Below are 56364 nucleotides of genomic sequence, written 5' to 3' on the forward strand. Positions count from 1 at the left end.
GAGGTGGGACAGGCCTACGGATTCGCGTCGGCGATGTTCTCCGCGCTGGCGCTTCTTGCGGTCTCGCTCTCCGTCATCGCGCAGGCACGCTCCAACCACATGGCGCGTGTTCAGGCATTCCACACCATGCAGTCGTCGCTCGTGCAGATCGGCCTCTCGGATCCGGCCGTCTACATGCCCTGTTACGGCGCTTCCGGCCCGGAAGATATCAAGCGATCACAGCAGAGCCTGTTCTGCACCTTGCGAGCGAATTACTGGCTGGCCGCTTTCGAACAGGGCGAGCTGGACGAACCCCTGTTGCGGGCGGAATTCGCCCCGGAGATATACGGCAACCCGGTGTCCCGGCAATGGTGGGAGACAGCGCGGCCGCATTGGAACTTCCCGACCGCGCCGGCTCATCGGAAACGCATGGCGGAAATCCTCGACGAGGAGTTCTCGAAACACGTCCCCGAGGACGGTATGGCGACGGACTTCATCCGCCGGGCCAACCTCGGCCCGGCGGAGGAGGACGGTCAGCCGTAGATCGCGCGGTTCGCTCCGGTGATTAGGGCTCGGTAGAGATCCCCCGTCACCGCCCGATCACGCGCCAGCGCCGCCCGCGCCGCGTTCGCGCCCGGGGCGCCGTGGACGCCGCCGCCCGGGTGGGCGGACGCGCTGCCCAGGAAGAGGCGGTCGACCGGGGTGTCGGACCGGCCGAGACCCGGGATCGGGCGCAGGAACAGCTGCTGGAACGCCGCTGACGTCCCGCCGCCGAGGGCGCCGCCGACCAGGGACGGGTTCTCGTTCTCCAGGTCCGTCGGGGAGAAGACGTTGCGGCCCACGACCGCGCTGCGGAAGCCCGGAGCGTGGTCCTCGATCACCGTTTCCATCCGTTCCACGTGCTCGCTGATCTCGTCGGCCGACCAGCTCTTGCGGTGCGGCAGGTGGGTGTACGCCCACATCGACTCGGTGCCGGCCGGCGAGTGCGCCGGGTCGGCCGTGGTCATCTGGCCGAGCAGCAGGAACGGTTTCGGCGGGAGTTCGTCGGTGGCGATCTGCGCCGCGTACCGGGTGAGGTCGTTGAGATCGGCGCCGAGGTGCACGGTGCCGGCGCCGGAGGCAGCCGGGTTGGTCCACGGCACCGCGGACTGCACCGCCCAGTCGACCTTGAGGGTGGCGCCGTCCCAGCGGAAGTGGGCGAGGTCCTCGACGAGCCGGGGCGGCAGCCAGCGCTCGCCGACCAGGTCCAGGTAGAGGGCCGGGGCCGGCACGTCGGCGATCACCGCGCGGCGGGCCCGCCAGTCCCGGCCGTCGGTGGTGCGCACACCCATCGCCCGGCCGCGCGCCACCAGGATCCGCTCGACCGGAGCCTGGTAGACGATCTCCCCGCCGCGGGCGGTGAGCCGGTTCACCAGCGCGCTGGTGATCTCCTGGGCGCCACCGGTGGGGACCGGCCAGCCGAACTCCTGGCCGAGCATGGCGAGCAGCCAGCCGTAGACGCCGCTGCCGGCCTGTTCCGGGGAGAGGTCGGTGTGCAGGGCGCAGCCGGCCAGGGCCAGGGTCGCGCCCTCACCTCGGAACAGTTCGGAGCCGAGCTCCCGGACGGACAGGAGCAGACGCCGCGCCAGGCGCAGGGCGCCGCTGACGCGCAGGTCGCGCACCAGGCCGAGGCCCGAGGTGACCGGCGGGAACGGGGTGAAGAGGGTGTCCAGCATCCGCCCGGAGACGGATTTCCAGTCGTCGTACGCGTGCCGCCACCGCTCGCCGTCACCGGGCGCGAACTGCTCCATCGACGCCATCGTGCGGTCCAGGTCGCGGTTGATGGTGGCGGCCCGGCCGTCCGGCAGCAGGTGGGTGAGCACGTCCGGCGCGTGCCGCCAGCTCAGTCCCTGCTCCTCCAGGCGCAGCGCCCGCATCACCGGCGACGCGTAGCCCAGCGGGTAGAACGAGCTGAACAGGTCGGACAGGTACCCGGGGGCGGTCACGAACCCGGAACGCACCGCCCCGCCGGGGTGCGGTGTCGCTTCCAGGACGCGCACCGTCCAGCCCGCGTCGGCAAGAAGATTTGCCGCCACCAATCCGTTGTGCCCGGCGCCGACGACTATCGCATCCACGGTCTCCACAGCGGAACGCTACCCGCCGTCGCGCGGGACAAACAGCGTTTAGGCCGCTGTCGCCCGGGCACCTTGAAGATCACGGATCGTGCACTGAACGAGTGGACGCAGCAAAGGCAGTGAAGGGAGAAACTCGTGAGCACCGTCACCGAGTTCGTTGACGTCAACGTCCCGGTACGCACCGCCTACAACCAGTGGACCCAGTTCGAGGACTTTCCGCGGTTCATGGAGGGCGTCAGCGAGATCCGTCAGGTCGACGACACGCACACCCACTGGAAGACCGAGATCGCCGGGGTGAAGCGTGAGTTCGACGCGGAGATCACGGAGCAGCTGCCGGACGAGCGTGTCGCCTGGCACGCCACGGACGGCGAGAAGCAGGCCGGCGTGGTGACGTTCCACCGGATCGACGAGACGCACACCCGGGTCACCGTCCAGATGGACTTCGACCCGCAGGGCTTCGTCGAGACCGCCGGCGACAAGCTGGGGATCGTCGACCGCCGGGTCAAGGGTGACCTGCACCGGTTCAAGGAGTTCATCGAGAGCCGCGGCGGCATCGAGACCGGCGCCTGGCGCGGCCAGGTGGATCGGCCCGGAATCTGACAGGTTCCGACGTTGGTCAAGCTTGGGACGGCCGCCTCCGGGCGGCCGTTTCGCTTTTCCGGGTACGGGTAACGCACTCCCATGACTGATCAAGAGCAGGACGGCGTGTGGCGCGACGAGGAGAAGCTGCCTCTGAGCGAGCTCAACAAGGCGATGGCCACGTGGGACATCGACGGGCAGAACGACGCCAGTGACAACGACACCGGTCAGGAGCCGAACGAGGCGAGCGACCGGCCGAGCACGACCGGCCACACCGGCCCGCACTGACCTGTCCCGCGTTCACCTCGGGTCCCGGCGGCGCACCGTCATGTCGCCCAGACCCGAGCGCACCCGGATCGCGTACCGGTCGGCGGCCCGCCGGTAACCGGGCTCCCGCAGCACCGTCCCGGCCGGGGTCCCGTTGTTCGCGGTCCACGGCGTCACCACCGAGCCGGCCCCCTGGTCGAACCGGATCCGGAACGGCGCCGCGGTCCGAGCCGTCACCACGGCGGAGCCCACCCCTCCGGTGAACGTGACGGGCACCGTGCCGACCGGGTCCGGCAGCGACAGTTCGGCCAGCCCGGACGAGCCGAGGACGACCCGTTTCACCCGGCCGTGCCGCAGGTTCAGCTGCTGCTCCCCGGCGCCGGCCGGCAGCCGGATGTCCCAGCGGACGTCCCGGTTCAGGATGATGCGCAGCTCGTCCAGGCCCTCACCGTCCGTGACGCGCAGCCGGACCACGACCCGGCCGCCGCGGCGGAACACCCGCGGGGCGACGCCGGCGTCCGGTCCGGTCGTGATCCGGTAGAGCTGGCCGGGCAGGTGAGCGAACTGGACGCGTACCCGGCTCGCCGCGTCCCCCACGGTGAGCCAGGCGCCCTTGCGGCGCTGCAGCGGGCCGGCCAGCACCCGGACCGGCTGGTCGGCGGCGGGTGGCGCCGCCCGCAGCGTCGCCGGTTCGGCGATCCTCGGCTCGGGCGACGGCGGCGAAGAGGGCGGGCTGACCGTGCAGGAAGCCGTCAACACGGCTCCTACCAGCACGGACAGGCCGGGAAGGACCATGCTTGAGCGGTGGCGGCGCAAGGCGGTGGGCACCATCGGACAACGCAGAATCGGCCGAACGGGTGACGGCGAAGCTGGCTGATCGAGTAAGACTGTCCGGGTGCGATCTGCCGGATTTCTTACCGAACGTCAGCGCCGTCTCGCCTGGGTGGGTTTCCTGCTCGCCGCTTTCCAGGCCCCGCTGGCCGCGAAACTGATCGACGACGCCTCCTGGTTCCTGGCCGTCGTCGTGGCCCTCCTCGTCGCCACCGTGATCATCGCGGACGACGCCCAGCGGCGCCGTCCCGAGACAGCTGACTACGCGGAGTAATCCGGCTGGGCCTCATGCCCGGTCCGCCCGTGGGTGCGCCGCTGCTCCTTGAGCTCCGCCTCGTACAGGTGGCGGCGGCCCTGCGCCAGCTGGTCACGGGCGTCCCGCTCGACCGCGCGGAACTCCGCGTAGTACCCGTCGTCGAACTCCTCGACGATCTGGAAGGTCCAGTGCCCCGGGATGACGTTCCGGCCGATCAGCTCACGCTGGATCCGCTCGGCCATCTCGGTCTGCCCGGCCTGCATGAAGAGCGACACCGCCTCGTCCAGCATGAAATCGGCGGTGCCGGTCAGCTGGTGCATCGAGTACAGGTGCCCGCGAACCCGCTCGACCGTCTCCAGCGCCTCGCTCAGCTTGCCGAGCGCCTGCACGGTCGTGTCGTCGAGCCCGGCCGGCCGGCGGTGCTGCTCGTCCGGCCCGTCGGTGTGCGTGCTCATGCCTCTCCTCTCGTCGGCCGATCACGCTCTTTCCCCACCGAGCCGACTTCAACCGAGCTGCACCTGTTCGGAAAACCGTTGGCGACCCGAGGCTCCTTAACGTTTCTTCTCATGAATGGCCTGTTCAGCAACGCCGCCGCCCGCTCCGCCCAGCGTTCCGCTCACGCGTCGCTCGCCGACCTCACCGCCGCCGTCGGTGTGAGCGGCTTCGCCGCCACCGCCGCGAACCCCGGCCTCATGTCCGTCATCGACCAGCACGCCGCCGGTGTGCGGGACAGCCTCGACGCCGACGCCCGCCCGCTGACCGCGATCCTGCTCGCCGCGTACGCCGAGGGTGTCCGCGACGCCGCCCTGCAGCACGGCTGGCAGGCCCCCGAGGGCGAGATCGACTGGACCGAGAACGACTGGGTGCTGCGCCGCCTGCTGGCGATCTGCATGCTGGCCCGGACGCTGCCGGCGCCGCGCTGACCAGCTGATTCCACGGCCGGACCGCGGCCAGCACATCCGACCGTAGAAAGGGCCGGCCTCACCCGAGGCCGGCCCCGCGCCTTTTCTCCCGGTGCGTGGTCGCACCGCCTTTTCCCGGTGCGTGGTCGCACCGCCTTCTCCCGGTGCGTGGTCGCACCGCCTTCTCCCGGTGCGTGGTCGCACCGCCTTCTCCCGGTGCGTGGTCGCACCGCCTACTCCCGGTGCGTGGTCGCACCGCCGCACGAGCCGGAATGCCTACCGTCGGCTCATGACTCCCCGACTTCCCGCCGACCCCACGATCGGGTCGCGCATCCGGGCCCGCCGCCTGCTGCGTGGGTGGAGCATCCGGTACGCGTCGAGCCGCGCCGGCATCTCCCACACCACCTGGAGCCGGATCGAGCGCGGCCTGCTCGCCGCCGACAACAGGTTCATGCTGGCCGGCCTCGCCGCGGCGCTCGACTGCTCCCCGGCCGAGCTGGCCGGCGTCCCGGTCCCGATCACCGACCGAGCCGTCGTGGCCGCCCACGCCGCCGTCCACGCCGTCCGCCAGTCCCTCGTCGAGCTGGACCTCTCCGAACACGAACCCAAACACGAACGCGAACCCGAACACGGACGCGAACCCGAACACGGGCCCCAGCCCGGACCGGATCGGCCGGTCGCGGAGCTGGCTCGCGGTGCCGCCCTGCTCGACGATCTGCGGCAGTCCTGCGATTACGCCGGCGCCGCCCGGCTCCTCCCCGGCCTGCTGCGCGACCTGCACACCGCCGTCACCGGACCGGAACGCCGCCCCGCCCTGCGCCTGCTCTGCGACGTCACCTTCATCGCCTCCTCGGTGCTGCGCAACCTCGGCCATCCCGCGGACGCCTGGCTCGGCGCCGAACGCTGCCGGGACGCTGCCGCGGCGGCCGGTGATCCGGTGCTGCTGGCGTACGCCGCCTACGCCCGGGCGAGCGCCGCGGCCGCCTGCGGCTCGTTCGACCGAGGGCTGGCCCTGGCGGCACGCGCGGCCGACGACATCGCCTCGCACACCGCCCGGTCCGGCGGCCTGGCGGTGCTCGGCTCGTTGCAGCTGCTCTGCGCGTTCGCCAGCCGCGGTCAGGGCCGTCTCGACGACAGCCGGACGTGGTCGGCCGAGGCCGCGGCGCTGGCGGACCGCACCGGCGAGACCACCACGATGGGCCTCTACTTCGGTCCGGCGAACGTCGGTTTCTGGCGGATCGGCATCGAGGTCGACGGCGGCGATCCCGGCGCGGCCGTGGAGATCGCCCGTGGCACCGACCCGGCGATCCTGCCGGCCGGGTTCCGGCAGGTCTTCTACTACGCCGACACCGCCCGCGCCCTGGCCCGGCTGCGCGGCCACGACCGCGAGGCGATCCGTTACCTGCTCATCGCCGAACGCGTCGCACCCCAGCACGTGCACACCTCGCCCCTGGCCCGCGAGACCACCCGGGCCCTGCTGGACCGCTCCCGGCGGGCAGCCGGAGGCACCGAGCTACGCGCCCTCTGCGAACGCCTCCAGATCGCCTGACCCCGCTCGCAAGCCGGCCACCCGGCGACGCGACGCAATGCCCAGCGACGCAGCGCAACGCCCAGCGACGCCCAGCGACGCGGCGCAACGCCCAGCGACGCGGCGCAACGCCCGTGGGCCGGGACAAGAGCCGGCGGGACTACTGCTTCGCCGGCCGGGAGCCCGGGTCGCGTCGTCCTTTCTCCAAGGGCGCGGTCACGTCGTCCTCCGCCCCCGGACCGATCACCTGCGTCGACTCCGGGCCGGGCAGCCGCACCACCTGGGTCCGCTCCCCCTCCTCGCTCTCGTCGATCACCACGGTGGAGTCGCCGTCCGGCAGCCGGATGACCGTCGACTCGTCGTCCGCCGCGCCCTGGGTGACCACGGTGGTGTCGCCGCTGCCGGGACGGCTCCGCGGGATCACCTCGGTCTCCCGGATCAGCGGCGGGGTGTCCTCCTCGTCCCGGTCGAACCCGGGGATCATGTGCGGCCGGTCGTCCCGCGGCACCGCGATCACCTGGGTCCGGTCGCCGGACAACTCCTCGTCGCCGGTCCACTGCGCGTCGGCGCTGCGGCGCTCCCAGTCGAGACGCTCCTGCTCGGCCCGCAACTCCCGCTCCCGCTGCTCCTCGGCCGCCCGCTCGGCCTCCTCCGCCCGGCGGGCCGCTTCCGCCCGGTGCTCCTCCTCCCGGCGGCGCGCCTCCTCGGCCCGGCGCTCCTCGGCCACCCGGCGCTCCTCGGCCTTGCGCGCCTCCTCGACTCTCCGCTCCTCGGCCCTCCGCTCCTCCGCGGCCCGGCGTTCCTCGGCCTGGCGCGCTTCCTCCGCGCGGCGGCGCTCCTCGGCCTGGCGGGCCTCCTCGGCGAGCCGGGCCTCCTCCGCCAGCCGCGCCTCCTCGGCGCGGCGAGCCTCTTCGGCCTTGCGGGCCTCCTCGGCCTGGCGCGCCTCCTCCGCGAGCCGGGTCTCCTCGGCCTGGCGCGCCTCCTCCGCGAGCCGGGTCTCCTCCGCCTTGCGGGCCTCCTCCGCGAGCCGGGCCTCCTCGGCCAGCCGCGCCTCCTCCGCCTTGCGCGCCTCCTCGGCCGCCGCCTGGCGGGCGCGCTCGTCGGCATAGGCCCGGGCCTGCTCCCGGATCGCCGCGGACTCGGTCGCGGCGCGGTCGAGCCAGCCCTCCCAGCGCTGCTGCATGGGCCGGATCAGGCCGCCACCGACACCCACGACGATCACGCCGGCGACGGTGGCGAGGATCGTGATGAGCAGGGGGCGGGTGACCGAGGTGGCGATGCCGACCTGGTCCAGCCCGGCGATCACGCCGAGCGTGAGGATCACGGCGGCGGCCGCCTTGGCGAGCACCCGGGCGTAGCCCAGATCGCCGAGCGCGGCCACGACGAGATCGTGGGCGGCGCCCGCGACGGCAGCGCTGACCACCACGATCACGACCGCCACGAAGACCTGCGGCAGCCAGGAGATCAGGTCGTTGAGCAGGTCACTGACCGGGTTCGGCCCCCAGAGCCCGAACGCCGCCTGCACCGCGATCAGCAGCACCACGAAGAAGGCCAGCCGGGCGCAGAGCTCGGCGGGGCTGGGCGCCTCACCGCGGAACAGCCGGCCGGCCGGACCGCGCTGCACCGCCCGATCGAACCCGACCCGCCGCAGCGCCTTGCGGGTCACCGTCCGCGCGAGCCGCGCCAGCAGGTAACCCACCAGCAGAATCGCGAGAAAGGCCAGTGCGTACGGCAGGAACAGCACCACCGACCGCCACATGTCGCTCAGCCCGCGGCTCAGCCCGTCCCCGGTCATCCGGCCTCCCTCGCCTCGCCTGCGACGCCTCCGGCGAGCCCGGACCGGCGCCCCCTTCGAACCTTAGGGCTCAGGAGTACCACGCGCCTGCGACAGAAGAGCTCGGGCTGATTTCCGACATGTTATGAGTCGCGGAAAGAGCCGGAATACGCGGTCACAGCGGCCGGTAGTACCGTCTCGCAGAGAACCTGACAGGCGTACGGTCATGAACCGGACGGTCGGACGGTGCGGCATCGTACAAACGGACCACACGGGATAGGCTTTCTGCATGGTCGGCTCGGGAGCGATCGGCTCGGGCGGGATTCGCCCGGCAGGGATCTCAACGCTGCCCGTGCAGGGGGTCGGGGCACAGCACACCGGCAGGGGCTGCGCGGCGCTGGTGCATGCCCACGATTGGTCGGCCACACCCCTCGGCCCGATCACCCGCTGGGACCCGGCGATCCGCGCGGCCGTCGAGCTGATGCTGGCGTCCCCGGTGCCGATGATGCTGACCTACGGCGCCGAGTGCCTGGTGATCTACAACGACGCCTATGCGGACGTGCTGGACGACCTGCATCCGGACGCGCTCGGCAAACCCGCCGCGGAGGCGTTCGGCGAGGCGTGGAGCCGGCACGGCATGGGCGACGTGATCGCCGAGGTGTACCGGACGGGCCGCGCGGTCCTCGAGCCGGAGAGCCAGGTGCCGATCCAGCCGGGCGGCACCGAGCCGGCGTTCTACACCCAGGGCCATTCGGTGATCCGGGACACGCGCGGCGAGATCGCCGGGGTGCTCACCGTGGCCGCCGAGACCACCCAGGTGATCCACCGGTTGCAGAGTCTCGGCGAGCTGACCGCCCGGCTGGCCGGAGCACTGACCATCGACGATGTCACGCGCGTCGTCCTGGCGTACGCGATGGCGTCCTTTGATCTTGATCATTGTGTGCTGGCGGTGGACGACGGCCTGGCCTACCGCTATGTCCGGCGGATTCGCGGCGAGATGCTGGACGAGGCCGACGAGCGGCTCCCCCCGGTCTGGCGGCGGGTCGGCAGCGATCCGGGCGCGCCGCTCGTCGCGGCCGCCGAGAGCGGGCGGGCGACGTTCGTGGCCGACGGCGAGCCGCTGCGCGAGGTGGCGACCGACCGGCACGAGCGACGGGTCCGCGCGCTGGCCGCCCTGCCACTGCGGACGCCGTCGCTGCGCGGCGCGCTGACCGTCGGCTTCACCCGCGCGCACAACTGGCTGCCCGCCGAGCGGGCCCTGCTGAAAGCCGCGGCCGAGCTGGTGGCGCAGGCGGCGGAGCGGGCACGGCGGTTCGAGGCCCAGCACGGCACGGCCCAGTTGCTGCAGCGCAGCATGCTGCCCGAGCACCTCCCGGAGCTGGACACGTTCCGGATAGCGGCTCGGTATGACGTCGGCGTGGACGGCAACGCGGCCGGCGGCGACTTCTACGACGCGTTCCGCCTGGCCGACGGGCGGCTTGCGATGGTCCTCGGTGACGTGGCCGGGCACGACGTCCGCGCGGCCGCCGTGATGGGCCAGGTCCGGGCCGCGCTGCGCGCCCTGGCGCTGACCGATCCGGCGCCGCCGAGCGTGCTCGCCGGGCTGGACCGGCTGGTCGGCTCGCTCGGTGCGGAGTCCCGCAACGAGGAGATCTTCGTGACCGTGGTGTACGGGGTGCTCGACCCCAACGACGGCACGATCACGCTGGCCAGCGCGGGTCACCCACCGCCGGTGCTGCGCCGCGCCGGGCACGGTGGCGAGCGGGCCACCGCCGAGATGGTGAAGGTGCCGCCGGGCGCACCGCTGGGGCTGGGCGGCCGCTGGCAGACCGGCTCGCTGCGGCTGGAGCCGGGCGACACCATCCTGATGTTCAGTGACGGCGTGGTGGAGCGTCGCGGCAAGCCGCTCAACGACGGCCTGGACGCGCTGGTCGCGGCGGCCGCCGGCTCGGCCAGCGGCGATCCGCGCAACATGTGCTCGCTGGCCACCGCCGCGGTCGAGGGCACCACCGACGACGACGTGGCGGTGCTCGCGGTGGAGCACGCGCTCGCGATGAGCCGGTCGGCGACCATGCAGGTGGCGGCCGAGCCGACCGGGCCGAGCCGGGTCCGGCAGTGGATGTCGACCCGGCTGCGGGAGTGGCAGGTGCCGGAGGCGGTGATCGGCGCGGCGATCCTCTGCACCAGCGAGCTCACCACGAACGCGCTGCTGCACGCCGGCACGCCGGCCCAGGTGCACATCGATTTGAACGCGGAGCGCCTGCTCGTCTCGGTCGCCGACACCGGCACCCGGGGCAGCGTGATCCGGGCTCGCGCCGACACGATGGCCAGCCGGGGCCGGGGTCTCGGGCTGATCGAGGAGCTGAGCGACTCGTGGGGCACCGACCCGACGGTCCGCGGCTCGACGGTCTGGTTCGAGATGTTGCTGATTCGCGGCGATCAGGCCGGGTAATGCGAAGGGCATGAGGCCCGGAGTTCTGTTCGACGTCGACGGCACCCTGATCGACACCACGTACCTGCACGCCGTCTCCTGGTGGGAGGCGCTGCGCCAGCACGACCGCGACGTGCCGATGGCCCTGATCCACCGGGGCATCGGGATGGGCTCCGACAAGCTGCTCGACCACCTGCTCGGCGAGGACCGGGACACTTCCGACGACGAGCAGATGACCACGGCGCACGACATCCTCTACGGGGCCTGGTGGGAGAGGTTGCGCCCGCTGCCGGGCGCGGCCGATCTGGTACGGGCGGTCGCCGCCCGCGATCTCGCCGTGGTGCTCGCCTCCTCGGCCCGGGAGCCGGAGCTGAAGCAACTGCGCCGCGTTCTGGACGCCGACGACGTGATCACGGCCGCCACCTCGTCGGCCGACGCCGAGGAGAGCAAGCCGGCCCCGGACATCCTGCAGGCCGCCCTGACGCAGTCCGATGTGGATCCGGAGCGCGCCGTCTACGTCGGCGACTCGGTCTGGGACGTCCAGGCGGCCGGCAAGCTCGGCATGTCCTGCATCGGCCTGGTCTGCGGCGGGACGAGCGCCGCGGAGCTGCGGGACGCAGGCGCGATCGCGACGTACCGGGACCCGGCAGCCCTGCTGGCCGACCTGTCCACCTCCCCGATCGCCAAGATCCGATAGATGCAGCTGTCCGATGTGGTGTTCGCCCTGATCGGGGTGGGCGCCCTGCTCGCCGGCATCCTCCCCCGCCTCGTCGAGAAACGCCCGCTCTCGATGCCGATCGCGTTCCTGGCCCTGGGCATGCTCGTCTTCGGCCTGCCGATCGGCCTGCCCGAGGCCGACCCCCTGCGGTACGCCAAACTGACCGAGCACCTCACCGAGATCGGCGTGATCGTCGCGCTGATGGGCGCCGGCCTGAAGATCGACCGCCCGTTCGGCCGTCGCCGGTGGGCGTCCACCGGCCGCCTCCTGATCATCGCGATGCCGATCACCATCGCCGCGGTGGCCCTGTTCGGCTGGTGGTGGGCCGGTCTGGTGCCGGCGTCCGCGCTGCTGCTCGGCGCGGCGATGGCGCCCACCGACCCGGTGCTCGCCTCGGACGTGCAGGTGGGCGAGCCGACCGACGAGGAGGACTCGGAGGACGAGGTGCGGTTCGCGCTGACCTCCGAGGCGGGACTCAACGACGGGCTGGCGTTCCCGTTCGTCTACGCCGCGATCGCCATCGCGCTGCACGGCGTCGACCCGGCCGGCTGGCTCGGCGAGTGGGTGCTCAAGGACGTGCTCTACAAGGGCGCTGTCGGTCTCGCCGGTGGTGCGCTGATCGGCTGGGCGCTGGGCAAACTCTTCTTCCGCGCGAAGCGCGACGCGCTTCGCCTGGCCCGTCACTCCGAGGGCTTCCTCGCGCTGGCCGCGACCTTCCTGGCGTACGGGGTGGTCGAGGTCGCCGGTGGCTACGGGTTCCTGGCCGTGTTCGTGGCGGCCCGGGCGATCCGTGCCGCGGAGCGGTCGCACGAGTACCACCAGGTGCTGCACGACTTCGCGGAACAGACCGAGCGGCTGCTGACCGTGCTGCTGCTGTTGCTGCTCGGCGGCGCGGTGGTCGGCGGGCTGCTCGCTCCGCTCACCTGGCAGGCCGCGGCAGCCGGTCTCGTGCTGATCTTCCTGATCCGTCCGCTCGCCGCCTTCGCCGCGTTGCGGGGCGCTCCGGGGACCACAGCGGAACACTGGGTGATCGCGGCGTTCGGGATCCGTGGCATCGGATCGTTTTATTACTTAGCGTACGCAATGACACACGCAAATTTCCCGCGTGCCGATCTACTCTGGGCAACCGCCGGATTTGTGGTCGTCGTCTCCGTCGTCCTGCACGGAATCGCCGCGACACCTGTCATGCGTTACCTGGATCACTCAAGCAGTGACGCTAAGTAATAGTTTTCTGCTCTAAACCGGACAATGGACCATCCGGTGGTGACGAAGCGTGTTCAGTGCCGTAGAGTGCTCAAGCAACTGGGGATGTCCACCATGGAGCGGCTCATGCGGATCAGAGGCTATGCACCCTTGACACCTTGCTGGGTGGAACTGGCAAGTGCGGACCCCGCCCGTGCGGCGGAGTTCTACGGAGAGTTGTTTGGCTGGGAGTCTGCGGGTGATCGGTTCAAGCTGGGCGGACGAGCCGTGGCGGGGCTCTCACGCAGCATGCCGGAGCGGCCGGACGGCTGGCTCACCCACCTGAGCACGCCCGATCCGACGAGACGCTCGAGCAGGTCGCCCTCTCCGGCGGCCACTGCCTGAGCCATCCCGCCGACGCGCACGGCGGCATGCGCGCGATCATCGCCGACCCGGCCGGCGCGATGCTCGGCCTCTGGCAGGCCACCGACTTCGCCGGCGCGCAGGCCCGTGACGAGCCCGGCACGATGTCCTGGCCGGAACTGATCACTGACGACCCGAGCAGTGCGGCCCGGTTCTACGGTTCGGCGTTCGGCTGGCTGCTGCGCCACGACTTCGGCACCGGCGAGTGGCTGAACCACGGGCACGACGCGATCGCCGGGCTGGCGGCCGGCTACCGCGGAGCCTGGTGGCGGGCCGCGTTCCAGGTCGCCGACATCCAGGAGGCGGCCGACCACTGCGAGCGCCTCGGCGGTGCGGTGATCTCGGAGCCGGTCGAGACCGGGCTGAGCGCCTTCGCCGAGTTGCGTGACCCCTGGGGCGCGCGGTTCTCGGTGGCCGCGCCGGTGCACCACCCGGTCGAGCTGACCGTCTCGCTGGGAAATCTCCCGGCTTGGGACTGACCGTTCGCGGGTAGTGGTACAGACGTTCGACACCACTACCGGGAAGGACGGCGTCATGGCGGACCAGGCGAACGCCGAGAGCGGCAACACGATCAAGGACCCGGCGGACTGGACGACCGGCGACGAGCCGGCGACCGGGGCGCAGGAGTCATATCTGAACACCCTCGCCGCCGAGGCCCACGAGGACGTTCCGGACGACCTGACCAAGGCCGACGCGTCCCGCAAGATCGACGAACTGCAGGAGAAGACCGGCCGGGGCCGCTGAACCGCCCCGCCCGGTGAGCCCGGCCCACTCAGGGCCGGGCTTTTCTTCGCCCTGCGTGTCAACCCGAGTTGACAGAGCAGCGTCTGTCAACGTACGTTGACGGCATGACCGAAGCGACCGACCTCGCCGCCGCCGCCGGCAGCACCGACCCACGGGTCGGGCTGCGCGCGGTCGTGGCGCTCCGCCGCCTCCTGGAGGGCCTCGAGCATCTCCAGGTCGCCAACGCCCGCGCCAAGGGCTGGTCCTGGCAGGAGATCGCCGACGCACTCGAGGTGACCCGGCAGGGCGTGCACAAGAAGCACGCCCGCCTCATGCCGATGCAGGACCCACGGGAGGGCTGACATGTTCGAGCGATTCACCAAGGGCGCCCGCAGCGCGGTGGTCGGTGCCCAGCAGGAGGCCCGCGAGCTGGGCCACACCGTCATCGGCACCGAGCACGTGCTGCTCGCGCTGACCAGCGACTCCTGGCCTGATGCCACCCGGCCGGGCAGCGCCGCTCCCGGCAGCGCCCGGCCAGGCGGCGCCGGGCCGAGCAGCGCCGTTCCCGGCAGCGCCCGGCCAGGCGGCGCCGGGCCGAGCAGCGCCGTTCCCGGCAGCGCGCGGCCGGGCGGCGCCGGGCGCGGGACACCCGATGGCCCGCCGAGCGCCGTCGCGGCCCTGCTCAGCGAGGCCGGCGCCGACCGGCAGCGGGTGCGGGCCGCGATCGTCGCGCACGTCGGCGACCGCAGCGCCGAAGCCACCACGCTCGCCGACCGGGACGCCGAGGACGCGGCCGCCCTCAAGGCGATCGGCATCGACCTGGACGCGGTCCGGGCCGCGATCGAGGAGAACTTCGGGGCCGGGTCGCTGCACCTGCCGCGGCCGGCGCCGAAGAAGAAGGGCATCTTCGGGCGGTTCTCCGCCGGGAGCAGCCACATCCCGTTCTCGCCGCGCGCCAAGAAGGTGCTGGAGCTGTCGCTGCGGGAGGCGTTGCGGCTCAAGCACAACTACATCGCGCGGGAGCACATCATGCTCGGCATCCTGCGCGAGGGAGAGGGGCTCGCGGCCCTGATCCTGGCCGAGCTGAAGGTCGACACCACCAGGCTGCGAGCCGACCTGACCGACGCCCTGTCCAGCCGGGCCGCGTAGGCCGGGCCGGCAGGCTGCGCGGTCCGAGCCCGGCAGGCCGCGCGGTCCGAGCCCGCGCCCGCGCGGGCCGGGCCCGGCCGCGCACGGCGGTCAGAGGCGGAGGCGCATCGCGGGATCGGGTGTGCGGCGGAAGCCGAGCGACTCGTAGAGCGGCTCACCCCACTCCGACGTCCGCAGGTCGGCCGCGCCCGCGCCCCGCTCGCGGAACCAGTCCAGCAGCGCTGTCATGCACGCTCGGGAGTACCCCTTCCGGCGCTGGTCCGGGTCGGTGGCGACGCTGAAGACGTACCCCATCAGACCGGCCGGGTTGCCCGGGCCGCCGAGACGCTCCTCGACGATGCCGAGCGCGCACGCGGCGAGCCCGGCGCCGTCCGGGCGGTCGACCACGAAGGCCGCCATCGTCGGGGACGGCTCGGCGAACCGCCTGCGGAGGATCTGCTCGGAGGTCGGCTGCCAGTCGTCGTTCCAGTTCGGCTGCGGGAAGCTCTGGAGCATGACGGCGCGGAGCCGGATCAGCTCGGCGGCGTCTTCGGGAGTGGCCCGGCGGGCCGGCACGTGTTCCTGCACGCCGAGAAGGCTAGCCACCGCGCCGAGAAGACCAGCCACCGCACGCCCGTGACAGGTCTGCGCCCAGCCGTGCACCCGTAGCGAAGGTCGCGCAACGGCCGCGCCCCGGCAGGTGGTCGCGCGGAGGTCACGGGACGGCGCGGGGTGCGGGGACGGGTCCGCCCGTACATTTCAGATTTGAAGTTTCAGATTTGAAGGAGTATGGTTCCGGGCATGGCGGAACCGCTCAGCGACAGTCAGTTGCGGCATTGGCAGACGTTCGTCGAGAGCTCGTGGGCGCTGCACACGAGGATGGAGGACGAGCTGCGCGCGGCGACCGGGCTGAGCATGAACGACTACCACGTGCTCGTCGCGCTCGCCGAGGCGACCGATCGACGGATTCGCATGGGTGAGCTCGCCAACCGGCTCGTGCTGTCGCCGAGCCGCATCACCTATCAGATCAACTCAATGATCAAACGCGGTCTCGTGCGCAAGGAGAGTTGTGCTGACGACGGACGCGGCCAGGAGGCCGTGCTGACCGAGACCGGCTTGCGGACGCTGCGCGAGGCCGCACCGGCGCATCTGAAGACCGTTCGTGAGCGCTTCATCGATCATCTGGACGACGAGGAGCTGGCCGTGATCGGCCGAGTCTTCGCCAAGATCAGGAAGGTGTGAATCATGCCCGCCATCACCGTCGACGACGTCCTCGTCCTGCCGCGTCTGCCTCGGCTCGACCCGATGACCGATTTCCGCCAGGTGCGCCGCCTGACGACCGCTCCACAGGGCTACGAGGGCGAGGGATTCCCGGTCCGGCGCGCCTTCGCCGGGGTGCCACTGACCGAACTTGACCCCTTCATCCACCTGGACCAGATGGGCGAGGTCGACTACGCGCCGGGCGAGCCGAAGGGCACCCCGTGGCACCCGCACCGCGGCTTCGAGACGGTCACCTACATGATCGACGGCATCATGGACCACTCCGACTCGCTCGGTGGCGGCGGCTCGATCTCGAACAGCGACACGCAGTGGATGACAGCCGGCGCGGGGATTCTGCACATCGAGGCGCCGCCGGAGCACCTGGTGATGAGTGGCGGACTCTTCCACGGCCTCCAACTCTGGGTGAACCTGCCCGCCGCCGCGAAGATGATCGACCCGAAATATCAGGACATTCGCGGTAAGGCCGCCGCCCTGCTCACCACCCCCGACGGCGGCGCGCTGATCCGCGTGATCGCCGGCGAGGTGGCCGGGCACAGCGGACCGGGCTCCACGTTCACCCCGATCAACCTGGCGCACGTGACCCTGCAGCCCGGCGCGCGCCTCGACCTGCCGTGGCAGCCCGACTACAACGCGCTCGTCTACACGCTCGCAGGCAGTGGCTGGGTCGGCACCGACATGCGCCCGATCACTCTCGGACAACTCGCCACCCACGGCCCCGGCGACGCCATCCGCGTCGAAGCCAAGACCGAACTCGACCTCTTCATCATGGGCGGCCGCCCGATCCGCGAGCCGATCGCCCACTACGGCCCCTTCGTGATGAACACGAAAGCCGAGCTCAAGCAGGCCTTCGACGACTTCCAGAAAGGCCGCCTCGGCGTCATCCCGGCGGCCCGGCTCCCGCACACCGACTGATTTTTCCGGTACGGGCACGGCCGTCCCGATTCTCCACGGCCGTCCCGTGCCTGACACGCTGCCACGTGCCGGGGCACGGCCGTTGCGCGGCCATCGCTACCGGCGCGTGGCTGAGCCGGGATTCGTCGAGCGGGAGGCGGCGTCCCGCACCGGAACCGCACGAGCACGCCCCGCGAACAGACGTTGCCGGCCCGGCCCGGCGGCCTCGCCGCGATCGATCGCGACGCTCGCAGATCTTGGAACCGTCAACGCCGGCTGGCGCTCAGCGTTCACAAAACGGACGCCGAACAGCACTGGCAACCAGCCGAGCGCGCCGAGCTGGCTCTCAGTGCTGCCGATGGCGCGATCGGCAGCATTCAGAGCCAGCTCGGCACCCGGTCAGCCACTCGAAGCGCCCGACCCGAGCACGAGGCGTTGATCACAGGAGCCCGGCGGGCGGTGCCGGGCAACTACCGGAACAGCCCGTCAGGGCATCATCAGCAGGATGGCGGTGGTTCCCGCCAGCACCATCAGCAGGACCGCGATGAGCAGCCCTTTCTCGGCGGATGCGGCGGTGTCGGGGACGCTCGTGGTGGCCAGCGGCTCAGCGCTCATGTGATCTGTTCCTCCGGGCGATCGAGGGGTTGCCGCTCCGCGTGCGGACGGCGGTCTGGAGGCTTACGGTGAGGGCGTCGTCGACCTCGGAGGGGTTGCTGTGCCGCCGCAGGAATGGCTTCTGACCGCTGCCGAACGCGGCAACCCGGACACCTCCATACCCACATGGAACACCGGAAACACGGTCGAAGCATTAATTCACGGGCAAAGGTACTTCGATCGGTTGGCCTCGGAGGTCGAGGCGCTGGAGGCCGGTGATCACCTCTTCTTCACCGACTGGCGCGGCGACCCGGACGAGCGGATGCGCGCGGACGGCCCGACGATCGCGGAGCTCTTCGCGGCGGCGGCCAAGCGCGGCGTGGTCGTCAAGGGCCTGCTGTGGCGTTCGCATGTGGACAAGCTGGCGTACAGCGAGGAGGAGAACCGCACGCTCAGCGACGACATCGAGGCGGCAGGCGGCGAGGTGCTGCTGGACCAGCGGGTCCGCCGGGGCGGTTCGCACCACCAGAAACTCGTGGTGCTCCGGCATCCCGGCCGTCCGGAGCTCGACGTCGCGTTCGCCGGCGGCATCGACCTGTGCCACAGCCGGCGCGACGACGACGCGCACCACGGCGATCCGCAGGCGGTCCGGATGGCGAAGGCGTACGGCCCGAACCCGCCCTGGCACGACGTCCAGCTGATGCTGCGCGGGCCGGTCGTCGGCACGCTGGACCTGAGCTTCCGGGAGCGGTGGACCGACCCGGCGCCGCTGGACCAGCACGGTCCCATCTCCACGGCCACCGACATGCTCAAGCACGAGGACATGCGCCCGGACCCGCTCCCGCCGCAGCCACCGGACCCGCCGCCCGCCGGGGAGATGACCGTGCAGGTGCTGCGGACCTATCCGGCGATGCGCCCGGCGTACAGCTTCGCGAAGCTGGGCGAGCGCACCGTGGCCCGCGGCTACACGAAGGCGATCCGCCGGGCCCGGCGGCTGATCTACCTGGAGGACCAGTATCTCTGGTCGAAGGAGGTCGCCCAGCTCTTCGCGGACTCGATGCGGGAGAACCCGGACCTGCACCTGATCGCGGTGGTGCCGCGCCACCCGGACGTGGACGGCGCGTTCGCGCTGCCGCCGAACCAGGTCGGCCGGGAGCAGGCGATCGAGCTGTGCCGCCGGGCCGCCGCCGACCGGGTGCACGTCTTCGACCTGGAGAACTCCGAGGGCACTCCGATCTACGTGCATGCCAAGGTGTGCGTGGTGGACGACGTGTGGACGAGCGTGGGCAGCGACAACTTCAACCGTCGCTCCTGGACCCACGACAGCGAGCTGTCCTGCGCGGTTCTCGACGGCACCCGGGACGGGCGGGCGCCCGCGGATCCGGCCGGGCTCGGCGACGGCGCCCGGCGGTTCGCCCGTGACCTGCGCCTCTCGCTGCTCGGCGAGCACCTGGAGCGGGCCGGGGACGACCGCGACGACCTGATCGATCCGGTGGGCGCGGTGCGCGCGGCGACCGAGGCGGCGGACCGGCTGAAGGAGTGGATCGCCGGCGGGCGGTCCGGTCCGCGCCCGCCCGGCCGGCTGGTGCCGCACGAGACCGAGCGGCTGCCGTGGCATCAGCGGGTGTGGGCGGTGCCCGCGTACCGGTTGATCTACGACCCGGACGGCCGGCCCTGGCGGGAGCGCCGCGCCGGAACCTGGTGACGGGTCAGGCCGGTGAATGATCAGGCAAAGTCCAGCCGCATCACCACGCGGCGCGGCGTCGGGTGGCTCACCTCGGTGAACCCGGCCTCGGTGAAGATTTTCCGGCTGCCCACGTAGAGCTCGCCCCAGCTGTACTCCCGGTCGGTCCGGGCGACGATCGGATAGCCCTCGATCGCCCGGGCGCCACGCTCCCGGGCGAACCCGACCGCGGCCGCGACCAGGGCCCGGCTGACGCCGCGCCGGCGGAACCCGGTCCGGGTGACGAAGCACGTCACCGCCCAGACCCCGGCATCGGTACGGCTCTCGTCCCGCCCCGCCCACGGCACCCGAGCGGTCATCAGGCGTGGGTAGGCGAAGCGCGGCTCGACGGCACACCAGCCGGCCGGCTCGCCGCCGAGGTAGGCGACCAGCCCGCTGGTCGTCGCGGCGCCCGGGTCGTCGCAGCCGGCCTGGGCGCGCAGCCGCTCGGCACGCTCCTCGACCGGGACCGAGCCCCACTCGGCTGCCGTGATCTTGAACCACTGGCACTGGCAGCGGGCCGGCTCGCCGCGCGCGCCGAAGATCGCACGGACATCCGACCAGGACGCCTCGTTGGCCGCCACCACGGAGATGCCCATGGTTCGGCAGTCTACGGGCGGGTCAGCCGCCACGGGCCGGGCACGAGGATCGGGCCGCCCGCGGACGCCAGCGTGGCCCGCCACGCCCGCATCGGCGGCCGGCCCATCGCCCACCAGCGGTCGGCGAGGGCGAGCGCGACGGCGGCGCAGCGCTCCGCGGAGGCGAGCACCGCACCGTCCGGGAGCACCACGGCGCTGCCCGGGCCGTCCTCGGCGAGCACCGCGATCAGCGACTGCTCGCGGCCCGGCGCCGAGGCGTAGGTGACCCGCCGGTGCCACACGCCCGCGGCGAACCACAGGTCCCGGTACGCGAGCGCCTCCAGCGTCGTCCCCCACCGCGCCGGGACGGCCGGGTCGAGGCCGCTGAGCGGCTCGGACGGCGGCGGCGGGTGGCTGCCGGGATGACGGGCGGTGAGCGGGCCGGCCGCGCTCATGAAGCCGGCCGGGCAGACCACCGTCACCTCGCCCCCGGCGCCGGCGCTGAGGACCGGATGCATGCCGGCGTGCTCGACCGGGGCGACGATCCGGCCGCCGGGCAGCAGCCGGTCGATCCAGTGCGGGGAGATCCCGGCGATCCCGACCGTGACGATGATCCGGTCGTAGGCGCCGGCCGGTCCACCGGTGTATCCGTCGGCGTTCTCCACCCGTACCCCATCGATGGCGGCCCGGGCCAGCGCGGAGCGCGCCCGGTCCGCGACGTCCGCCTGCACCTCCACGGTCGTCACCTCGGCGCCCAGGGTGGCGAGCAGCGCCGCGTTGTACCCGGTCCCCGCGCCGATCTCGAGGATCCGCTGGCCGGGGCGCACGTCCAGCGCCTCGATCATGAGAGCCATCAGCGACGGCTGGCTGGAGGAGCTGATCGGGCGGCTGCCGCTCAGCTTGGTGACCAGGACGTCGTTGCTGTAGACCACGCGCAGGAACTCCGGGTCGGCGGGCAGCACCAGCCGCCCGTCCCGGCGGTGGAAACCGTCCGGGACGAACACCTCCCGTGGCACCGTCGCGAAAGCCCTGGCCAGCTCGGGCGAGAGCGTCACTCCGTCGTGGCGGATCAGATCGAGGTAGTGCCTGCGGGCATCCTCCATGACAGATACGGTACGAGGTTCATCGATCGACGGCGCACCGCAGACGTGCCGCGACGTCGCCGGCGTGGTACGGCCACTCGGCCGGCTCGATGTTCGCGACGAAGTCCGCGTAGGTGACCGCCGCCCGCAGCTCCGCCACCGGCCGGAGCAGCTCGACGGCCCGCAGCGCGTCGCAGCCCGACCACCGCGACGCCCACTGCCGCAGCACCTCGGGGTCGTCGCTGAGCCGCAGCACGTCGAGCGCGGGGTTGCCCACGCCGGAGTCGCCCCAGTCCACGATCACCAGGTTGCCGTCGTCGTCGGTCCGCACGTTGCCCGGATGCAGGTCGCCGTGGATCAGGGTGTCCGGCAGCCCGCACGCGGCCACGGCGGCGAGCCGGTCGGGTAGCCCGTCGATCAACTCTGCCAGGCCGGGTATCTCGGCGAGATAGGGCTCGGCGACATCGGCGAGGGGCGCGACGGAGAGCCGCTTGTCCGGCACTCCCGCGGCGAGCAACTCCGCCACCCGATCCGCGAAATGCTCCTGCACCGGATGGAAGGCCTCGGCGATGTCGGCGCACAGGGCGGGTCCGGCGCCGTACCGGTCCTCGCCGGGCACGTGTGCCAGCAGCATCCGCCCCTGCTCCCCCGACGCCAGCAGGTAGGGCACCAGGCCCGGCGCGACCTCGTCGACCATCCGCAGCACGACCGGCTCGTGGCGGAAGAACGACGGAACCTGCTTGAGCCAGGCCGCCGGGGTCCCGTCCGGCAGGTCGAACCGCCAGATCGCGGAGAGGTTCCAGGTGCGCTGCTGGTGGGGAACCGCCCCGGTCAGACCGATCCGGTCGAGCGCTCCGGACGCCCAGGCCAGCGACGCCTCCGGGCCGCCGATCTCGGCGTAGGGCGCGCGGAGCGGGTGCGGCGAGAGATCCGCCTCAGCCGGGAGCAGACCGGGCGGCGGCGCGGCGCACGAGGCCAGGTAGGTCACTGCGCCCGACGGGTCACCGTGCAGCACGCGCAGCACGGTGACGTCGGCGCCGGCCACGGCCACCACCTCCGCGACCTCCTGCCACCACGGCGTGCCGACCGGGAACGGCGGGAGGGCGCCCCGCAGGACACCCTCCGCGTCGACGAGGACCAGCGTTACGGTACGAGTCACCCGCTCATTCTGGCGTGCAGGTACGCCCGGGACGCCCGCCCCAGCAGACGCAGCCGGGCCATCCCGCCGTCGGGGAAGATGTCCAGCCGGACGTGCGTCACCTCGGGGGCTTTCACCAGAGGGAACCGGTGCGCGGTGTCCGGCCGCAGCGCGACCCGCGGCAGCAGCTCGATCCACTCCTCGGAGCCGGTCCGCTCGTCGCGTCCGGTGAGCCGGGCCCCGCCGGGCGCGTTGCCCTTGAAGTGGCTGGTGTCCAGGTCGGCGAAGCGCAGCACGGCCGGGGCCGCCAGCTTCACCAGCACCCAGTCGTTGCCGTCGTCGCGGCGCCGGGACGTCTCCCAGCCGTCCCCCATGTTCTGCGCGAGACCGGGCATCAGCATCCGCTGCGGGTTGCCGTAGAACATGTTGCTGCAGTCGACGACGGTGGCGCCGTACTGCGCGGCGGCCACGTCGAACGTCTTCGGCAGCAGCGCCGGGTCGGGCACCACCTCGCCGTGCACCCGCAGCCGGGCAACGCCGCCGTCCGGGAAGATCCGCAGCCGGATGTGGGTCCAGCGGCGCCGGTCCGCGACCGGGAACAGGTTGGCGCTGTCCCCCTTCAGGTCCGACCGGGGCACCAGCTCGGTCCAGTCGGCGGCCGCCAGCTCCTCCCGGCCGGGATAGCCGGGCAGCGCGGCCGCCTCGACCGACGCCTGCGGCGGGTAGTTCCCGGTGAAGAACGCGGTGTCGACGTTGACGCCGTGGACGACGCCGGGCGCCCCCAGCCGGATGATCGCGATGTCGTGACCGGCCTCGCGGCGGCGCCGGGTCTCCCACCCGTCGTAGACCTGTCCCTTGTGGTCGAACGTCTTCGGGGCGTGTCCCGGCGGCGCCGGCAGGACCAGGTGGTCCGCCGCGGCGAAGAACTCGTCGTTGGCATGGACGACACCACCGCCGAAAGCGCGCGATGCCAGGTCCGGCAGCCCGGTGAACTCGCCCATCACATCTCCTTCGTCGCGCCGGCGGTCTCGCGCCGGAGAAAACGGCCGCCCGGCGCGTCGCCGGTCACCCTGCTGCCGCGCAGCCAGGTCGTGCCCACCACGCCCTTCACCACCCTTCCCGCGTACGGGGTGAGAGGGTTCCGATGGTGCAGAGCGCGCGCGTCGACCGTGAACTCCGCGTCCGGCCGGAAGGCCACGAGATCCGCGTCGGCGCCGACGGCGATCCGTCCCTTCTGCCGCAGCCCGGCCAGGTCGGCGGGCCGGTGTGCCATCCATTTCACCACGTCGGAGAGGGTGTGTCCGCGCTCGCGAGCGGCGGTCCACATCACCGGCAGGCCCAGTTGCACCGACGCGATGCCGCCCCACGCCGCCGCGAAGTCACCGGTGTCCCGGCGCTTGAGCTCCGGCGTGCACGGCGAGTGGTCGCTCACCACGCAGGTGATCAGGCCGTCGGCCAGGGCCGCCCAGAGCTGATCCGCGTTCGCCGCGTCGCGGATCGGCGGGCAGCACTTGAACTCGGTCGCGCCGTCCGGGATCTCGCCCGCGTCCAGGGTCAGGTAGTGCGGGCAGGTCTCGGCCGTCACCCGTACCCCGTCGATTCTCGCCTGCGCGATCAGCGGAAGCGCCGACGCTGCCGAGAGATGCAGGATGTGCACGCGGCGGCCCGTCTCGCGGGCCACCGCGATGGCGGTGGCCACCGCCGCGTGCTCGGCGCCGGCCGGGCGGGAATCCAGGAAATCCGTGTACGCGGCCGAGCTCGCCGCGTCCCGCAGGTGTTCCGGGTCCTCGGCGTGCACCACGAACAGCGCTTCCACCGCGCCCATCGCCTCGGCCAGCTGACCGGCGTCGACCGGCGGGAACTCGGGCACACCGGAGTCGGCCAGGAACGCCTTGAAGCCGAAGACCCCGGCGGCGTGCAGTCCGGGCAGGTCACCGGCGTTCCCCGGGATGGCGCCGCCCCAGAACCCGACGTCCACGTGACACTGACCGGCGGCGGCCGCCTGCTTGATCCTCAGCGCCTCGGCGTTCACGGTCGGCGGCAGGCTGTTCAGCGGCATGTCGATGATCGTGGTGACGCCCCCGGCCGCCGCCGCCCGCGTCGCGGTGGCGAAACCCTCCCATTCGGTACGACCCGGCTCGTTCACGTGCACGTGCGTGTCCACCAGGCCGGGCAGCAGCGCGTCGTCACCGAGATCGACGTCCTCGGCGGCCGGCACCTCCGCGTCGCAGGGGTGGATCGCCACGATCCGCCCGTCCGTCACCGCCACCGCCGCCGGCTGCTCGCCCTCGGGGGTGAACACCCGCCGCGACCGCACCACCAGATCAACCATGGCAAGACCTTAGACGCGGTTTGTTTCACCGGGCGCTCTTCCGCCCGGCCGGGGATTTCGTCACCGGCCGTAGCGGGGTACCCTCCGCGCATGCTGCGACGGTGGAGGCTGGCGATCCTGACGGCCACCTGTGGTGGGCTCATCGCCGCCGTCAAGATCGGTGACGGCTCCCCATGGGGCGCCGCCTTTGTCATCGTGATCTCCCTGGGCCTGGCCTTCGTGGTCTCACCGCAGCTCTTCCCGCGCGCGGAGAGCGCCGCGGAGGCGATCACGGACGGGCGGCCGGTGGTCTACTGGCGGCCCGGGTGCCCGTTCTGCGTGCGCCTGCGCGCCCGCCTCGGATCGGATGCCGACCGTGTGCACTGGGTCGACATCTGGCGTGATCCGGAAGGCGCCGCGACGGTCCGGGCCATCACTGGGGGTGACGAGACCGTACCGACCGTCGTGATCGGCGGCGAGGGCTTCGTGAATCCGGACCCGTCGTGGATCCGGGACCGGATCGCGACGGTCTCCTGACCTGTGTCCACCCCAGGAACCGGTCGAACAACTCGGCCGGAGACCGGCGCGGCAGGTCGGAGACGGCCTGGTCGAGGTTGCCCCACATGTACATGGCGAGCGACACCCGGTCGGCGCCGTCGCTGAGGTGCGCCCTGGCCGGAGCGCACGGCCAGGCTCGCCCGCAGGCCCGGCACCTCCATGATGGACGCTGCCAGATGTGCTCGGATCGGGCTGGCTTGAGGATGTACCGCACCGGATGCCTCCCCGCATGGTTTGTCGGCGGTAGATAGCACGCGCCGGGGACGCCGATCGTTCGACACCACGAAGGATTGGCATGCGCTAAGGTGCCGGGTCACGATCAAGTAACGGGGGTTATGCGTGGCGACCGAAGAGAAGAACGTCGAAGCAGAGCCGGCCGAGGCGGTTCCGGCAGCCGAGGCAGCTCCGGCGGCGACGGTCGAGGACGCGGAGGCAGAGACCGGGGGCGCAGCAGCCGAGCCCGCTGAGGCCGAGCCCGCTGAGGCCGAGAACGCCGAGGTGGAGACAGCTGAGGCCGAGACCACCGAAGCCGCCGCCATCGATGAGGAGGTCGCGGAGCCTGCGGCCACGGATGTCGATGTCGCGGAGGAACCGGCCGCGGAGGGCGCCTCCGAGCCTCAGCCGGTCGATGCGCCGGCGCCGGCCGTGGACAGCGACGACGCGGAGTCCACGCAGGACATCGTGCCCGAGTCGCTCAGCGCCGCACCGGCCGAGGAACCGCAGAACGAACCCGCCGAGGGCCTCGACCCGCAACTGGTCACGCTGAGCGTCGTCGTCGGCCTGCTCGCCATCGCCGTGGTCGTCGTCTTCGGCATGATCGTCTTCGACCCGGTGGCGTTGATCAGCTTCGTGCCGGACTGGTTCGCCGAACCGGGCTCCAGCCGCATCATCGGCAGCGTGACGGCAATCGTCATCATGTCGGCGCTGGCCATCGCGATGCGCCAGATCTTCCTCCGCCGCCGGGGCTGACCCCACCGCGCGCTCCCCCGAGGGATCAGGCCAGGTGTGCCAGTTCGGCTCGGGGGAAGCCGGCGTCGTCGAAGGCTCCGCAGTCCAGGCCTCGCAGCAGGTACCCCGCCAGCGCCCGGGCGGTGGCCGGCTCGTCCGCGATGCCGCTGTCCTGGCGGTGCAGGTAACGGTGCAGACGCTCGATCGCCACGTCCCGGCCGTCGCGGAAGAACTGGTAGGTCGCCGCGTACCGGCTGGGCAGCTGGGCCGGATGCAGGTCCCAGCCCTGGTAGAAGCCCCGCTCCAGCGACCTCCGGACCAGGCGGTGGTGCAGCTGCCACGCCTCCCGCACGGCCGCGGCCGGGCCGGCCGGGAGCACGTTGGTGGAGCCGTCGGAGAGGCGCACGCCGGTCTGCGCGGCGGCGGCCTGCATCACGGCTTTCGCGTAGTCGGCGGCCGGGTGCTCCATCGACTGGTAGGCCGCGGCGACCCCGGCGGCGGCGCTGTAGTCGTAGGTGCCGTAGTGCAATCCCGTGCACCGCCCGCCGGCGGCCGTGATCAGCCGGGCGACCGTGGCGGTGCCGTCGGCGGCGAGCACCGCCGAGGGCAGTTCGATCTGGACCTCGAAGGTCAGGGCGCCCTCGCTCAGACCGTACCCTCGCTCGAGTTTTTCGCAAAGGGTAACCATCGCACGGACCTGGTCGGTCCCGCTGACCTTGGGCAGCGTGATGGTGAAGAGGTCCTGGTAGGAGTCGAGGAACATGTCCAGGGTGCGCAGCGCGCGGCGCCGGGTGCCGGCTTCCAGCGACTTGATCCGGATGCCGAGGAAGGGCGGGCGCGGGCCCTTGCTCACCAGCGCGGCGGCGGAGCGGACCGCGGCGTCCTCCTGGTCGTCGTCGCGGACGCCGTAACCGTCCTCGAAGTCGACGCGCAGGTCCTCGATCGGCTCCAGCTCGAGCTTCGCCCGGATGGTCGGATCCGGCCATGGGAAGTCGTTCTCGTCCATGGCCCTCAGCGCCTCGGTGCCCCAGCCGGGGTACGCCGAGAGCTTGTCGGCGGGAATGTAGACGGTGTGGATCGGCTGCCGACCGGCGCGCTCCCCCGGGTAACGGGCCCGGAGGAACGCGTCGTGGGCAGCGAGGCGCCCGTCGATCTCGGAGTAATCCCCATCAGACAGGCGCATCACAAGCCTTTCAGTCGATCGCGTCGTACGCGGCGCTCGTCAGGAAGTCGGCGAAGTCGCCGGCGAGGGCGACCCGTTCGAACAGCTTGCGAGCGTCGTCGTAGCGGCCCGCCGTCCACGCCTCGTCCCCGATCGACTCACGGATCGCGGCGAGCTCCTCGTCCTCGATCCGGCCGACCAGCTCCGCGGTGATCAGCGTGCCGTCCTCGAGCCGTACCCCGTTGTGGATCCACTGCCACACCTGTGAGCGCGAGATCTCAGCGGTGGCCGCGTCCTCCATCAGGTTGTGGATGCCGACCGCGCCGTTGCCGCGCAGCCAGGCCTCCAGGTACTGCAGCGCGACGTTGACGTTGTTGCGCAGGCCGGCCGCGGTGACCGGGGCCGTCAGGGCGGCGACGTTGAGCAGGTCGTGCGCGTCGACGGCGACGTCCGGGCGCTGCTTGCCGAGCTGGTTCGGCTTGTCGCCGAGCACCCGGTCGAAGATCTCCGCGCAGACCGGCACCAGGTCGGGGTGGGCGACCCAGGAGCCGTCGAAGCCGTCGCCGGCCTCACGTTCCTTGTCCTCGCGGACCTTCGCGAGCGCCACCTTGTTGACCTCCGGGTCGCGGCGGCTCGGGATGAACGCGGCCATGCCGCCCATCGCGAACGCGCCCCGCCGGTGGCAGGTGGAGACGAGCAGCTCGGAGTAGGCGCGCATGAACGGCGCGGTCATCGTGACGGCGGCCCGGTCCGGCAGGATCATGGTCGGGTTGTCACGGAAGTACTTGATGATGCTGAACAGGTAGTCCCAGCGCCCCGCGTTGAGGCCGGAGATGTGCGGCCGGAGCGCGTAGAGGATCTCCTCCATCTCGAACGCCGCCGGGATCGTCTCGATCAGCACGGTGGCGCGGATGGTGCCGACCGGGATGCCGAGCTTCTCCTGGGCGTACGTGAAGACGTCGTTCCAGAGCTCCGCCTCCTTGTGCGACTCCATCTTCGGCAGGTAGAAGTACGGCCCGCTGCCACGTGACAGCAGCTCAGCGGCGTTGTGGAAGAAGTAGAGCCCGAAGTCGACGAGGGCGCCGACAGCAGGTGCCCCGTCGACCGGGAGGTGGCGCTCGTCGAGGTGCCAGCCGCGGGGGCGCATCACGATGGTCGGGTAGGGGCCGCCGTTGAGCTCGTAGTTCTTCTTATCGGTTTCCAACCGGATCGTCCGCCGGATCGCGTCGTACAGATTCTGCTGCCCGTCCACCACGTTGGACCAGTGTGGAGTGTTGGCGTCCTCCAGGTCCGCGAGCCACACCTTGGCGCCCGAGTTCAGCGCGTTGATGGTCATCTTGCGCTCGGTCGGCCCGGTGATCTCGACGCGGCGGTCCTGGAGATCGGCCGGCGCGGGCGGCGCCGTCCACTCGGCGGCACGGATGTCCGCCGTCTCCGCGAGGAAGCCGAGGCTCGCCCCTGCCGCGATCTCTGCGCGGCGGCGGGCACGGGCCTCGAGAAGCTCGTTACGGCGAGGCCGGAATCGCCGGTTCAGGTCGGCGACGAACGCCACGGCCTCGTCGGACAGGATCTCGGTCATCGTTGACGGTTCCTCTCGGTGTGGTTACTCCCCCGTACCGTAATCGAGCATTATTCACGCTCCTGCATGCGCACGGGCACCGGGATCATGCGCCGGCTAGCGGTATGCCATCAACTTGCGGTGAGCCCGCCTCGCCTCCCGGGTCAGCTCCTGTTCATCGGCGTTCACCAGCTCGCCGCGCTCGACCACCGGCGTACCGCCGACAAGCGCCAGCTCCACCCGCGCGGGCGGGCCGAAGACCAGCGCCGCCAGCCTGTCGTCGATGCCGTCGTGCCCCATCCCGTCGAGCCGCCACAGCACCAGGTCGGCCAGCTTTCCCACCTCGATCGAGCCGAGATCGTCCTGCCGGCCGAGGCAGCGGGCGCCGCCGATGGTCCCGAGCCGCAGCGCCTCCCGGGCGTTCATCGCCGTCGGTCCCCCGCGTAGCCGCGCGGTGTAGAGCGCCTGCCGCAACTCCGCCCCGAGGTGCGAGACCTCCTGCGACGCCGCGCCATCAACCCCGAGACCCACCGGTACGCGGTGATCCAGCAGTTCCCGCACCCGCGCCGAGCCCGCACCCAGCCGGGCATTGGAGCTCGGGCAGTGCGCGACACCCGTCCCGGTGGCGCCCAGCTTCGCGATCGCCGAGTCGTCCAGGTGCACCCCGTGTGCCAGCCACACGTCGTCGCCGAGCCAGCCGACGCGTTCCGCGTACTCCACCGGGGTGACACCGAACTGCTTCCGGCAGAACTCCTCCTCGTCGTCGGTCTCGGCGAGGTGGGTGTGCAGCCGGACGCCCTTGCGCCGGGCCAGCACCGCGGCCTCCTCCATCAGGCGGGTGGTGACCGAGAACGGCGAGCAGGGCGCCACCGCGATCTGCAGCATCGCGTCCGGTGACGGGTCGTGCCAGCGATCGATCGCGGCCTCGGTGGCCGCGAGGGCCTCGTCGGTCTCCTCGACCACGTTGTCCGGCGGCAGGCCGCCGTCCTTGCGGCTCAGGTCCATCGAGCCGCGGGTCGGGTGGAACCGCAGCCCGATCTTCCGGGCCGCCTCGATCTCCGCCTCGAGGACGTCGCCGCCGTCGCGGGGGAAGACGTAGTGGTGGTCCATGCTCGTGGTGCAGCCGGAGAGCGCGAGCCAGCCCAGGCCGGCGCCGGCCGCCGCACCGACGACGTCGGCGTCGAGGCGTCCCCAGATCGGGTAGAGCGTGGTGAGCCAGCCGAAGAGCGTCTCGTCGAGGGCCAGTCCCCGGGTCGCCCACTGGTAGAGGTGATGGTGGGTGTTGACCAGTCCCGGAGTGAGGAGACAGCCGCTGCCATCGATGATTCGCCCGGATTTTTCGGAAATGTCGCCCGCGCCGACCGCCGTGATCCGGCCGTCGTCGCCGACCACGACATGACCGCGCGCGAACACCGTGTCAGCGGCGTCGACGGTCGCCACCGTGACGTTCTCAATGATGATCACAGCCACCACTCCGCAATCGCCGCCGGCACGTCGTCCCTGGTGACCGTCCCCTCGATCAGCCCATAGGGCCGGTCGCCGGCGATGAACACCTCGTTGTCGTTGGTCAGGTCGAACGGCGAGAGGTCCACCAGGTAGTGATGCTTGTTCGGCAGCGCGAGCCGCACCTCGGCGATCTCCGGCCGCTCGGTGAGGACCCGGGTTCCCATCGCCATCAGGGTCTGCTGCAGCGAGTAGCTGTAGGTCTCGGCGAAGGCGGTTTTCAGAGCGACAACCGCCATCTCGTACGACTGAGCCCAGTCCCCGTCCGCCGCGAGATGGCGCCACTTCGCATCCACAGCGGTCGCCAGGATCCGGTCGGTGGCCGGCGGCAGCGTCGTGTACCGGTCCCGCACGAACCCGTGGAACTCGGAGTCCGTGGTGTTCAGCAGCACCAGCCCGCCGATCCCGGAGACCACCTGCGCGGCGTCCGCGGTCACGGTCACCACGGCGGTCCGCGTGTAGTCACCGCGCTTCGCGAACGAGTGCGGCCCCAGCCGGTCCCACCCGTAGGCCTCGATCGAGATCGTGGCGCTCTCCACCTGCGGCTGGGACACCACGAAGTGCCGCCCGAGCAGCAAGGCGAAGGACTCCGGCTCGCCGACCCCGTGCTCCTTCGCGAACGCGTACACGGTGTTCTTCATGGTGTCCGTCGGCAGCACCGTGGAGTTGTCGCCCGTGGCGTGGGTGGCGGCCAGGTCACCGGCGAGCGCCACGCTGACGTTGAAGTCCAGCAGGCTGTGGGTGTCGCCGTCCCGGATCACGCGGACCAGCCGGGTCTCCGCCTTGCCGTAACGGTTCGGTCCGAGCACGATCGCCAACTGTCTAACTCCCTCGGTAGGTGGTGTAGCCGTACCGGCTCAGCAGCAGCGGCACGTGGTAGTGACGGTCCGGGTCGTGGACGTGGAACGCGACGGTGATCTCCGGGAAGAAGCAGTCCCCGCCGAGATAGGGCTCCACGTAGAAGAAGAGCCGGTACCCGCCGGCCTGCCAGTCCCGCACCGGCACCTGGAACCGGAACCGGCCGTCACCGTCGGTGCGCCCCTGGGCGACCAGCTGCCAGCCGTCGGAGTCGCGGCGGTCCAGCCGCACGTAGACGTCCCGCGCCGGGTCGCCGGCGACGGTGTCCAGGATGTGTGTCGAGATCTTGGCGTGGAACTCGGCCGCCGTGCCGTCGTCAGAGGGCATCGAGCACCCGCTCCAGCCGCAGCAGCGCGATCTTGCGAAGCTCGTCGGCCACGATCGTCCGCTCGGTCGCCTCGTCGTTGCCGAGCCGCTCCCGGGCGGCCCGCAGGATCTCGTCCCGGGACCGGCCGCTCGCGAAGATCAGGAAGACGTGACCGAACTTCTCCTCGTACCGCTGGTTCGCCTCGATGAGGGCCCCCTTCCCGGTCTCGTCGGCCGACGCGGCCGCCGACTGCTCGGCTCGAGACCAGGCCGCCTCCTTCGACTCCCCGGCCGCGCGCTCGCCGATCCGCGGATGCGCGGACAGCCCGAGCAGCACGTCGTCCCAGCTCAGCGCCCGCGCCTCGGCGTCGGCCGCGGCGAGCACCGCGGCCCGGTCCGCATACGGCCGCTTCGCGACGACCGCGGCAGCCCACGCCGGCGCTGCCAGGCAGGCCAGCAGCTCACCCTCCAGACGCTCGGCGGGCAGCACGTTGAAGGCCTCCACTCGTCACCCCCTCTGCCAATGTTGATCAGTCAAGCAGGCGGCGTCCGCGGAACGCATCGGCAAGACGCAAGAATTAACAGACCCAAGTCTTCTGCAGATTGCCACGAAACAGAAACGGAACCTGCTCCGTGCTGATCGAAGCCAACGCCCTCCCGGATCTTCCGGTCCGCTCCGTGCTGCCCGAGGTGGTGTCCACCCTGACCCGGGAGAAGGCGGCGGTGCTGGTGGCGCCACCGGGCACCGGCAAGACCACGCTCGTGCCGCTCGCGCTGGCGGACTCCCGGCTGAAAGTGATCGTTGCCGAGCCGCGCCGGGTGGCGGCACGGGCGGCGGCGCGCCGGATGGCCGCGCTGATCGGCGAACCGGTCGGTGGCCGGGTCGGCTACGCGGTCCGCGGCGACCGCCGGGTCTCGAAGGACACCGTGGTCGAGGTGGTGACGACCGGTCTGCTGGTCCGCCGCCTGCAACACGATCCGGAGCTGGCCGGCGTCGGCGCCGTGATGCTCGACGAGTGTCACGAACGCCACCTCGACTCGGACCTGGCACTCGCCTTCCTGGTCGAGGTGCGGGCCGCGCTCCGGCCGGAGCTGCGCCTGCTCGCGACCTCGGCGACGGCCGATTCCGATCGGCTCGCGGTGGTGCTCGGGCCGGCCGCCGGCGACCCCGCGCCGGTGCTCACCGCGCACGCCCGCAGCTACCCGGTCGAGGTGATCTGGGCGCCGCCGCCCGGCCCGGTCACCCCGCCGCACGGCCTCCGCGTCGACCCGCGCCTGCTGGACCACGTCGCGGCCACCACCCGCCGCGCGCTGGCCGAGGGCGACGGCGACGTGCTGGTCTTCCTCCCCGGCGCCCGGGAGATCGAAACCGTCGCCGCCCGGCTGACCGGCATCGACGCCGACGTGATCACGCTGCACGGCCGCCAGTCCGGTTCCGCCCAGGACGCCGCGCTGCAGGCCGGCCCCGGCCGGTCCGGTTCCGCCCAGGACGCCGCACTGCGGGCCGGTGCCCGCCGGCGGGTCGTCCTGGCCACCGCGATCGCGGAGAGCAGCCTCACCGTGCCCGGCGTACGCGCGGTCGTCGACGCCGGTCTCAGCCGGGTGCCGCGCATGGACCACTCCCGCGGCCTGGGCGCGCTGGCCACCGTGCCGGTGTCCCGGGCGAGCGCCGAGCAGCGCGCCGGGCGGGCCGGCCGCGAGGCGCCGGGCCGGGTCTACCGCTGCTGGTCCGCGGTCCTGCACGACCGTCTCCCGGCACAGCCCGAGCCCGAGATCGCGGTCGCCGATCTGACCGGTTTCGCCCTCAACCTCGCGTGGTGGGGACACCCCGGCGGCACCGGTCTCGCGCTCCCCGACCCGCCCCCGCAGGGCGCCCTGGCCGTCGCCACCGAAACGCTCCACGATCTGGGCGCCATCGACGCGGCCGGCACGATCACCGCCCGCGGCCGCGCCCTCGCCGACGCCGGCCTGCACCCCCGCCTCGCCCGCGCCCTGCTCGACGGTGCCGTCCTGCTCGGCGGGGGCCGGGCCGGCGCGCGCCGGGCCGCGGAGATCGTCGCGGTCCTCGACGACACCGTCTCCGCAGGTGGCGACGTGGTCACCCTGGTGCGGAGGGCGCGCGCCACGAACGACCCGGCCTTCCAATCCGAGGTACGGCGTCTGACCGCGTCCCTGAACTCGACAGAGACCGACTCCCCCTCCCCGGAGGGTGCCGCCGACCGCTCGGCCGCCCGGAGTGCCGCCGGTGTCTCGGGCCGCGCACCTTCCGACCCCCGGGAGCGGATCCCCGACGACCTCGCCGCGGGACTCGTCGTCGGCCTCGCCTACCCCGAACGTGTGGCGAAGGCTCGGGAGCCGGGCGGAAACGCGTACCTGATGGTGGGTGGAACCGCCGCGGAGCTTGCCGGCGGCAGCTCGCTGATGGGCGCGCCCTGGCTGGCCGTGGCCGCCGCGGACCGCGCGGCCGGATCACGCACCGCACGGATCCGCAGCGCCGCGCCCCTCGACGAGACCACCGCCCGCGAGGTAGCCGCCGCCCAGCTCACCGACGCCACCGAGATCGGCTGGATCGACGGCGACGTGGTGGCCCGGCGCGTGCAGCGGCTCGGCGCGATCACGCTCAGCAGCGTCCGGATCACCGACCCGCCAGCGGCCCGGCTGCACGACGCGCTGGTCACCGGCCTGCGCGCGGAAGGCCTCGGCCTGCTCACCTGGACCCGGACCGCCACCGAACTGCGCAACCGCCTCGCGTTCGCCCACGCCGCCCTCGGCGAACCGTGGCCCGACGTCACGGACGCCGCCCTGCTCGACAGCGCCCCCGAATGGCTGCCGCTCGGTGCTGCCCGCCGCCGTGCCGACCTGGCCAAACTCGACGTCGCGAGCGCCCTCCGGCGACTGCTGCCCTGGTCGGTGGCGGGTCGCCTGGACGAGATCGCCCCGGAGCGGCTCCCCGTGCCGAGCGGCTCGCACGTCCGCGTCGACTACACCGACCCGGCCGCACCGGTCCTGGCCGTCAAGGTGCAGGAGGCGTTCGGCTGGCAGGACGCACCGACGCTGGCCGGCGGCCGGGTTCCGATCCTGCTGCACCTGCTCTCCCCGGCGGGGCGGCCGGTGGCGGTGACCCGTGATCTGCGGTCGTTCTGGGCGCAGGGCTATCCCCAGGTGCGAGCGGAGATGCGGGGCCGGTACCCGCGCCACCCCTGGCCCGAGGACCCGACCTCAGCCACCCCGACACGCCGGGCCAACCCCCGAGCCCGCTGACCGGGTGGTTGACGAGCGGCGGCGCCCGGCCGGATGGACGGGGTGGCTGACCAGGGGAGGCGGCTCGGGGAAGGCGGTTCAGGAGAGGCGATCCAGGGGCGCCGGCGGGCCGAACAGATAGCCCTGGCCCATCGGGCACCCCAACGACGCCATCCCCGCCGCCCGCTCCGCCGTCTCCAGTCCCTCCGCGACCACCGCTATCCCCAGCTCCGCACAGATGGCCAGCACCGACCGGCACAGCGCCCCACTGCGCTCCGGCGACGCGTCGACGTCGGTGAGCGTCGAGTCCAGCTTCACGATGTCGACGGGCATGGCATGCAACTGGGCGAGCGCGTTGTACCCGCTGCCGAAGTCGTCCAGCGCCACCCGTACCCCCAGGTCGCGCAGCGATCCCAGGACCTCGGCGGCCCGCGGCAGGTCCGGGATCCGCAGCGTCTCGGTGATCTCGACGATGAGCCGGGCGGCGGGCAGGTCGTGGCGGGCCAGCGCGGCCGCCACCGCATCGCGCAGGCCGTGCTGGCCGAGCCGGCCGGCGGAGACGTTCACGTGCAGGTCGATCGGGCGGCCGTAGCGCTCGGCGAGCCGGCCCGCGTCGGCGCACGCCTGGTCCAGCACGAAGTCGTCGATCGCGGCGACCAGCCCGGTGCGCTCGGCCATCGTGACGAAGACGTCCGGGTGCACCGGGCCGGCGACCGGGTGGGTCCAGCGGGCGAGGGCTTCGACGGCCACGGTCGCCGAGTCGGCGAGCCGCACGATCGGCTGGTAGTGGACCTCGAAGCCGGCCGCGGCGGGGCTGCCGCCCTCGGCGAGCGCGCCGGCCAGCAGTTGCGGTAGGTCGGCGTGGGGTGTGGTGTCACGCGGGCCGGTGTAGGTGACGAGGGCACCTTTGCCGCGGCGTTTCACCGCGTACATGGCGGCGTCGGCGCGGCGCAGCAGGGTGTCGGCGGAGAGCCGGTCGCCGGGTTCGGCCGCGACCAGGCCGACGCTCACGCCGACGCCGACGGAACGGCCGTCGATCAGGTACGGCTCGCGCAGTGCGGCCAGCATGCGCTGGCCGATTGCCTCCGCTTCGGCGACCCAGACCGGGTACGGCAGTTCCGCCGTGGCCCGCCGTGCCGCGACCCGCCGTTCGAGGCCGTCGTGGACGCGCACCCCGGCGGCCGACAGCACGTACCTGCGGGGCCGGAACCTGCTCCGGCGCCGGACCGGCGCCGCCGGCAGGACGCCGTGGTCGAGCACCACCGCGAACTCGTCGCCGCCGAGCCGCGCCACCAGGTCCTGGGCCCGCACGCAGGAGCGCATCCGTTCGCCGACGGCGGTGAGCACCCGATCGCCCATGGCGTGCCCGAACGTGTCGTTGATCAGCTTGAAGTCGTCGAGGTCGGCGAAGAGCACGGCGACCGGCGCGCCGCGGCTCTGGTTGGCCTCGAGCGCCAGCGTGAGCCGCTCGGAGAAGAGCGCCCGGTTGGCCAGGCCGGTCAGCGGGTCGTGGAACGCGAGGTGCTGCAGCCGCTGCTGGGTGTCGGCGATCCGGTCCAGCAGCACCGTGTTGTCCATGATCGTGAGCATCTGCCGGGTGACGACCAGGGCAAGACCGAGCCAGCCCAGGTACGCCTGGAACGGCGTCAGCGGTTCCCCGGCGATGGTCCGCGCCACCAGCACGACCCCGGCCACCAGCACCGGCCCGTACGGCAGGAGCAGGTGGAACCAGTCGTGCGCGAGAAGCGCCGCCGCGGGCCGGTCCGGCGCCGGGCGCACCGGGCTCAACGCGGCGACGGCGATGAGCGCGGGCCCGAGCAGATGCCCGGCCGCCTCCAGCCACTCCGGCCCGGCGTCGTAGAGCCGCAGCGTGTCGGCGGTGCCGAACGCGATGATCGCCGCCCCGATCAGCACCAGCGGCCGCCGCCCGGCCGGCGAGTCGGGCCGGGTGGTGAGCAGCAGCACGACCATGGTGAACAGCACCAGGTCGGCGACCGGATAGGCGGCGAGCCGGGGCTCGACCAGCGCGGGCGCCACCGACCAGAGCAGCGCCAGCACCGAGCCGGTGATCAGCACGCTGTCGATGACGAGCGCGAACTGGTCGCGGCGCGGCGAGGTGGGCACCGGCCGGGGCCGGGTGTGCGCGACGGCCAGCAGACCGGCGAGCATGCAGGCAGGCAGCACCAGGAAACCGATGTCGACGACCGGCGGGGGCGGGTCGGTGGCGATCCCGGCGAGCCGGGTGGCCGCCCAGACCAGCAGGCCGCCGGCGGCGAGCAGCCGCCAGCGGCGTGGGATGCCGGCCCGGCCGCGGGCCGCCGTCAGGCAGGTGGCGGCAGCTGTCAGCCCGACGACGAGCTGAACCAGGTCACCGAGAACGACCACGGCCGCCAATCACCACCAGATTTTCTCCGGCCGCGCCCGTTGTTTCGCGGCCGGAGTAAAATACCTGGTCGTTCTACCGTCCGGTCCAGGGTGCCAGGCAGGGCTTCCGGTGCGGGCTCAGACCGCCGCGGTCACGTCCGCGACGACGACCGTGACGTTGTCCGGCCCGCCGCCGCGCAGCGCGAGATCGACGAGCCGCTCCGAGCACGATTTCGGGTCGGGGATGGCGCGCAGCTCCTGCTCCAGCGTCGCGTCGGTGACCACACCGGTGAGGCCGTCGCTGCAGAGCAGCCAGCGGTCACCCTCCTGCGGTTCCACGATGACGTAAGCGGGGGTCACCGGCTCGCCCTGCAGCACCCGGGTGACGACGGCCCGGCGTGGGTGCCCGGCCGCCTCCTCGGGCTTGAGCAGTCCCTGGTCGATGAGCATCTGGACGTAGGTGTCGTCCTTGGTGAGCTGGTTGAGCCGTCCGTCGCGCAGCAGGTACGCCCGGGAGTCGCCGACGTGAGCCATCGCGGCGCGCTCGCCGTTGAAGAGCACCGCGGTCAGCGTCGTGCCCATCCCCTGCAGCGAGGGGTCGGCGGCCACCTGCTCGGCGATCCGGCCGTTCGCCACTTCGAGCGCGCGGTGCAGCGCGTCCATCTGGAGATCGGTGGGGATCGGCGCGTCGAGCGAGACCATGGCTTCGATGGCGAGCCGGCTGGCGAGGTCGCCGGCGGCCATCCCGCCCATGCCGTCGCAAACCACGAGGAGGTGGTCACCGGCGTAGTGACAGTCCTCGTTGTTGCTCCGGACGTGTCCTTGGTCGGTGACGGCCGCCCACCGGAGTTGCAAGGTCATGGCGTGCAGCCTGCCAGGTCGATGCCAAGCTGTCTGCACGTGGTGGGCGGCATGTCGCACATGTCGTGGACCAAAATACACTCAGCTCGGATCAAGAGGGCGTCCGAGGCACCGCGGATCGACTTCGGTAACGGTGCGAGTCGGCGCGATCCACCGCAGTCCCGAGGCCTCGACGGGCCATCCGCGGACCGTCACTCCGCTGTACGACGGCGGCGCCGTGTCCGGGCAGAGCGTCTTGGACAGCACCTGTCCGTTGGGGATGAACGTGACCGCGCCGTCCGCCTGCAGCATCGTGGTGGAGGTGTCGTCCACCGCGATCAGCTGACCGCGGACGACGGTGACCGGCTTGCCCTCGGGCGCCACCTCGACGGCGCTGTCCGGCAGCACCGGCGCCCGCAGGAAGACGACGCCGACGACGAACGGCAGCGCGAACGCCGCGCCGATCGCCGGCCAGTAGGTGGCCATCCGCGCCCATTTCGCCGGGACCGGCCCGGTCAGCACCGGGCCGAACAGCGGCGGCAGGGCCAGCAGGGCGGCGGTGGCCCACTCGCCGGCCGCGACCGCCTCGGCCACGCCGGGCCACACGAAGACCCAGACCAGCACGCCGGTGAGCACCGGAACCCCGAGGGTGATCCAGACCATCAGCGGCCGCTCACCCTGGACGCTCTGCACCGCGGTCAGCCCGAGGATCGCGACCACCAGCATCGCGAGCAGCGGCAGCAGCTGCATCTGCCAGGTGAACGCGGCGATCATCGCGGCGATCCCGACGACCCAGCCGGGCATCCGCAGCGCGGCCACCGCGAGGTACGACGTGCCGGCCTGCCCGGGGACGCTGACCAGCAGGATCCCGCCGAGCACCCGGATCACCAGGATGGCTGCCGGGATGGTCCAGCTGAGCGTGATGAAGAGCGCGCCGAGCATGCCGAGCGGGTTGATGTACTGCACCAGCAGCAGCATCGTGGCCATGTCCTGCCGGCTCAGGTACCAGAGCCGGAGCACGAGCAGCAGCAGCGGGAAACCGGGGAGGACGGCGAGCAGCCAGTTGAGCTCGGCCCGATAGCGCGGGCGCGCCCCGAGCCGTTCCTTGGACACCGCGCCGGTGTGGATCTCGCTCATCCCAGCGGATCCTCCCAGGGCAGGTGCCGCACGTCGGGCCGTTCGACGCGCGGCTGCATGCCCTCGGCGATCGGAACCGGCTTCTCCTTGTCGATCTCGGACTGCAGGTTGCGCTGGTAGGCCAGCTCCCACCGGTCGTCGGCGGGATCGGCGTAGGACCGGTACAGCGTCAGGTTGACGAGCGTCTCCAGGGCCGCGTTGTCACCGACGTTGACGCCCCACCGCTCGACGTTCTCCAGGCCCAGATCCCAATGCACGTACTTGTCGGGGAACTTGTGTTTCCAGCCCGCCAGGATCGCGGCGTCCGTGCTCACCGCGTCGATGTTGCGCTTGTCCAGCTCGGCGAAGCAGTCCCGGACCCGGTTCTTGCGCGACACGTGCGCACCGGCGAGAGTGAGGGCGGACTGGCTGGTCGAGGTCGAGAGGGTGCAGACACGCTGATCCTCGAGGTCTTCCAGCGCGGAGACCGGCGAGTGACCGGAGAGCGTGATGACCGACTGCTCGGTGTGCAGGTAGGGCGCCGAGAAGTGCACGCCCTCGGCCTTGCGCTTGTCGGTGACGCTGTAACTGGCGATGACCAGCTGGACCGGCACCCGCTTGCCCTTCGCGTCGGTCGCCTGCATCCGCGCCCGGTCCTCGCTCTCCAAGCCGTAGAACCGGACGTCGTCGCGGCGGAACCCTAGATCCTCGGCGATCATGTACGCGATGTCGATGTCGAAGCCGGACCACTTCTCCCCGGCACCGGGGTCGAAGTAGGCCACCCCGTACTGGTCGTCCTTCACGCCGATGTTCAGCGTGGTCCACGAGTCCACACCGGCCTGCTCGCGCAGCTGGGCCACCGAGGGCGGCCCGCCGACCAGCAGCCGGCTCATCGTCACGACGAGCACCAGCACCAGCAGCAGGCCGAGCCCGGCGAGCCGCCAGGCGCGGAACCGGAACTCCCAGTCGGCCACCGTGCGGAGCTGGACCTCCTCGATGGCCTCCTCGAAGATCTCCTGCTCGGCGATGTCTCGCGAGGCGATCTCCTCGGCGGTGACGTCCGGCGGCGGGACGATCCTGCGGCGTAGCCACGGCAGATCCGGCGGCGTCCACTGCCGGAACCGCCGCCCGACCGGCTGGGTGTCACTGTCGTCCCGCTCGACCATGCGGGACATGGTGCTACACCGATGTCACGGAACGGGGTCCGAGGTACCGGAAGGGACGAACGGCGTGCAGCGGACCAGCCTGCGCACGGTGAGGCCCAGGCCGGTCCGCAGGCCGTGCCGCTCGATCGCCTCCAGCGCGTAGGCGCTGCATGTCGGCGTGAACCGGCAGCGGGCCGGCAGACGCGGCGAGATCCGCCGATAGAGCTTGATCGCGCCGGTCGCGGCCCGCACACCCCAGGAGGTCACCGGACCAAGGCTACGACCGCGCTCTCCGCCGGCAGCACGAGGCGGTCCCGCTGGACGACGGCGCCGGGCTCGGTGGCGAGCAGCACCGAGCGCACCGGCGAGCGGACGCTGACGGTCTGCTCGACGCCGGCCAGGTTCGCCGCCACCACGTGGGAGCCGCGGCGGATCACCACGTGCTGGTCGCCGTGCCAGACCTCGACGTCGTGCAGCCACGGGTCGGTGAGGCCGGGAACCGTGCGCCGCAGGTGGATCAGCCGCTTGTAGAGGTCGAGGATCTCGGCGTGACCCGGTTTCTCCGGCTCCGACCAGTCCAGCTTGGACCGCTCGAAGGTGGCCGGGTCCTGCGGGTCGGGCACGTCGGCCTCGTCCCAGCCGTGCCGTGCGAACTCCTTGCGCCGCCCGGTCTGCACGGCGGCGGCGAGCTCCGGCTCGGGGTGGCTGGTGAAGAACTGCCAAGGGCTGCTCGCCGCCCACTCCTCGCCCATGAAGAGCATCGGCGTGAACGGCGACGTGAGCAGCAGCGTCGCGCCGACCTTGAGCAGGCCGGGCGAGAGCACGGCGGTGAGCCGGTCGCCGATCGCCCGGTTGCCGATCTGGTCGTGGTTCTGCAGGAACGCGACGAACCGGTGCCCGGGTACGCGCTGCCGGTCCACCGGGCGGCCGTGCCGGCGGCCACGGAAGCTGGACCAGGTGCCGGCGTGGAAGAACGCGCCCTCCAGCACGGTACGCAGGCACTCCAGCGACCCGAAGTCCCCGTAGTAGCCCTGCCGCTCGCCGGTGAGCAGCGCGTGCAGGGCGTGGTGCACGTCGTCGTCCCACTGGGCGTGCAGGCCGTACCCACCGCCCTCCCGCGGGGTGATCAGCTTGGCGTCGTTGAGGTCGGACTCGGCGATCAGCGTGAGCGGCCGGCGGACGTGCGCGGAGAGCGACTCCACCTCGACCGCGAGCATCTCCAGCAGGTGCACGGCGCCCTCGTCGTGCAGCGCGTGCACGGCGTCCAGACGCAGGCCGTCGACGTGGTAGTCGCGCAGCCACATCAGCACGCTGTCCGCGATGTAGCGCCGGACGTCGTCGGACTGCGGGCCGTCCAGGTTCAGCGAGCTGCCCCAGGTGTTGCTGCCGGTCGACAGGTACGGCGCGAACATCGGCGCGTACGCCCCGCTCGGGCCGAAGTGGTTGTAGACCACGTCGAGCACCACGCCGAGGCCCTTGGCGTGCGCCGCGTCGACGAACCGCTTCAGCCCGTCCGGGCCGCCGTAGGTCTCGTGCGGCGCGTACCAGCAGACGCCGTCGTAACCCCAGTTGTAGGTGCCGTTGAACGCGTTGACCGGCAACAGCTCGACCATGTCGACGCCGAGGTCGACCAGGTGGTCCAGCTTCGCGATCGCGGCGTCGAAGGTGCCCTCCGGCGTGAACGTGCCGATGTGCAGTTCGTAGAGGACCGAGCCGGGCAGCTGGCGGCCGGTCCAGGCCTGGTCGGTCCAGGCGAACGCGGAGTGGTCGTAGACCCGGCTGAGGCCGTGCACGCCCTCCGGCTGCCAGGGCGAGCGCGGGTCGGGCAGCGGTTTGTCCTGGTCGGGCAGCACGAAACCGTAGTCGGCGCCCGGACCGGCGTCGGGGACGTCGAGCCGCCACCAGCCGCCGTCGCCGGACTCCATCTCGTGCTCACGGCCGCCGACGACGAGACGGACCGGCTTCTCCGGCGCCCAGACTTCGAAGATAGTCATTCTTTCACCAGGAGAGCGACGGGATAGGTGTGCAGAAGGTCGGCCACCGCCAGGCGGTTGCCGCCGTAACTGGTATTCGTGAACACTTCCGTCCAACTGTGTCCGTCGAGTGACAGGGTCGTGTCGTGCCAGCCGCCGTGTCGTGACAATCCGACCGGCAGGCGGGTCGCCACGGCCACCACGCCGCCCCGGTCGAACGCGAGCACGTGCTCACCGACCCGGCCGTCGGCGAAGACCGGACGGTACCCGTTGAACAGCTCCGGACGTTGCCGGCGCAGGCGCAGCACCCGGCTGGTGACAAGCAGTTTCGCGGCGCCGGTCTCGTCGATCGGCGGCAGCCACCCGTCGTCGATGCGGCCGAGCAGCTCCCGCCGCTGGGCGAAGTCGACGGGCCGCCGGTTGTCCGGGTCGACGAGCGAGTAGTCCCAGAGCTCGGTGCCCTGGTAGACGTCCGGCACACCGGGCATGGTGAGCTGCACGAGTTTCTGCCCGAGCGAGTTGGACCAGCCGGGCGGCGCGATCGACGCGGCGAAGTCGCTGATCTCGCGGTGCAGCGCCGGGTCGTCGTAGATCTTGTCGATCATCGCCCGCAGCGCCGTCTCGAACGGCTCGTCCGGGTGCTGCCAGGTGGTGGACGCGCCGGACTCACGGGCGGCCTTCACGGCGTACGCCAGCAATCGGTCCTTGGAGATCGGCCAGGCACCCACCGCGACCTGCCAGATCAGATGGGCCAGCGAGGGGTCCGGGAGCGGAGCGACCCGGGCCCAGCGGCGCGCCACCTCGGTCCAGTCACCGGGCACCTCGGAGAGCACCGCGAGCCGGGAGCGCACGTCCTCGCCGCGCTTGGTGTCGTGGGTGGCGAGCGAGGTCATCGCATGCGGCCAGCTGTTCTGCCGGTCCTCGGCGGCCTCGTGGAACTCGTCCGGGCTGACGCCGAACTTCGCCGGGTCGTTGCCGACCTCGTTGCGGGCCACGAACCGGGTCCACCGGTAGAACGCGGTGTCCTCCACGCCCTTGGCCATGACCGCGCCGGTGAACTGCTGGAACCGGACGGCCAGTTCGTCGGCCGGATTGCGCAGCCGGGCGGTGAGCTGGTCCAGGACGCCGATCAGCTGCGGGTTGCGGCGGCCCGCCTCGGACCGGGCCTGCGCCAGGTGGCGGCCGCCCTCCGGCAGGTACGAGCGGTAGACCGGGAAGCAGGCGGCCAGCTCGGCCAGCGCGCGCGGCGCGTCCGGCACCTCGGGGACCAAGCGCGACAGCCGGGCCAGCTCGGCGGCGAGCAGCGTGGTGGCGACCGTGAACTTGGTCTGGTGCACCAGGTCCTGCCAGGACGTCGTGGTCCCGGTCAGGTGGTGGTCGAGAGTGTCGAAGAACGCCTCGGTCCCCGGATCGATGAAGACACCGTTGACCTCGGCCATCGCGTCGTAGCCGGTGGTGCCGTCGATCGGCCAGGCCGGCAGCTTCTCCCCCGGCTCCAGGATCTTCTCCACCACCAGCCAGGCGTTCGGCGCCGCGTCGCGCAGCCGGGCCAGGTACCCGGCGGGGTCGCGCAGGCCGTCCGGGTGGTCGACCCGGATGCCCTGGATGATGCCTTCGCGGTACCAGCGGAGGATCTCGGCGTGGGTGGCGTCGAAGACGTCCGGGTCCTCGACGCGTAGCGCGGCCAGCTCGACGATCGCGAAGAACCGGCGGTAGTTGATCTCGTTGTCCCCGCGGGTCCAGTTGACCAGCTCGTAGTGCTGCCGGTCGTGGACCTCCGTCGCCGTCCCGTCGCCGGTGCCGTCCGCGATCGGGTATCGCTTGTCGAAGTAGTGGAGTTCACCGTCCTCGACCCGCAGGTCGTCGAGCGCGTTCTCGTCGTCGGCCAGGACCGGGATCAGCAGCCGTCCCCGGGTCCAGTCGATGTCGTAGAAAGCGGCGTACTGCGACTTCTGGCCGTTCTTGAGCACGTCCCACCAGGTCGGGTTCGCCGACGGGACGGCGACACCGGCGTGGTTCGGCACGATGTCGGCGACCAGCCCGAGCCCGGCCTCCTGCAGCGCCCGGTGCAGGGCGCTCAGCCCGTCGGCGCCACCCAGCGCCGGGTTGACCTGCGAGTGGTCCACCACGTCGTAACCGTGCTCGGAACCGGGCGCCGCGGTGAGCAGCGGCGCCGAGTAGAGGTGGCTCACCCCGAGATCGGCGAGGTAGTCGGCGATCTCGGCGGTGGCGGACAGCGGGAATTCGGGGCGGACCTGGACTCGGTAGGTACCACTCGGGTGGGGCATTACACCGTCCTGTCGAGCACGATGAGGGAACGGTCCGGTACCCAGATCGAATGTCCGGCCTCGACGACGGACGGGTGATCGGGATCCGGTTCGGCGGTTTCGATGACCTTCTCCCACTTCTCCCCGTACTCCGCGGGAGGCGTGGTGAACTCGAGCGGCGCGTCGTGCGCGTTGAAGAAGAGCAGGAACGAGCTGTCCACGTGACGCTGGCCGTACTGGCCGCGCTCCCGGATGCCCTCGCCGTTGACGAAGAGCGCGACCGCCCGGCCGAAGTCGTTGCCCCAGTCGTCGCCGGCCATCTGCCGGCCGTCCGGGGTGAACCACTCCAGGTCGGGCAGCGGGTCCCCGCCGCCGCGCGCGGTCACCGGCAGGCCGGTGAAGAACCGGCGGCGCTGGAACACCTGGTGCCGGTGGCGGAACGCGGTCAGCTTGCGGGCGAACTCGAGCAGCTGCTCGTCGGCGTTCTCCCAGTCGATCCAGCTGATCTCGTCGTCCTGGCAGTACGCGTTGTTGTTGCCCTGCTGGGTGCGGCCCAGCTCGTCACCGTGGGAGATCATCGGGACGCCCTGGCTGAGCATCAGCGTGGCCAGGAAGTTGCGGCGCTGCCGGGCCCGCAGCTGCAGCACCTTGGCGTCGTCGGTGGGCCCCTCGATGCCGCAGTTCCAGGACCGGTTGTGGCTCTCGCCGTCCCGGTTCTCCTCGCCGTTGGCCTCGTTGTGCTTGTCGTTGTAGCTGACCAGGTCGTTGAGCGTGAACCCGTCGTGCGCGGTCACGAAGTTGATCGAGTGGAAGGGCTTGCGGCCGTCGTCCTGGTAGAGGTCGGCCGACCCGGTGATCCGGGAGGCGAACTCGGCGAGGGTGGCCGGCTCGCCGCGCCAGAAGTCGCGCACGGTGTCCCGATACTTGCCGTTCCACTCGGTCCAGTTCGGCGGGAAGTTGCCGACCTGGTAGCCGCCCGGACCGACGTCCCACGGCTCGGCGATCAGCTTCACCTGGCCGACGATCGGGTCCTGCTGCACCACCTCGAAGAACGTGGAGAGCCGGTCCACGTCGTAGAACTCGCGGGCCAGGGTGGAGGCGAGGTCGAAGCGGAAGCCGTCGACGTGCATCTCGGTCACCCAGTACCGCAGCGAGTCCATGATCAGCTGCAGGCTCTGCGGGCTGCGGACGTTCAGGCTGTTCCCGGTGCCGGTGTAGTCCATGTAGAACTGCGGCTGGTCGTCGACGAGCCGGTAGTACGTCCGGTTGTCGATGCCCTTCAGGCTCAGGGTGGGTCCCAGGTGGTTGCCCTCGGCCGTGTGGTTGTAGACCACGTCGAGGATGACCTCCATGCCGGCCGCGTGCAGCGCCTTCACCATGCCGCGGAACTCCTGGGTCTGCTGGCCGAGCGTCCCGGTCGAGGAGTACCCGTGGTACGGCGCGAAGAAGCTCAGCGTGTTGTAACCCCAGTAGTTGCGCAGCCCCAGGTCGTCCAGGCGGTTGTCGTGGACGAACTGGTGCACCGGCATCAGCTCGACAGCCGTCACGCCGAGGCCCTTGAGGTGCTCGATGATCGCCGGATGCCCTATCGCGGAGTACGACCCCCGCATGTCCCGCGGGATCTCCGGGTGCCGCTGGGTCAGGCCCTTCACGTGCGTCTCGTAGATCACCGAGTGGTGGTACGGGATGTCCGGCCGGCGGTCGTTGCCCCAGTCGAAGTAGGGGTTCACCACGACGCCCTTGGGCATGTACGCCGCCGAGTCCAGATCCGACATCTGGTCCGGGTTCGCGAAGTCGTACGCGTACATCGCCGGGTGCCACTGGATGTCCGAGTCGACGGCTCGCGCGTACGGGTCGAGCAGCAGCTTGTGCGGGTTGCACCGCAGACCCCGGTGCGGCTCGTACGGGCCGTACACCCGGTAGCCGTACCGCTGCCCCGGCTCGACGCCGGGCAGGTACGCGTGCCAGACGAACGCGTCCTGTTCGTGCAGTTGAACCTTGCGCTCGTTGCCCGAGGCGTCGAAGAGGCAGAGTTCTACCGCCTCGGCCACCTCTGAGAAGATCGCGAAGTTTGTGCCCGTCCCGTCGTAAGTGGCACCCAGTGGGTACCGGTGACCAGGCCAGACCTGCATATCGGTTGCTCCTACCCCTCGGTCATCTTCTCGCGCACGACCGGCGCGGGCTGCAATGCCCACCAACCGGTGGAGCTAACCCTGGGCGGCCGCGTCTTGCCGCAATTGTTCCGGAAGTCACTGCTACGGTCGGCCCGACTGTCCGGTTGGACGGTGTGATCTCCCCGTCCGGGGGTTTGATGTGGGCAAAATTGAGAATTGTGGCCAAGTGCCGCAAAGTGATCACTTCAGCTTCGGGCCGCAGGTGTGCGGCGCCCTCACCCCGGACGCCGGCGCCGGCCGGGAATGGCTGGTGACCGACGGCCTCGGCGGCTACGCCTGCGGCACCGTGAGCGGTCTGCGCACCCGCCGTCACCACTCCCTGCTGACCGTGACCGATCACTCCGGCACCCGCCACACCGCCCTCGCCTCCCTCGATCTCACCGTCACCCTGCCGTCCGGCGCCAAGGTCGCGCTGCACACCCACGAGTGGGAGTCCGGCGCCGTCGTGCCCGGCGGCCACCGCTACCTGGAGACCTTCACGCTCGACCGCGGGCTGCCGCGCTGGCGGTGGCGGATCGGCGACGTGGTGATCGAGCGCGAACTGGCCCTGCGGCACGGGCACGCCTCGCTCGCGGTGACGTACCGGGTGGTGTCGGCGCCGGGCCCGGTCGGACTGGCCGCCGCCGCGATGTGCACCTGGCGCGACGCGGACGGCACCCGGCACGCCGGCGATCCCCCACCCGGCGCCACGCCGGCCGCCGGTGGAGTGATCGTCGCGGACGCCTACCGGCTCGCCGGTCCGGGCTGGCAGCCGGCCGGGATCTGGCACCACGGCGTGCGGACCCGCACCGACGGCGCGACCGAGGACCTCTGGCTGGCCGGGACGTTCTTCGCCCGGGTCGCGCCGGGCGAGGCCATGGACGTCTCGGCGTGGGCGGGCGATCTCGCGGACCCACCGCCACCTCCGCCGGTGGTCATCGCAGCGGAGCGCGAGCGCGCTCATCGTCTGGTCAGCGCCGCCAAGGCCGAGGGGTACGGGGAAACCCTCGCGCTCGCCGCCGACCGGTTCGTGATCCGCGCCCCGGACGGACCGGACGTCATCGCCGGCTACCCGTGGCACGGCAGCCGGCTGAGCGACACGATGACCGCCTACGAGGGGCTGTTCCTCGACACCGGCCGCGCCGAGGAGGGCCGGGAGCTGCTGATCGCCCGGACCCGGACCGCCGGTGACGAGGCAGGCGCCCCGGACGCGCCGCTCTGGCTGGTGCACGCGGTGGACCGGCACGTGACGCGTACCGGGGACAGCGACCTGGCCGCCGAACTCGCCGCGCCGCTGGGCCGGCTGCTGCGGCAGCGACTGAACGGCTCCGGGCCGCTCGCCGTCGACCCGGCCGACGGCCTGCTCCGGACCGCCGCCGGCAAACCCGTGGACCTCAACGCCCTCTGGGTGAACGCGCTCGCCGCGATGGGCGACCTGCTCACCGACGGCGGCTACGACGACGGCGAGCCGCGCGCCCGGCACGCCCGGGCCCGCACCTCCTTCCTGGCCGCCTTCCCGGCGCCGGAGGGCTGGCTCCACGACCTGGTCGAGGGCCCGGCCGCGACCTATCCGCTGGGCGCCGGGGCGCACCACGACGACCCCTCGCTGCGCCCCGGCCAGCTGCTCGCCTGGTCGCTGCCGCACGCGCCGATGCGGGGGCGCGACGACGCCCCGGTCCGTACCGCCGGGGAGGCGCTGCTCACGCCACTCGGCCTGCGCACCCTCGCCGAGAACGAGTACGGCTACCAGCCCCGGCAGGACGGCGGCCGGGACGGGACGGTCCGGCCCTGGCTGATCGGCCCGTACGCGGACGCCTGCGCCGCCACCGGCCGGTCGGCCGAAGGGCTGCTCACCGGCCTGGAGGCGCATCTGGCCGAGTGGGGTGTCGGCTCGGTCAGCGAGAGCGCGGACGGCGAACCGCCGCACCGGGCCAGCGGCTGCCCGTTCTTCGCGGCGTCGGTCGCCGAGGTGCTACGTGTGAGAAGAGGCCTGGCGTGAAGATCCTGATGCTCTCCTGGGAGTATCCGCCGCTGCTGGTGGGCGGCCTGGGCCGGCACGTGCACGCGCTCGCCACCACGCTCGTCGCGGCCGGGCACGACGTGACGGTGGTGACCCGGCACACGCCCGGCGCGCTGACCGAGGAGTACACCGAGGGCGTCCGGGTGGTCCGCGCCCCGGACGACCCGCCGACCGCCACCGGCGCGGACGACGACATGCTGGGCTGGGCGATGGCGTTCAACCACACACTCACCCGGGCCGCGCTACGCGCCTCCCGCACCGAGCGGTACGACGTGGTGCACGCCCACGACTGGCTCGTCGCGCACGCCGCCGTGACACTGCGCGACCACCTGGACGTGCCGCTCGTCGCCACCGTCCACGCCACCGAGTCCGGCCGGCACCAGGGCTGGCTGCCGGCCCCGGCGAACCGGGCCATCGACGGCATCGAGCGCTGGCTCTGCGCCGAGGCGGTCCGGGTGATCGTCTGCTCGGCGTACATGAAACGCGAGGTCATCCGGCTGTTCGACGTGCCGCCGAGCCGCGCCGAGGTGGTCTTCAACGGGGTGGACGCGCTGCGCTGGCGTGCCCGGCCCCGTGCCGTGGAGGCGGCCCGCGCCCGGTACGCCGGCGACGGCCCGCTGATCAGCTTCGCCGGGCGGCTCGTCTACGAGAAGGGCGTGCAGCACCTCATGGCGGCCGTCCCGATGCTGCGGGAACGCCATCCCGGCCTCCGGGTCGTGATCGCGGGCGACGGCCCGTACCGGAAGGATCTCGAAGATCTGGCCGGCTCGCTCGGGGTGAGCTTCGCGGGGTTCCTGGGCGGGCACGAGCTGACCGCGCTGATGGGCGCGTCGGACTGTTACGTGGTGCCGAGCATCTACGAGCCGTTCGGGATGGTCGCGCTGGAGGCGGCGGCGGCCGGCACCCCCGTCGCGGTGGCCGGCACCGGCGGCCTCGCCGAGATCGTGGAGCACGGGGTCACCGGGGTGACGTTCGCGCCCGGCGATCCGGCGGCGCTGGCCGAGGCGGTCGGCGCGGTGCTCGCGGACCGCGACTATGCCCGGTCGCTGGCGTTGCGGGCCCGGTCGCGGGTGCGCGAGGACTTCTCCTGGCAGACCATCGCGGGGCAGACCGTCGCGGTCTACGACCAGGCGCGGGCGGCGGACTCCCGGCGGGTCGCGCGGGAGGCGGAGAGCCTGCTCAACCACGTCCCGGCAACCCGCCACGCCACGGCCTGACCCCGCTCGCGCGAGCGTCAGCCCGGCGTGGCGATCGACCGGGCGGCGCTGTAGAGCGCGAGGCTGGTGTGCGCGGCGGACAGCAGCGGGACCGCCACGCCGTGCGCCGCCGCCTCGGCCACCAGGTCACCGACGATCGCGTCGTGCTCGACCGGCAGGCCCTGTGCCATGTCGCGGTACATCGACGAGGTGGTCGGCTCGCTGGACGCCATGGTCGACGTGACCACCTCCAGCATCGCCGGCCGGGGCGGACGGCCGGCCGCGGTCGCCACCGCGACGGCCTCGGCCGCCACCGCGCGGGTGAAGGCCGGGCCGCCCGGCGCCGCGTTGATCTCGCCGATCGAGGCCCGCATCAGCGTGGTGGCCGCGCCGAGCGACGCGAGCAGCACCCACTTCTCCCACATCTCGTGGACGATCCGGGTCGACGGCCGGGAGTCGAAGCCCGCGCCGGTCAGGGTCTGCGTCACGGCGTCGAGCCGGTCGTCCGGACCGCCGTCGAGCGGCCCGTAGGCCAGCCGGTGCAGCCCGCTCATCCGGACCACGTCGCCGTCGTCGTCGAGCGTCGCGTGGATCATGCAGACGCCACCCCACGCGCGCTCGGCGCCGAACGCCGCCACCAGCGCATCCACGTGCCGCATGCCGTTGAGCAGGGGCACGATCACGGTACGGTCGCCGACCGCCGGACCGAGGCCGGACAGCACCGCGTCCAGCGCGTGACTCTTCACCGCGAGCAGAATCAGGTCGTACGGCCCGTCCACACCCTCCGCGGTGACCAGTCGCGGCGTGAGCACGGTCTCGCCGTCCGGGCCGCGCAGGCGCAGCCCGCGCTCGCGCAGGCGGTCCGCCCGGCCCGGCCGGACCAGGAACGTCACGTCCCGGCCGGCCTCGGTCAGACGGCCGCCGAAGTAGCCGCCTGTCGCACCGGCGCCGGCGACGAGAACCCGCATCTCAGCCCAGCTGCTCGTCGTCGAAGCACCAGCGCCAGGTCTCCCCCGGCTCGTAGGAGCGCATCACCGGGTGGCCCACCTCGGCGTGGTGGTGGGACATGTGCCGGCGCGGCGACGAGTCGCAGCAGGCGACCTTTCCGCAGTTCAGGCAGAGGCGCAGGTGGACCCAGTCGTCGAAGCCGCCGGCCACGCACTCCGGGCAGCCCTGGGCGTACGGGGTCTGGGGCGGCGGATCGCCCGCGTCCTTCAGGTGCTGACAGATCACTCTTCACTCCGGTGCAACTGGGATTCTTCGAGGTCGAGTTCTCGCTGGGCGCGGACCAGCACCTCCTCGGGGATCCGCCCCTCGTTCCGGGCGATCTTGAAGACGTGCCGTTCTGCTTTGATCATCTCGCGGCGGAGACGGCCGTACGCCGCCGACGGCGTTTCCTGATGCTGGCTGCCCAGACGTTCCCACGCGTTGTTGGACCGGCTCTCCACCAGGCCTCGCAACCGGTCGACCACGGCGGGCGGCGCGCCGTTCGCATGCGCGTCCAGCGCCTCCAGGGCGGCCCGGCTCGCGGTGTGCTGCACGCCCGCCTCGGCCAGGGCGTCCTGCGCGCTGTTGTCCTCGCGCACCCTCAGCACCCGGGACAGGACCGGCAGCGTCGTCCCCTGGATCAGCAGGGTCAGCACGATGATCGCGAAGGCGACGAAGACGAACAGCTCGCGGGGGTAGTCGGGCACCCCGTTCTCCCCGGGCGGCGGCAGCGTCTGCGCGGCGGCGAGCGTGACCACGCCGCGCATGCCGGCCCAGGCGATCACCGTCGGGACGGCGATCCGGGGCCGCTCCTCCCGGTTGCGGATCCGGGGCACCAGGCGGGCCAGATAGGTGGCCGGGTACATCCAGAGGAACCGGATGCCCACGAGCGCGGCGAAGACCACGGCGGTGACCTGCACGGTCGTCGCCATGTCGGTCTCGATCGTGCTCACCACGGTCCGCAGCTGCAGGCCGACGAGCAGGAAGACCACGCCCTCGAGCAGGAACGTCACCAGCCGCCAGACCGCGTCCAGCTGCAGCCGGGAGGTCGCCGACAACAGGTACGGCATCCGGTGCCCGAGGTAGAGGCCGGCGATCACCACGGCCACGACGCTCGACGTGTGCAGCTCCTCGGCGACGATCACCACGATGAACGGGGTGAGCAGGCCGACCGCGTCCTCCAGCAGCGGGTCCTTGATCTTGCGGTGCAGCCAGGCCGCGCCGACCGCGAACACCAGGCCGATCGCGACACCGCCGCCGGCCTTGAGCGCCACCTCACCGGCGATCTCGGCGAACCCGACCGCGGCGCCGGCCAGCGCGCCCGCCGCGACCCGCACCATCACCAGCGCGGTCGCGTCGTTGAGCAGGCTCTCGCCCTCCAGGATCGTCACCACCCGCCGGGGTAACCCGACCCGGCGGGCGATGGCGGTCGCCGAGACCGCGTCCGGCGGGGCGACGATCGCGCCGAGCGCGACGCAGGCGGCGAGCGGCACCTCGGGCATCAGCAGATGGACGAGATAACCGATGACCAGCGCGGTCAGCACGACGAGTCCCACCGCGAGCAGCAGGATCGGCCGTAACGCCAGGCGGAACGCGGGCACCGAGGTCTGCAGCGCGGCCACGTAGAGCAGCGGAGGCAGGATCCCGATCAGGACGAGTTCCGGTTCGAGATGCGCCTCCGGGAAGCCCGGTACGTAGGACAGCGCCAGCCCGGCCACGAGCAGCACCAGAGGCGCCACGAAGCCGAGACGGCGGGCCAGCGCGGCGCCGACCACGGAGATCGCTACGAGCACGACCATGTCGACGATGGCTTCCATGCCGGGAAGCTTAGAGACTGCCCCGGCGATCGTCCGCTCCCGGACTGTCCGGAGCTCAGGTAGTGGTGCTCACCACGTCCGAACGGGCAATCGTGCGGGTGTAGGTGCCCTCCTCGGTGCCCGTATGGGTCATCACCACGTCCACCGAGAAGACATAGGGCGTGCCGGCGGTCAGCCCGGTGACCGTCGCGCTCACGTCGCCGCACGCGGCCGGGGTGACGGTGGTCCAGCCGACCTCGTCCTGCGCGCCGACCTTGAGGTCCTGGGAGGCCGCTGTCACCCGGTAGTCGACGATGTTCGGCCCGCCCGGGTGGTACCAGGTCACCACGGCGCTGGTCCGGCCCGGCGTCACGGCCAGCCCGTTGATCACGCCGGCGCCGCGCGGCGCCGGGGCGCAGGAGGGGCTCGCGCTCGCCGTCGGGGTCGCGCTCGCCGCCAGGGTCGGCAGGGTCACCCCGGGGGTGGGCGACGCCGTGCCGTACGTCGTCTGCGGTGACGAGGTGGCCTTGCCGGCGTTCACCACCATCCAGTCGGCGCCGCTGTTGTCCGCCGGCGTGGACGCCGGCGACGCGGAGGAACAGCCGGCGACCAGCAGCGGCAGCGCGACGGCGGACAGCAGCAGAGCGGACTTCTTCCGGAATCCCAGCACGTCATCCAGGATCGGGCCGGACCGGCGGATCCTTAGGCCTTGCGGTAATGGTCGCGGGCACGGCGGGCCAGGTCCCGGGTGGCGACCGAGTTCGCCCAGGTGCCGAGGACCATGCCGCCGAGCGGGATCACCTTCACGACCACGCGCTTGGCAGCCCGTACCCCGGCCATCTGCGCCAGCCGGACGCCCAGAGTGACCAGAACGCGTGCCATCGGCGCGCCGGAGGCGCCCGTGAAGATCCGGCTGGCATGCTCCCGGCCGGCCGCCACACCGAGCGCGGTCCGCGCGGTCTCCGCGATCTTGTGCACCCGCTGCAGCACCAGCAGCTCGGTCGCCCGTTCCGGGGCCGCCGGGTCGAGGCCGTGGGCGGCCGCCACGTGCAGCACCATCCGGGCCTGGGTCCAGGCCAGCACGCCGACGTCGATCACCGCGCCGGGCAGGCCCGCCGCGCCGGAGACGGCGCCGGAGACCCGGGCCAGGGTGGTGAAGCGTTTGACGGCGAGCGCGGCCAGCTCGTCGGGACCGGCTCCGGGACGCTCGGCACGCATCCGGGCGAGCCAGCCGGCCGCCTCCGGACCGAGCCGCAGCACCGCCTCGAGGGCCAGGTGCTCGGGCGCGAACTGCGGGTCTGCCTTCATCCGGGACCAGAGCGTGCTCGGCGGCGCGGTGTTCTCCAGAACGGCGGGTACCTGTCGGCTCAAAGACCACTCCAGGGGGGCGAAGAAGTTGATCTGAACCCCATTGTGCGCGGTCCGCGCACGTCCCTCGTCAACGCGGTCGTCACACCGATGCGTCTCGTAACACCGATGCGCGAGGATGGGAATGGACGTACCCGTTCCGGTGTTGCTCCGGAAACCCGCAGGAGGAGGTTCACAGCGTGCTCGACCCACACGGGCTCTACGAGGTGATCGGTGAGCTGCCGGTCCTGGACAGCCCGGTGCTCATCCAGGCGCTCACCGGATTCGTCGACGCCGGCAGCGCCATCCAGTTGGCCCGCGATCACATGCTGGAGAACCTGGAGAGCGAGGTCGTCGCGACGTTCGACCTGGACCAGCTCCTCGACTACCGCTCACGCCGCCCACCGATGATCTTCGTGGCCGACCACTTCGAGAGCTACGAGGACCCGAGTCTCGCCCTGCACCTGGTCACCGACCAGCTGGGCACCCAGTTCCTGCTGCTCGCCGGCCCCGAGCCGGACCTGCAGTGGGAGCGTTTCATCGTGGCGGTCACCCAGCTGATCGAGGATCTGGACGTCCGCGTCACCGTCGGCCTCAACGCCATCCCGATGGCCGTGCCGCACACCCGCCCGGTCGGCCTCACCGCGCACGCCACCGACAAGCGGCTGCTCGGCGACCACGAGTCCTGGCTGCAGCGGGTCCAGGTGCCGGCGAGCGTCGGCAACCTGCTCGAGTTCCGGCTCGGCGAGACCGGGCACGACGCCCTGGGGTACGCCGCGCACGTCCCGCACTACCTGGCACAGACCGGTTACCCGGCCGCCGCCGAGCTGCTGCTCGACTCGGTGTCCGCGAGCACCGGGCTGGCGCTGCCGACCGGCGCGCTGCGCGAGTCCGCCAAGCTGGTCCGCGAAGAGGTGGACAAGCAGATCGCCGACGACGAGCAGGCCGGGCGGCTGGTGACCTCACTGGAGGCGCAGTACGACGCGTTCGTCCGGGGACGGCAGGGCAACCTGCTCGCGGACAACGACACGCCGCTGCCGACGGCCGAGGAGCTGGGGGCGGAGCTGGAGCGGTTCCTGGCCGAGCAGAGCCGGGACGAGTGATCGTCACGGCTCCTCCCCGGTGGCCGGCCCGGCGGCCGACTCAGTGGCCGGTTCGGTGGCCGGCTCGGCGGCCAGTTCGGTCAGCCGGCGTTCCAGGAAGCGCCGCTCGGCCCCGTCGTCGGTGAGTGCCCGCGCGCGCCGATAGGCGTCCCGGGCCTCGCCGGTGCGCCCCAGACGCCGCAGCAGCTCGGCGCGGGTCGAGTGCAGGTAACGGAAGTCGTGCAGGCCGAGGCCGTCGACGATGCGCAGGCCCGCCTCCGGCCCCTCGGTCTCGGCGACCGCGATGGCCCGGTTCAGCTCCACGACCGGCGAGGCGGTCAGCCGGGCCAGCTCGGCGTAGAGCTCGGCGATCTGCGGTCAGTGATCAGCGGCGATCGTGAACGCCTCCTGCGCGGCGTCCTCGGCGAGATCGAAGTCGCCGAGGACGCCGACGAGGCCGGCCAGCACCCGGCCCCACTCCGCGCGGAAGATCTCGTCCAGCGCGGTTACCAATACACCTCCGACGGCCGGATCTCGACGGCGCCGCCGTACCGCGCCGCCGGCACCCGGCCGGCCACCTCGATGGCCGCCTCGAGATCGTCCGCCTCCAGGATGAACAGGCCGCCGACGGCCTCCTTCATCCCGACGAACGGGCCGTCGGTGGTCAGCGTCCGGCCGCCCTCGACCCGTACCGTCGTCGCGTTCTCGGCGAGACCCATCGGCGGCGCCGGGGTGACGCCCGGCGTCTGGTTGATCGCCTGGTAGTCGGCGTAGACCTGCTTCTGCTCGTCCGGGCTGAGCTCGGCCTGCCGTTCCAGCGCAGTGCCTTGATAGATCAACATGATGTACTTCATGGCTACCTCCTCAGGACCGTCGCGGTAAGACGAACGGCGAGCCCGCGAATCGACAGTCTGCCGGAAAATTCTCAGCGCGATCCGAACCGTGTCCCGTCGTCCCGGAGACGTTGGGAATGTCGTACCCGTCGATTAGTATGTATGTACGAAAGAGGGGCCCTGAGCTGCTGATCTTCGGCCGATGCGGGCTGCGGTCAGCGCTAGTGAGGAGACCGACGTGACCACGTCAACCATGTCCACGATCCCCCCTTATGCGACGATGCTCGGCTTCACGCGGTATGTGTCTCGCACCGGTCCCGCCAAGGCCACCTTCGTCGGCGGGCTGCGCCGGCAGCGGGAGCGCCGGTCCGGGTTCAACCCGCACGGCCAGCTGGTGAAAGCACTGAAAGCCGACATCGCGTTCCGCACCGGCGGCAGCTACCTCGCCGGCGTCGTCGGCCTCGTCAAGGACCGGTGGAAGCCGCTCTACTCGTCGCTGCGGTCCGGCGCGCAGGCCTACCTCACGTCGCTCGGCGATCCGGCGCAGGTCAACCTCGCACAGACGCGTGACGCCATCGCCACGGTCGGACCACTCGCCGTCAAAATCAACCCCCACTTCGGCCTTCGGTACGACGATGGCCGTCGCGAGGCCGTGCGTCTGCACTTCGACGAGGAGCCG

The 56364-nt window shown here is 72.0% G+C and carries 55 protein-coding genes and 1 pseudogene (2 of these 56 only partly in view); 23 read left to right on the top strand and 33 right to left on the bottom strand.

What is annotated here, in order from left to right:
• On the top strand, positions 1-522 hold the 3' portion of the coding sequence (locus AMIS_RS31260) for a DUF6082 family protein (RefSeq protein WP_014446453.1). Its footprint begins 138 nt before the window's first position; 522 of the gene's 660 nt are visible here — the last part of the coding sequence; its start codon lies beyond the left edge, outside the window; its stop codon occupies positions 520-522.
• Here the strand turns inward: AMIS_RS31260 and AMIS_RS31265 are convergent.
• Positions 513-2102: a phytoene desaturase family protein gene (locus AMIS_RS31265; RefSeq protein WP_014446454.1), complete on the bottom strand. Its 1590-nt coding sequence runs from the start codon at positions 2100-2102 to the stop codon at positions 513-515. The two genes, AMIS_RS31260 and AMIS_RS31265, sit on opposite strands and share 10 nt — an antisense overlap.
• A 126-nt stretch (positions 2103-2228) precedes the next feature.
• Here AMIS_RS31265 and AMIS_RS31270 point away from each other — a divergent pair, with 126 nt between their 5' ends.
• Positions 2229-2693 (top strand): SRPBCC family protein, encoded by a 465-nt coding sequence (locus AMIS_RS31270; RefSeq protein WP_014446455.1) that lies wholly within the window; start codon positions 2229-2231, stop codon positions 2691-2693.
• An 81-nt stretch (positions 2694-2774) separates the two neighbouring features.
• Positions 2775-2960: a hypothetical protein gene (locus tag AMIS_RS31275; protein WP_014446456.1), complete on the top strand. Its 186-nt coding sequence runs from the start codon at positions 2775-2777 to the stop codon at positions 2958-2960.
• Between the two features lie 12 nt (positions 2961-2972).
• Here the strand turns inward: AMIS_RS31275 and AMIS_RS31280 are convergent, their stop codons facing one another.
• A complete protein-coding gene (locus AMIS_RS31280) occupies positions 2973-3698 on the bottom strand; it encodes a hypothetical protein (RefSeq protein ID WP_231859127.1) in 726 nt (241 codons plus the stop codon).
• Positions 3699-3834: 136 nt separating this feature from the next.
• On the opposite strand from AMIS_RS31280, the gene AMIS_RS31285 reads away from it, so the two are divergent.
• Positions 3835-4044, top strand: coding sequence for a hypothetical protein (locus AMIS_RS31285; RefSeq protein WP_041830174.1), 210 nt, complete (start codon positions 3835-3837; stop codon positions 4042-4044).
• On the opposite strand, the gene AMIS_RS31290 is transcribed toward AMIS_RS31285, so the two are convergent.
• Positions 4032-4481, bottom strand: a complete 450-nt coding sequence (locus AMIS_RS31290; RefSeq protein ID WP_014446459.1) for a hypothetical protein — start codon at positions 4479-4481, stop codon at positions 4032-4034. The two genes, AMIS_RS31285 and AMIS_RS31290, sit on opposite strands and share 13 nt — an antisense overlap.
• A gap of 111 nt (positions 4482-4592) precedes the next feature.
• Here AMIS_RS31290 and AMIS_RS31295 point away from each other — a divergent pair, with 111 nt between their 5' ends.
• Both AMIS_RS31295 and AMIS_RS31300 read left to right on the top strand, forming a co-directional pair.
• Positions 4593-4949 (top strand): DUF6401 family natural product biosynthesis protein, encoded by a 357-nt coding sequence (locus AMIS_RS31295; RefSeq protein ID WP_014446460.1) that lies wholly within the window; start codon positions 4593-4595, stop codon positions 4947-4949.
• Between the two features lie 268 nt (positions 4950-5217).
• A complete protein-coding gene (locus tag AMIS_RS31300; RefSeq protein ID WP_014446461.1) occupies positions 5218-6477 on the top strand; it encodes a helix-turn-helix domain-containing protein in 1260 nt (419 codons plus the stop codon).
• A gap of 139 nt (positions 6478-6616) precedes the next feature.
• Here the strand turns inward: AMIS_RS31300 and AMIS_RS44735 are convergent, their stop codons facing one another.
• Positions 6617-8251, bottom strand: a complete 1635-nt coding sequence (locus AMIS_RS44735) for a mechanosensitive ion channel family protein (RefSeq protein ID WP_014446462.1) — start codon at positions 8249-8251, stop codon at positions 6617-6619.
• A 268-nt stretch (positions 8252-8519) separates the two neighbouring features.
• Between AMIS_RS44735 and AMIS_RS31310 the strand changes: the two genes are divergently transcribed.
• The 7 genes from AMIS_RS31310 to AMIS_RS45025 all read left to right on the top strand — a co-directional run bounded on the left by AMIS_RS31310 (position 8520) and on the right by AMIS_RS45025 (position 14856).
• Positions 8520-10682 (top strand): ATP-binding SpoIIE family protein phosphatase, encoded by a 2163-nt coding sequence (locus AMIS_RS31310; protein ID WP_014446463.1) that lies wholly within the window; start codon positions 8520-8522, stop codon positions 10680-10682.
• Positions 10683-10692: 10 nt separating this feature from the next.
• Positions 10693-11358, top strand: a complete 666-nt coding sequence (locus AMIS_RS31315; RefSeq protein WP_014446464.1) for an HAD family hydrolase — start codon at positions 10693-10695, stop codon at positions 11356-11358.
• The gene (locus tag AMIS_RS31320; protein WP_014446465.1) at positions 11359-12603 is read left to right on the top strand and encodes a cation:proton antiporter; all 1245 of its coding nucleotides are present in this window, start codon (positions 11359-11361) and stop codon (positions 12601-12603) included.
• A 389-nt stretch (positions 12604-12992) separates the two neighbouring features.
• Positions 12993-13463: a VOC family protein gene (locus AMIS_RS44350; protein WP_014446467.1), complete on the top strand. Its 471-nt coding sequence runs from the start codon at positions 12993-12995 to the stop codon at positions 13461-13463.
• A 55-nt stretch (positions 13464-13518) separates the two neighbouring features.
• Complete coding sequence (locus AMIS_RS31330) at positions 13519-13728, top strand: DUF3072 domain-containing protein (protein WP_041831479.1); 210 nt, start codon at positions 13519-13521, stop codon at positions 13726-13728.
• Positions 13729-13832: 104 nt separating this feature from the next.
• Positions 13833-14069 (top strand): hypothetical protein, encoded by a 237-nt coding sequence (locus AMIS_RS31335; RefSeq protein WP_014446469.1) that lies wholly within the window; start codon positions 13833-13835, stop codon positions 14067-14069.
• A 1-nt stretch (position 14070) separates the two neighbouring features.
• Positions 14071-14856, top strand: coding sequence for a Clp protease N-terminal domain-containing protein (locus AMIS_RS45025; protein WP_014446470.1), 786 nt, complete (start codon positions 14071-14073; stop codon positions 14854-14856).
• A gap of 90 nt (positions 14857-14946) precedes the next feature.
• Here the strand turns inward: AMIS_RS45025 and AMIS_RS31345 are convergent, their stop codons facing one another.
• Positions 14947-15423, bottom strand: coding sequence for a GNAT family N-acetyltransferase (locus AMIS_RS31345; RefSeq protein ID WP_231859128.1), 477 nt, complete (start codon positions 15421-15423; stop codon positions 14947-14949).
• A gap of 213 nt (positions 15424-15636) precedes the next feature.
• Between AMIS_RS31345 and AMIS_RS31350 the strand changes: the two genes are divergently transcribed.
• Positions 15637-16077 carry a MarR family winged helix-turn-helix transcriptional regulator gene (locus AMIS_RS31350; RefSeq protein WP_041830176.1) on the top strand — a complete coding sequence of 147 codons (441 nt, stop codon included), beginning with the start codon at positions 15637-15639 and terminating at the stop codon, positions 16075-16077.
• Between the two features lie 3 nt (positions 16078-16080).
• Positions 16081-17028 carry a pirin family protein gene (locus tag AMIS_RS31355; RefSeq protein ID WP_014446473.1) on the top strand — a complete coding sequence of 316 codons (948 nt, stop codon included), beginning with the start codon at positions 16081-16083 and terminating at the stop codon, positions 17026-17028.
• Positions 17029-17493: 465 nt separating this feature from the next.
• Here the strand turns inward: AMIS_RS31355 and AMIS_RS44740 are convergent, their stop codons facing one another.
• Positions 17494-17622 carry a hypothetical protein gene (locus AMIS_RS44740; RefSeq protein WP_269447696.1) on the bottom strand — a complete coding sequence of 43 codons (129 nt, stop codon included), beginning with the start codon at positions 17620-17622 and terminating at the stop codon, positions 17494-17496.
• 100 nt (positions 17623-17722) lie between these two features.
• Between AMIS_RS44740 and AMIS_RS31360 the strand changes: the two genes are divergently transcribed.
• The gene (locus AMIS_RS31360; RefSeq protein WP_014446474.1) at positions 17723-19306 is read left to right on the top strand and encodes a phospholipase D family protein; all 1584 of its coding nucleotides are present in this window, start codon (positions 17723-17725) and stop codon (positions 19304-19306) included.
• A 20-nt stretch (positions 19307-19326) separates the two neighbouring features.
• On the opposite strand, the gene AMIS_RS31365 is transcribed toward AMIS_RS31360, so the two are convergent.
• Genes AMIS_RS31365 through allB form a run of 5 tightly spaced genes read right to left on the bottom strand, consistent with a single transcriptional unit; the run spans position 19327 to position 24454 of the window.
• Positions 19327-19923: a GNAT family N-acetyltransferase gene (locus AMIS_RS31365; RefSeq protein ID WP_014446475.1), complete on the bottom strand. Its 597-nt coding sequence runs from the start codon at positions 19921-19923 to the stop codon at positions 19327-19329.
• Positions 19924-19934: 11 nt separating this feature from the next.
• Entirely contained in the window at positions 19935-21005 is a 1071-nt protein-coding gene (locus AMIS_RS31370) for a protein-L-isoaspartate O-methyltransferase family protein (RefSeq protein ID WP_014446476.1), read from the bottom strand.
• A gap of 19 nt (positions 21006-21024) precedes the next feature.
• Positions 21025-22143, bottom strand: coding sequence for a phosphotransferase (locus AMIS_RS31375; protein WP_014446477.1), 1119 nt, complete (start codon positions 22141-22143; stop codon positions 21025-21027).
• Entirely contained in the window at positions 22140-23123 is a 984-nt protein-coding gene (gene alc / locus AMIS_RS31380; RefSeq protein ID WP_041830177.1) for an allantoicase, read from the bottom strand. Before alc ends, AMIS_RS31375 begins: the two co-directional genes overlap by 4 nt.
• Positions 23123-24454 (bottom strand): allantoinase AllB, encoded by a 1332-nt coding sequence (gene allB / locus AMIS_RS31385; protein WP_014446479.1) that lies wholly within the window; start codon positions 24452-24454, stop codon positions 23123-23125. Before allB ends, alc begins: the two co-directional genes overlap by 1 nt.
• A gap of 90 nt (positions 24455-24544) precedes the next feature.
• Between allB and AMIS_RS31390 the strand changes: the two genes are divergently transcribed.
• Both AMIS_RS31390 and AMIS_RS31395 read left to right on the top strand, forming a co-directional pair.
• Positions 24545-24970: a glutaredoxin family protein gene (locus AMIS_RS31390; RefSeq protein ID WP_014446480.1), complete on the top strand. Its 426-nt coding sequence runs from the start codon at positions 24545-24547 to the stop codon at positions 24968-24970.
• 360 nt (positions 24971-25330) lie between these two features.
• Positions 25331-25960 carry a hypothetical protein gene (locus tag AMIS_RS31395; protein WP_014446481.1) on the top strand — a complete coding sequence of 210 codons (630 nt, stop codon included), beginning with the start codon at positions 25331-25333 and terminating at the stop codon, positions 25958-25960.
• A 25-nt stretch (positions 25961-25985) separates the two neighbouring features.
• Here the strand turns inward: AMIS_RS31395 and AMIS_RS31400 are convergent, their stop codons facing one another.
• From AMIS_RS31400 to uraD, 6 genes and pseudogenes are all read right to left on the bottom strand, one after another.
• Positions 25986-27122, bottom strand: a complete 1137-nt coding sequence (locus AMIS_RS31400) for a DUF6986 family protein (RefSeq protein ID WP_014446482.1) — start codon at positions 27120-27122, stop codon at positions 25986-25988.
• 10 nt (positions 27123-27132) lie between these two features.
• A pseudogene (aceB, locus tag AMIS_RS31405) lies at positions 27133-28683 on the bottom strand (malate synthase A); the annotation flags it as partial.
• Between the two features lie 93 nt (positions 28684-28776).
• Positions 28777-30123 (bottom strand): 8-oxoguanine deaminase, encoded by a 1347-nt coding sequence (locus tag AMIS_RS31410; protein ID WP_014446484.1) that lies wholly within the window; start codon positions 30121-30123, stop codon positions 28777-28779.
• A complete protein-coding gene (pucL, locus tag AMIS_RS31415) occupies positions 30120-30971 on the bottom strand; it encodes a factor-independent urate hydroxylase (RefSeq protein ID WP_231859421.1) in 852 nt (283 codons plus the stop codon). The genes AMIS_RS31410 and pucL overlap by 4 nt, the downstream gene beginning before the upstream one ends.
• Positions 30972-30984: 13 nt before the next feature.
• Positions 30985-31347: a hydroxyisourate hydrolase gene (gene uraH, locus AMIS_RS31420; RefSeq protein ID WP_014446486.1), complete on the bottom strand. Its 363-nt coding sequence runs from the start codon at positions 31345-31347 to the stop codon at positions 30985-30987.
• A complete protein-coding gene (uraD, locus tag AMIS_RS31425; protein ID WP_014446487.1) occupies positions 31337-31831 on the bottom strand; it encodes a 2-oxo-4-hydroxy-4-carboxy-5-ureidoimidazoline decarboxylase in 495 nt (164 codons plus the stop codon). Before uraD ends, uraH begins: the two co-directional genes overlap by 11 nt.
• Before the next feature lie 134 nt (positions 31832-31965).
• Between uraD and hrpB the strand changes: the two genes are divergently transcribed.
• Positions 31966-34587 (top strand): ATP-dependent helicase HrpB, encoded by a 2622-nt coding sequence (gene hrpB / locus AMIS_RS31430; RefSeq protein ID WP_041831482.1) that lies wholly within the window; start codon positions 31966-31968, stop codon positions 34585-34587.
• A 78-nt stretch (positions 34588-34665) separates the two neighbouring features.
• On the opposite strand, the gene AMIS_RS42000 is transcribed toward hrpB, so the two are convergent.
• The 8 genes from AMIS_RS42000 to glgX form a co-directional block, all read right to left on the bottom strand.
• The gene (locus AMIS_RS42000) at positions 34666-36951 is read right to left on the bottom strand and encodes a putative bifunctional diguanylate cyclase/phosphodiesterase (RefSeq protein WP_014446489.1); all 2286 of its coding nucleotides are present in this window, start codon (positions 36949-36951) and stop codon (positions 34666-34668) included.
• 117 nt (positions 36952-37068) lie between these two features.
• Entirely contained in the window at positions 37069-37791 is a 723-nt protein-coding gene (locus AMIS_RS31440) for a PP2C family protein-serine/threonine phosphatase (RefSeq protein ID WP_014446490.1), read from the bottom strand.
• 81 nt (positions 37792-37872) lie between these two features.
• Positions 37873-38907 carry a hypothetical protein gene (locus AMIS_RS31445; protein ID WP_014446491.1) on the bottom strand — a complete coding sequence of 345 codons (1035 nt, stop codon included), beginning with the start codon at positions 38905-38907 and terminating at the stop codon, positions 37873-37875.
• Complete coding sequence (locus AMIS_RS31450) at positions 38904-40052, bottom strand: transporter substrate-binding domain-containing protein (RefSeq protein ID WP_157435141.1); 1149 nt, start codon at positions 40050-40052, stop codon at positions 38904-38906. The genes AMIS_RS31445 and AMIS_RS31450 overlap by 4 nt, the downstream gene beginning before the upstream one ends.
• Positions 40053-40076: 24 nt before the next feature.
• Positions 40077-40298 carry a membrane protein insertion efficiency factor YidD gene (gene yidD, locus AMIS_RS31455; RefSeq protein WP_014446493.1) on the bottom strand — a complete coding sequence of 74 codons (222 nt, stop codon included), beginning with the start codon at positions 40296-40298 and terminating at the stop codon, positions 40077-40079.
• Positions 40295-42025 carry a malto-oligosyltrehalose trehalohydrolase gene (gene treZ, locus AMIS_RS31460; protein ID WP_014446494.1) on the bottom strand — a complete coding sequence of 577 codons (1731 nt, stop codon included), beginning with the start codon at positions 42023-42025 and terminating at the stop codon, positions 40295-40297. Before treZ ends, yidD begins: the two co-directional genes overlap by 4 nt.
• Positions 42022-44292, bottom strand: a complete 2271-nt coding sequence (treY, locus tag AMIS_RS31465) for a malto-oligosyltrehalose synthase (protein ID WP_014446495.1) — start codon at positions 44290-44292, stop codon at positions 42022-42024. The genes treZ and treY overlap by 4 nt, the downstream gene beginning before the upstream one ends.
• Entirely contained in the window at positions 44292-46403 is a 2112-nt protein-coding gene (glgX, locus tag AMIS_RS31470; RefSeq protein ID WP_014446496.1) for a glycogen debranching protein GlgX, read from the bottom strand. Before glgX ends, treY begins: the two co-directional genes overlap by 1 nt.
• A 208-nt stretch (positions 46404-46611) precedes the next feature.
• Between glgX and AMIS_RS31475 the strand changes: the two genes are divergently transcribed.
• Complete coding sequence (locus AMIS_RS31475; RefSeq protein ID WP_041830178.1) at positions 46612-48423, top strand: glycogen debranching enzyme N-terminal domain-containing protein; 1812 nt, start codon at positions 46612-46614, stop codon at positions 48421-48423.
• On the top strand, positions 48420-49661 hold the full coding sequence (locus tag AMIS_RS31480; RefSeq protein WP_014446498.1) for a glycosyltransferase family 4 protein: 1242 nt from the start codon (positions 48420-48422) through the stop codon (positions 49659-49661). The genes AMIS_RS31475 and AMIS_RS31480 overlap by 4 nt, the downstream gene beginning before the upstream one ends.
• Before the next feature lie 17 nt (positions 49662-49678).
• Here AMIS_RS31480 and AMIS_RS31485 read toward each other — a convergent pair whose 3' ends face one another.
• The 5 genes from AMIS_RS31485 to AMIS_RS31505 are packed head-to-tail and all read right to left on the bottom strand — an operon-like array spanning position 49679 to position 53794.
• On the bottom strand, positions 49679-50608 hold the full coding sequence (locus AMIS_RS31485) for a ketopantoate reductase family protein (protein WP_014446499.1): 930 nt from the start codon (positions 50606-50608) through the stop codon (positions 49679-49681).
• A gap of 1 nt (position 50609) precedes the next feature.
• A complete protein-coding gene (locus AMIS_RS31490; RefSeq protein WP_014446500.1) occupies positions 50610-50873 on the bottom strand; it encodes a UBP-type zinc finger domain-containing protein in 264 nt (87 codons plus the stop codon).
• Positions 50870-52444: a Na+/H+ antiporter gene (locus AMIS_RS31495; RefSeq protein ID WP_014446501.1), complete on the bottom strand. Its 1575-nt coding sequence runs from the start codon at positions 52442-52444 to the stop codon at positions 50870-50872. Before AMIS_RS31495 ends, AMIS_RS31490 begins: the two co-directional genes overlap by 4 nt.
• Before the next feature lie 55 nt (positions 52445-52499).
• Positions 52500-53093: a fibronectin type III domain-containing protein gene (locus AMIS_RS31500; protein WP_014446502.1), complete on the bottom strand. Its 594-nt coding sequence runs from the start codon at positions 53091-53093 to the stop codon at positions 52500-52502.
• Positions 53094-53125: 32 nt separating this feature from the next.
• Positions 53126-53794, bottom strand: coding sequence for an EcsC family protein (locus AMIS_RS31505; protein WP_014446503.1), 669 nt, complete (start codon positions 53792-53794; stop codon positions 53126-53128).
• A 176-nt stretch (positions 53795-53970) separates the two neighbouring features.
• On the opposite strand from AMIS_RS31505, the gene AMIS_RS31510 reads away from it, so the two are divergent.
• The gene (locus AMIS_RS31510) at positions 53971-54873 is read left to right on the top strand and encodes a proteasome assembly chaperone family protein (RefSeq protein WP_014446504.1); all 903 of its coding nucleotides are present in this window, start codon (positions 53971-53973) and stop codon (positions 54871-54873) included.
• Between the two features lie 3 nt (positions 54874-54876).
• Here AMIS_RS31510 and AMIS_RS31515 read toward each other — a convergent pair whose 3' ends face one another.
• From AMIS_RS31515 to AMIS_RS31520, 3 genes are read right to left on the bottom strand one after another with little or no spacing between them, the layout of a single operon-like run.
• Positions 54877-55176 carry a hypothetical protein gene (locus AMIS_RS31515; protein ID WP_014446505.1) on the bottom strand — a complete coding sequence of 100 codons (300 nt, stop codon included), beginning with the start codon at positions 55174-55176 and terminating at the stop codon, positions 54877-54879.
• A gap of 54 nt (positions 55177-55230) precedes the next feature.
• Positions 55231-55365, bottom strand: a complete 135-nt coding sequence (locus AMIS_RS44745; RefSeq protein WP_014446506.1) for a hypothetical protein — start codon at positions 55363-55365, stop codon at positions 55231-55233.
• Positions 55359-55706 carry a YciI family protein gene (locus AMIS_RS31520; RefSeq protein ID WP_014446507.1) on the bottom strand — a complete coding sequence of 116 codons (348 nt, stop codon included), beginning with the start codon at positions 55704-55706 and terminating at the stop codon, positions 55359-55361. The genes AMIS_RS44745 and AMIS_RS31520 overlap by 7 nt, the downstream gene beginning before the upstream one ends.
• A gap of 232 nt (positions 55707-55938) precedes the next feature.
• Here AMIS_RS31520 and AMIS_RS31525 point away from each other — a divergent pair, with 232 nt between their 5' ends.
• Positions 55939-56364, top strand: the 5' portion of a protein-coding gene (locus AMIS_RS31525) for a hypothetical protein (RefSeq protein WP_014446508.1). 234 nt of this gene lie beyond the right edge of the window; the window shows 426 of its 660 coding nt (coding positions 1-426); the start codon lies at positions 55939-55941; its stop codon lies beyond the right edge, outside the window.

It is taken from the genome of Actinoplanes missouriensis 431, assembly GCF_000284295.1.
GTDB lineage: Bacteria > Actinomycetota > Actinomycetes > Mycobacteriales > Micromonosporaceae > Actinoplanes > Actinoplanes missouriensis.

Bases quoted from the DNA above. Each gene is read 5' to 3' on its own strand.
- AMIS_RS31275 (WP_014446456.1), top strand. From the start codon at position 2,775: ATGACTGATCAAGAGCAGGACGGCGTGTGGCGCGACGAGGAGAAGCTG.
- AMIS_RS31290 (WP_014446459.1), bottom strand. From the start codon at position 4,481: ATGAGCACGCACACCGACGGGCCGGACGAGCAGCACCGCCGGCCGGCC.
- AMIS_RS31295 (WP_014446460.1), top strand. From the start codon at position 4,593: ATGAATGGCCTGTTCAGCAACGCCGCCGCCCGCTCCGCCCAGCGTTCC.
- AMIS_RS31300 (WP_014446461.1), top strand. From the start codon at position 5,218: ATGACTCCCCGACTTCCCGCCGACCCCACGATCGGGTCGCGCATCCGG.
- AMIS_RS44735 (WP_014446462.1), bottom strand. From the start codon at position 8,251: ATGACCGGGGACGGGCTGAGCCGCGGGCTGAGCGACATGTGGCGGTCG.
- AMIS_RS31310 (WP_014446463.1), top strand. From the start codon at position 8,520: ATGGTCGGCTCGGGAGCGATCGGCTCGGGCGGGATTCGCCCGGCAGGG.
- AMIS_RS31315 (WP_014446464.1), top strand. From the start codon at position 10,693: ATGAGGCCCGGAGTTCTGTTCGACGTCGACGGCACCCTGATCGACACC.
- AMIS_RS31320 (WP_014446465.1), top strand. From the start codon at position 11,359: ATGCAGCTGTCCGATGTGGTGTTCGCCCTGATCGGGGTGGGCGCCCTG.
- AMIS_RS44350 (WP_014446467.1), top strand. From the start codon at position 12,993: ATGCGCGCGATCATCGCCGACCCGGCCGGCGCGATGCTCGGCCTCTGG.
- AMIS_RS31330 (WP_041831479.1), top strand. From the start codon at position 13,519: ATGGCGGACCAGGCGAACGCCGAGAGCGGCAACACGATCAAGGACCCG.
- AMIS_RS31335 (WP_014446469.1), top strand. From the start codon at position 13,833: ATGACCGAAGCGACCGACCTCGCCGCCGCCGCCGGCAGCACCGACCCA.
- AMIS_RS45025 (WP_014446470.1), top strand. From the start codon at position 14,071: ATGTTCGAGCGATTCACCAAGGGCGCCCGCAGCGCGGTGGTCGGTGCC.
- AMIS_RS31350 (WP_041830176.1), top strand. From the start codon at position 15,637: ATGGCGGAACCGCTCAGCGACAGTCAGTTGCGGCATTGGCAGACGTTC.
- AMIS_RS31355 (WP_014446473.1), top strand. From the start codon at position 16,081: ATGCCCGCCATCACCGTCGACGACGTCCTCGTCCTGCCGCGTCTGCCT.
- AMIS_RS44740 (WP_269447696.1), bottom strand. From the start codon at position 17,622: ATGAGCGCTGAGCCGCTGGCCACCACGAGCGTCCCCGACACCGCCGCA.
- AMIS_RS31365 (WP_014446475.1), bottom strand. From the start codon at position 19,923: ATGGGCATCTCCGTGGTGGCGGCCAACGAGGCGTCCTGGTCGGATGTC.
- AMIS_RS31370 (WP_014446476.1), bottom strand. From the start codon at position 21,005: ATGGAGGATGCCCGCAGGCACTACCTCGATCTGATCCGCCACGACGGA.
- alc (WP_041830177.1), bottom strand. From the start codon at position 23,123: ATGGGCGAGTTCACCGGGCTGCCGGACCTGGCATCGCGCGCTTTCGGC.
- allB (WP_014446479.1), bottom strand. From the start codon at position 24,454: ATGGTTGATCTGGTGGTGCGGTCGCGGCGGGTGTTCACCCCCGAGGGC.
- AMIS_RS31390 (WP_014446480.1), top strand. From the start codon at position 24,545: ATGCTGCGACGGTGGAGGCTGGCGATCCTGACGGCCACCTGTGGTGGG.
- AMIS_RS31400 (WP_014446482.1), bottom strand. From the start codon at position 27,122: ATGCGCCTGTCTGATGGGGATTACTCCGAGATCGACGGGCGCCTCGCT.
- uraH (WP_014446486.1), bottom strand. From the start codon at position 31,347: ATGCCCTCTGACGACGGCACGGCGGCCGAGTTCCACGCCAAGATCTCG.
- AMIS_RS31440 (WP_014446490.1), bottom strand. From the start codon at position 37,791: ATGACCTTGCAACTCCGGTGGGCGGCCGTCACCGACCAAGGACACGTC.
- AMIS_RS31445 (WP_014446491.1), bottom strand. From the start codon at position 38,907: ATGAGCGAGATCCACACCGGCGCGGTGTCCAAGGAACGGCTCGGGGCG.
- AMIS_RS31450 (WP_157435141.1), bottom strand. From the start codon at position 40,052: ATGGTCGAGCGGGACGACAGTGACACCCAGCCGGTCGGGCGGCGGTTC.
- treZ (WP_014446494.1), bottom strand. From the start codon at position 42,025: ATGACTATCTTCGAAGTCTGGGCGCCGGAGAAGCCGGTCCGTCTCGTC.
- treY (WP_014446495.1), bottom strand. From the start codon at position 44,292: ATGCCCCACCCGAGTGGTACCTACCGAGTCCAGGTCCGCCCCGAATTC.
- glgX (WP_014446496.1), bottom strand. From the start codon at position 46,403: ATGCAGGTCTGGCCTGGTCACCGGTACCCACTGGGTGCCACTTACGAC.
- AMIS_RS31485 (WP_014446499.1), bottom strand. From the start codon at position 50,608: ATGCGGGTTCTCGTCGCCGGCGCCGGTGCGACAGGCGGCTACTTCGGC.
- AMIS_RS31495 (WP_014446501.1), bottom strand. From the start codon at position 52,444: ATGGAAGCCATCGTCGACATGGTCGTGCTCGTAGCGATCTCCGTGGTC.
- AMIS_RS31520 (WP_014446507.1), bottom strand. From the start codon at position 55,706: ATGAAGTACATCATGTTGATCTATCAAGGCACTGCGCTGGAACGGCAG.